This is a genomic window from Piscinibacter defluvii (genome assembly GCF_004011805.1).
GTDB classification, from domain to species: domain Bacteria; phylum Pseudomonadota; class Gammaproteobacteria; order Burkholderiales; family Burkholderiaceae_C; genus Piscinibacter; species Piscinibacter defluvii.
The window spans coordinates 504,154-560,855 of sequence record NZ_ML137196.1 but is presented as its reverse complement, the minus strand read 5'-3'; the positions used below and the strand labels follow the sequence as shown (position 1 = coordinate 560,855).

Genomic DNA, 56,702 nt, shown 5'->3' with positions numbered 1-56,702 from the left:
GCCGCGCCCGGCACCGCCGGTGCCAAGATCGCCTTCAAGGCCCGCTACGACAACTTCATCAATGGCGCCTTCGTCGCGCCGGTCGAGGGGCAGTACTTCGACGTCATCACGCCGATCAACGGCAAGCCGTACACGAAGGTCGCGCGCTCCGGCGCGGCCGACATCGAGCGTGCGCTCGACGCCGCGCATGCCGCCGCGGCCCGGTGGGCCGCCACCGCGCCGGCCGAACGCGCCAACGTGCTGCTGAAGATCGCCGACCGCCTGGAGCAGAACCTCGAGCTGCTCGCCTATGCCGAGACGGTGGACAACGGCAAGCCGATGCGCGAGACGCTGAACGCCGACATCCCGCTGTCGATCGACCACTTCCGCTACTTTGCCGGCTGCCTGCGCGCGCAGGAGGGCTCGATCTCCGAGATCGACGCCCACACCATCGCCTACCACTTCCACGAGCCGCTCGGCGTGGTGGGCCAGATCATCCCGTGGAACTTCCCGCTGCTGATGGCGGCGTGGAAGCTCGCCCCGGCGCTCGGCGCGGGCAACTGCGTGGTGCTGAAGCCGGCCGAGTCGACCCCGGTCAGCATCCTCGTGATGGCCGAGCTGATCGCCGACCTGCTGCCCCCGGGCGTGCTGAACATCGTCAACGGCTACGGCCGCGAGGCCGGCATGCCGCTGGCCACGAGCAAGCGCATCGCCAAGATCGCTTTCACCGGCTCCACCGCCACCGGCAAGGTGATCGCGCAGGCCGCCGCGGGCAACCTGATCCCGGCCACGCTGGAGCTCGGCGGCAAGAGCCCGAACCTGTTCTTCGACGACGTGATGGCGGCCGACGACGCCTTCCTCGACAAGGCGATCGAGGGCCTGGTGCTGTTCGCGTTCAACCAGGGCGAGGTCTGCACCTGCCCGAGCCGTGCGCTGATCCAGGAGTCGATCTACGACCGCTTCATGGACCGTGCGCTCAAGCGCGTCGCCGCCATCAGGCAGGGCAACCCGCTGGACACCGAGACCATGATCGGCGCGCAGGCCTCGGCGATGCAGCTCGACAAGATCCTGAGCTACCTCGAGCTCGGCAAGCAGGAGGGCGCGCAGGTGCTCTGCGGCGGCGGCCGCAACGTTCTGGGCGGCGATCTCGCGGGCGGTTACTACATCCAGCCCACGCTCTTCAAGGGCCACAACAAGATGCGCATCTTCCAGGAGGAGATCTTCGGCCCGGTGCTGGCCGTGACCACCTTCAAGGACGAGGCCGAGGCCCTGCAGATCGCCAACGACACGCCCTACGGCCTCGGCGCCGGTGTGTGGACCCGCGACGGCAGCCGCGCCTACCGCCTGGGCCGCGCGATCCAGGCCGGGCGCGTGTGGACCAACTGCTACCACGCCTACCCGGCGCACGCGGCCTTCGGCGGCTACAAGGAGTCGGGCATCGGCCGCGAGACGCACAAGCAGATGCTCGACCACTACCAGCAGACCAAGAACCTGCTGGTGAGCTACTCGCCCAACGCGCTCGGGTTCTTCTGATCAGAACAGCACGAAGTCCGCGGCCGTCAGCGCGGACTGCCCGGTGACGGCCGCGAGCAGGAACAGCTCGTCGGCCGTCACCGCGGCATTGTTGTCGCTCGCCTGGAACAGGAACAGCGCCGAGTGGGTGCCGTCGTCGACGACGAACAGGCGCGTCTCGTTCGCGGCGAAGGCGGCGCTGGCGCTGCCGATCACGGCGGTGACGCTGCCCGCGTCGATCGGGTCGAAGAACGAGCTGCCCGAGAACGCGATCTCGTCGGCGATGTCGGTGCGGAAGATCACCAGCTCCGCACCGGCGGCGAAGGTGCCGCCGGCAGTGGCCTTGACCACCGCGCCGTCGAGCGTGCCGTCCCCGTCGCCGACGAAGCCCGAGGTCACCGCGATCAGGTCCGTGCCCTGCTCGAAGTCGAAGATGGTCGCGCCGTAGGCGAACTCCCACACACCACTGCCGGTGAAGGTCTCGGAGATCAGGTTGGCCTCCGTCACCGCGTCAAAGGCGAAGTAGTCGGTCGCGCCGTCGCCGCTGCCGAAGCGCTCGCCGCCCCACAGGTGGTCGCCGCGGCCGCTGTTGTTGCGGTCGGCCGTGCCACCGAACAGCTGGTCGATGCCGGCGCCGCCGACCAGCGTGTCGTTCTGGTTGTCGCCGGAGAGGATGTCGTCGCCCGCCCCGCCTTCGACGAAGTCGTTGCCGTCGCCGCCGGTCAGGCTGTCGTTGCCCTCGCCGCCGTCCAGGTTGTCGAAGTTGCCGCCGCCGTCGACCAGGTCGTTGCCGGTGCCGCCGGCCAGGGTGTCGTCGCCGAGTTCGCCGCGCACGGTGTCGGCACCGTCGCCGCCGTCGAGCCGGTCGTCGCCGTCGCTGCCCAGCACGCTGTCGTTGCCGGCCCCGCCGCGCAGGCTGTCGCTGCCCACGCCGCCGTTCACCGTGTCGTTGCCGGCGCCACCGTCCAGCGTGTCGTTGCCGCCGAAGCCGCTCACGGTGTCGTTGCCCGAGCCGCCGCCAAGGAAGTCGGCGGAGACGTTGCCCGAGCCGCGGTTCAGGTTCAGCGCCGTCGCGCCGAGATACTGCAGCCCCTCGAAGTTGGCGTAGCCGGTGAAGCTGGTGATGGTCAGCGAGGCCAGCACGTCGAAGCCGCCGCCCGCCGCCTCCACCGCCACGTCGCCGGTGTCGAGGTAGTACCAGTCGTCGCCCGCGCCGCCGGTCAGGCTGTCGGTGCCGGCGCCGCCTTCGAGTGTGTCGTCGCCCGCGCCGCTGCTGATGGTGTCGTTGCCCGCGCCGCCCACCAGCTTGTTGTCGAGGTGGTTGCCGACGATGGTGTTGGCCAGCGCGTTGCCTGTGGCGTCGAAGGCGCTGCCGTAGGGGCCGGTGTAGGCCGCACCGCCGTTGGCCGCGGCGTAGACGGTGCCGAGCGCCGCGCGCGCCGCGGCATCGAGCGTGCGGTCGGCGCCGTACAGCACGAGGTTCTCGACGCCCTCGAGGTTGTCGATCGAGCCGCTGGCCAGCAGCAGTGCGGTGTCGGTGCCGCCGCTGTCCTGGCCGCCGTAGGTGTCCACCGGCAGGCCGAGCACGTAGAAGTCGTTGCCCGTGCCGCCGAAGAAGCTCACCTCGCGCGTGCTGCTGAAGCCGCTGCCGAAGCCCCAGGCCACCAGCACGTCGTTGCCGGCGCCGGCGTCGACCACGTCGCTCTGCGGCTCGAGGATGTTGGCCACGTCGACGAAGCCGGCCATCGTGTCGTCGCCGCCGCCGCCCACGAGCAGGTTGTCGCGCTCGTTGCCGACCAGGATGTTCGCGCCGGCGGTGCCCTGGCCGAAGAAGGCCGTGCTGTCGCGCTGCAGCACCAGCGCCTCGACGTTGGCGTAGCGCGTCAGCGAGTTGTCGATCGCCGAGATCACCACGTCCAGCGTGCCGACGTCGCTGCCGGCCCCGCCGTCGGGCGCCTCGACCACCACGTCGTTGCTGTTGTCGATCAGGTAGCGGTCGTTGCCGTTGCCGCCCACCAGCCGGTCGGCCGCGGTGTCGGGCACGAGCTTGCGGTTCGGCACCCACACGTAGTCCGGGTTGGCGCCGCCGTACAGCACGTCGTCGCCATTGCCGCCCACCAGCGAGTCGACGCCCGCGCCGCCGAGCAGGCTGTCGTTGCCGTTGCCGCCGTTCACGGTGTCGGCGCCGGCCCCGCCGGAGATCACGTTGTCCAGCCCGTTGCCGGTCAGCGTCGCACCCGTCGCGCTGGTGTAGAAGAGGTTCTCGACCGTGGTGGAGAAGGCCGCGATGCCGAGGCTGGTGCGCAGGCCGACCAGCGTGTCGGTGCCTTCGCCCACCTGCTCGGTGACGAGGTCGGCGGCCTGCACGAAGTAGAAGTCGTTGCCCAGCCCGCCGATCATCGAGTCGGTGCCGGCGCCGCCGTCCAGCGTGTCGTTGCCGTCGCCGCCGGTCAGCGTGTCGTTGCTGGCCGAGGCCGACTGGATCAGGTTGTCGCGTGCATTGCCGAACAGCGCGGCGGCGGTGGTGCCGGTGTAGGTCAGGCCCTCGACCTGCTGGGTCCAGGCCAGGCGCAGGTCCTTCGCGACGGACGACTGGATGGTGTCGAAGCCGCCGTTGACGTATTCGTAGACGCGGTCGCCGACCCCGTCGATCACGTAGCGGTCGTCGCCGGTGCCGCCGACCATCGTGTCGGTGCCGGTGCCGCCGTTCAGCACGTCGTGGCCGCTGCCGCCCATCAGCAGGTCGCTGCCGGCGAAGCTCGACAGCGTGTCGTTGCCGGCGCCGCCGTACAGCGTGTCGTTGGTGCTCGCCGCCGAGTTGGACGCGATCACGTTGGCCTGTGCATTGCCCTTCAGCAGCGCGGCCAGCGCGCCGGTGTAGGTGAGGTTCTCGACGTAGGCGAAGCGCTCCAGGCTGTAGGTGGCCAGCGCGTCGAGCACGGAGGTGCGGAGGGTGTCGGTGCCCGAGCCGCTCGTGCCCGCCTCGACGACCACGTCGCCCAGGTTGTCGACGATGTAGACGTCGTTGCCGTCCCCGCCGGTCATCGTGTCGGCCCCGGCCAGGCCGTCGATCGTGTCGGCACCGGCGGTGCCGGTCAGGTTGTTGTTCGCGCTGGTTCCGTTGACGACGGCCATGGCCGGTTTCCTCCGAGGCGTGTGGATGCCCGGAATGGTGGCAGGCCCGCCTCGGCTCCCGCGCCGGCACGCCCCCCCGAGTCATGGGAGGGGCGTGCGCTCTTGACTCACGGCAGGCGGCGCAGCACCAGGTTGTCCGCCAGCCCGAGCCCCTCGAAGCCGGCGTAACGCGGCACGCCGAGCGCAAGCGGGAACGGGCCGATGGCCTGCTCGTTGACGCGCGCCTCGAGCTGCTGGGCCAGCGGGTCGTAGCGCAGCTCGAGGTGGTTGTAGGTCATGTCGTCCGTGCTGCCCGAGGCCAGCAGCGTGCGCGTCGCGCCGCCGGCCCAGAGTTCCCAGCGCAGGGGCCGCGTGGCGGGTGCGTCGGGCGCCGCCGGGCGCAGCAGCAGGGCCACGCGGGCGGCGCTGGTCAGGTTGCTCAGCGTCGCGCCGCTGTCGGTCAGGCCGAGCGCGAGGTAGCTGTCCGGCACGTCGGTCGGATAACCTTCGATCGACAGCGCCCAGGGGGTGGCCGTGGGCAGGTTCACCGGCAGCAGCGCGGTCGGGAACACCGGCGTCACGACGTCGAACAGCTCCGAGTAGGCCACGCCCTCGTACATCTCACCCGGCTGCAGCGGCGACGGCAGCTCGTGCGGGTTGCCGCCGGCGCCGGCGAACTTCCAGGTCTGGTCGCCGTTGGGGGTGATCCACTGCGTGTTCTTGCTGCCCGGCCACTCGACCCAGAAGCCGCCCAGCGTCGTGTGCAGGAAGGCCGAACGCATGTCGCCCTTGCCGCCCTTGGGCCGCAGCTGCTCGGGGCCGGGGCCGAAGGATTCGCGCACCAGGATGTCGGGCGCCGGGGCACGGGTCGGCAGCGGGTTCACCGCCCCGGCCACCGGCGTGCCACCGCCGCCGGTGCAGCTGCCGATGCAGTCATTGCCGCCCTTCAGCACGATCTTGCGCGTGGCCGTCGCCGACGCATCCGCGGCCGAGAGGCCGTCGGCCGCGTCGCCGCCTCCGCCGCAGGCGGCCAGCAGCGCGGCCGTGGCCAGTCCGATCGCGCCGGCGGCGCGGTGCATGGTGATCCTCATCGAAACCCTCCGGGCGCCTGTGGATGGACCACAGAGCCGCGGCAGACGCGCTGGATACATCGCCTTGACGAGTTCTTGATGCGACGCCGGCGCTTCTTGTGCCCGTCTTGACACGCCGCTGCCTAGCATCGCAGCGGTATCGACGGAGATTCGCATGGACATCGTCTGCCTGGGGCTCGCGCTCCTGTTCTGGGCCCTGGTGCTGGGCCTGGCCGCCGGCTGCGAGCGCCTGCGGCCGCACGGGGGCCGGCCATGAGCGGTTGGGAGATCGCCGCGGCGCTGCTGGCCGCCGGCCTGGGGGTGTACCTCGTCGCGGTGCTGCTGCGGCCGGAGGACTTCTCGTGACCGCCGCGGGCTGGATGCAGCTGGTCGCCTTCCTGGCGCTGCTGCTCGCGCTGGCCTGGCCGCTCGCGCGGGGGATCGATGCGGTGATGGCCGGCCGTTTCGCGCTCGGCGCACGGATCGAGGCGCCGCTGTACCGCCTGGCCGGCGTGCACGCCGGCGAGGAGACCGGCTGGCTGCGCTACACGGTCGGCCTGCTGATCTTCAACGGGGTCGGGGTGCTGGCCGTCTATGCCCTGCAGCGCCTGCAGGCCGGCCTGCCCCTGAACCCGGCGGGCATGGCCGCCGTGGCGCCCGACTCGGCGTTCAACACCGCGATCAGCTTCGTCACCAACACCAACTGGCAGGGCTACGGCGGCGAGGCGACGATGAGCTACCTGACGCAGATGCTGGGCCTGACGGTGCAGAACTTCCTGTCGGCCGCCACCGGCATCGCCGTGGTCGTCGCGCTGGTGCGCGGCTTCGCGCGCCATTCGGCCCGGGCGATCGGCAACGTCTGGGTCGACCTGACGCGGGCCACCGTGTGGATCCTGCTGCCGCTGTCCTTCGTGTTCGCGCTGGTGCTCGTGAGCCAGGGCGTGATCCAGACCCTGTCGGCCTACGTGGAGGCGAAGACGCTCGAGGGCGGCACGCAGACGCTCGCGATGGGCCCGGTGGCCTCGCAGCTGGCGATCAAGCTGCTCGGCACCAACGGCGGCGGCTTCTTCAACACCAACTCGGCGCACCCGTTCGAGAACCCGAGCGCGCTGACCAACTTCCTGCAGATGCTGTCGATCTTCCTGATCCCGGCCGCGCTGTGTTTCGTGTTCGGCCGCATCGTCGGCGACCTGCGCCAGGGCTGGGCGGTGCTGGCGGCGATGACGATCCTGTTCGTCGTGGCGGCGATCGGCGCGACATGGGCCGAACAGCAGGGCAACCCGGCACTGGCGGCGCTCGGCGCCGACCAGGCCGTCAGCGCCAGCCAGCCGGGCGGCAACATGGAAGGCAAGGAGGCGCGCTTCGGCATCAATGCCTCGGCGCTGTTCGCGACCATCACGACGGCGGCCTCCTGCGGCGCGGTGATCGCGATGCACGACAGCTTCACGCCGCTGGGCGGTGCCGTGCCGCTGGTGCTGATCCAGCTCGGCGAGGTGGTGTTCGGCGGCGTCGGCGCCGGCCTGTACGGCATGCTCCTGTTCGCGATCATGGGCGTCTTCATCGCCGGGCTGATGATCGGGCGCACGCCCGAGTACCTGGGCAAGAAGATCGAGGCCCACGAGATGAAGATGGTCTCGATCGCGATCCTCGTGACGCCGCTGCTGGTGCTGCTGGGCACGGCGCTCGCGGTGAGCAGCGAGGCCGGCCGCGCGGGCATCCCGAACCCCGGGCCGCACGGCTTCAGCGAGGTGCTGTACGCCTTCTCGTCGGCGGCCAACAACAACGGCAGCGCCTTCGCCGGCCTCTCCGCCGACACGCCCTTCTACAACCTGATGCTGGCCCTGGCGATGTGGTTCGGCCGATTCGGCGTGATCGTGCCGGTGCTGGCGATCGCCGGCTCGCTGGCGGCCAAGAAGCGCCTGCCCGCGACGCCCGGTACCCTGCCCACGCACGGGCCGCTGTTCGTGGTGCTGCTGATCGGCACGGTGCTGCTGGTCGGCCTGCTGAACTACGTGCCGGCGCTGGCCCTGGGCCCGCTCGTCGAGCACCTGATGCTGTGGAGTGCGACGTGACGCGCCGGACCCTCACGCTGTTCGACCCGACGCTGGTGCGCCCGGCGCTGGCCGATGCGTTCCGCAAGCTCGACCCGCGCGTGCAGTGGCGCAACCCGGTGATGTTCGTCACCTGGGTCGGCGCGGTCTTCACCACCGCGCTGGCGCTCGCGCAGCCGGGGGTGTTCACGCTCGGCGTGGCGCTCTGGCTCTGGATCACCGTGCTGTTCGCCAACTTCGCCGAGGCGCTGGCCGAGGGCCGCAGCAAGGCCCAGGCGGCCTCGCTGCGCGGCCTGAAGAAGAAGACCTGGGCCCGGAAGCTGGAAGGCGACTACCACCCGGGCCAGCCGCGCGGCACGATGACGTGGCACCCGATCGAGGCCGACAGCCTGCGCCGCGGCGACATCGTGCTGGTCGAGGCCGGTGACGTGATCCCGGGCGACGGCGAGGTGATCGACGGCGTCGCCTCGGTCGACGAGAGCGCGATCACCGGCGAGTCGGCGCCGGTGATCCGCGAGTCCGGCGGCGACTTCTCGGCGGTGACGGGCGGCACGCGCGCGCTGTCGGACTGGATCGTCGTGCGCATCGGCGTGAACCCGGGCGAGACCTTCGTCGACCGCATGATCGCGATGGTCGAGAACGCCAAGCGCCAGAAGACGCCCAACGAGATCGCGCTGACCATCCTGCTGGTGGCGCTGACCCTCGTGTTCCTCGGCGTCGTCGTCACGCTGCTGCCGTTCTCCGCCTTCGGCGTGCGGGTCTCCGGCGCCGGCGCGCCGGTCGGCCTGGTGACGCTCGTGGCGCTGCTGGTGTGCCTGATCCCGACCACCATCGCCGGGCTGCTGTCGGCGATCGGCGTGGCCGGCATGAGCCGCATGCTGCAGGCCAACGTGATCGCCACCTCGGGCCGCGCGGTTGAGGCGGCCGGCGACGTCGACGTGCTGCTGCTCGACAAGACCGGCACCATCACGCTCGGCAACCGCCAGGCCAGCGCCTTCATCCCGGCCGCCGGCGTCAACGAGGCCGATCTGGGCGACGCGGCCCAGCTCGCCTCGCTGGCCGACGAGACTCCCGAGGGGCGCAGCATCGTCGTGCTGGCCAAGCAGAAGTTCAGGCTGCGCGAACGCGACGTGGCGGCGCTGGGGGCGAGCTTCGTGCACTTCACGGCGCAGACGCGCATGAGCGGCGTCGATCTGCCGCAGGGGCGCCAGCTGCGCAAGGGCGCGGCCGACGCGATCCGCCGCCATGTCGAGGCGCTCGGCGGGCACTTCCCGGCCGCGATGCAGCAGGCGGCCGACGACGTGGCGCGGCGCGGCAGCACGCCGCTGGTGGTCGCCGAGGGCACGAAGGTCCTGGGCATCGTCGAGCTGAAGGACATCGTCAAGGGCGGCATCAAGGAGCGCTTCGCCGAACTGCGCCGCATGGGCATCAAGACGGTGATGGTGACCGGCGACAACCGCCTGACGGCGGCGGCCATCGCCGCCGAGGCGGGCGTGGACGACTTCCTCGCCGAGGCCACGCCGGAGGCCAAGCTGCAGCTGATCCGCGCGCACCAGGACGCCGGCCGGCTGGTGGCGATGACCGGCGACGGCACCAACGACGCGCCCGCGCTGGCGCAGGCCGACGTGGCGGTGGCGATGAACACCGGCACCCAGGCGGCCAAGGAGGCCGGCAACATGGTCGACCTGGACAGCAACCCGACCAAGCTGATCGAGATCGTCGAGACCGGCAAGCAGATGCTGATGACGCGCGGCGCGCTGACCACCTTCAGCATCGCCAACGACATCGCGAAGTACTTCGCGATCATCCCCGCGGCCTTCGTCGCCACCTATCCGCAGCTCGGCGCGCTGAACCTGATGGGGCTCGCGAGCCCGACCTCGGCCATCCTGTCGGCGGTGATCTTCAACGCGCTGGTCATCGTGGCGCTGATCCCGCTGGCGCTCAGGGGCGTGCCCTACCGCGCCGTCGGCGCGGCGGTGCTGCTGCGCCGCAATCTGCTGATCTACGGCCTGGGCGGCGTGATCGTGCCGTTCATCGGCATCAAGGCGATCGACCTGCTGCTCGCCGCCGCCGGCCTGGCCTGATGGAGCGACCATGACGTCCGAACTTCGCCCCGCACTCGTGCTGTTCGTGCTGCTGTCGCTGCTCACCGGCCTGCTCTACCCGCTCGCGGTGACCGGCGTCGCGCAGGCGGCGTTCCCGGCCCAGGCCAACGGCAGCCTGATCCTGCGCGACGGGCAGCCGGTCGGCTCCGCGCTGATCGGCCAGGCCTTCGGCGACCCGAAGCACTTCTGGGGCCGCCCGTCGGCCACCGGGCCGACCCCCTACGACGCGGCGCACTCGTCGGGCTCCAACCTCGGGCCCAGCAACCCCGCCCTGCACCAGGCGGTCAGGTCGCGCATCGAGGCCCTGCGTGCGGCCGACCCCGGCAACACGCGGCCGGTGCCGGTGGACCTGGTCACCGCCTCGGCCAGCGGGCTGGACCCGCACATCAGCCGCGCGGCCGCCGACTGGCAGGCGGCGCGCGTCGCGCGTGTGCGCGGCCTGCCGGAGGAGGATGTGCGCGCGCTGGTCGAGGCCCACACCGAAGGCGCGCTGCTCGGCGTCATCGGCGAGCCGCGTGTCAACGTGCTGCAGCTCAACCTCGCGCTGGATGGCGCTGCACGGCGTGGGAAGATGCCGCCCTGACCCTGGGGAGCCCGCGCCATGCTGATCAACTGCGTCGCGTACGAGGACGGCCGCAAGCTCGCCGACATCGCGGTGGACGACATCGACGAGTGGCTGCGCCGCCCCGGCTGTTTCGTCTGGGTGGCACTGCGCGACGCCAGCGACGCCGAGCTGCGCGACATGCAGCGCGAGTTCGAGCTGCACGAACTGGCCGTGGAGGATGCGCTGAAGGGCCACCAGCGCCCGAAGATCGAGGAGTACGGCGCCACGCTGTTCGTCGTGCTGCAGCTGCTCGAGATGGAGCAGGGCGATCTGCAGGTCGGCGAGGTGGCGATCTTCGTCGGCCCGAACTTCGTGCTCTCGGTGCGCAACCGCAGCCAGCAGGGCTTCCTGGGCGTGCGCGAGCGCTGCGAGCGCGAGCCCGAGCTGCTCGGCCATGGCGCCGGCTTCGTCTTCTACGCGCTGATGGACGCGGTGGTGGACCGCTACTTCCCGCTGCTGGACCAGCTCGAGACCGAGCTGGAGGGCATCGAGGCGCAGATCTTCGAGCACGGTGCGGCACGCCGCAACATCGAGCGGCTGTACGCGCTCAAGCGCCGCGCCACGCTGCTGCGCCATGCCGTCGCGCCGCTGCTCGAGGTGGCCGGCAAGCTGCACGGCGGGCGCGTGCCGACGGTGTGCGCGAAGAGCCAGGAGTACTTCCGCGACGTGCACGATCACCTGGCGCGCATCAACGGCGCGATCGACGCGATGCGCGACACCATCGCCACCGCGATCCAGGTCAACCTGTCGATGGTGACGATCGAGGAGTCCGAGACCACCAAGCGGCTGGCCGCCTGGGCCGCGATCTTCGCCGTCTCCACCGCGCTGGCCGGCATCTGGGGCATGAACTTCGAGCACATGCCCGAGCTGAAATGGGCCTTCGGCTACCCGATGGCGCTGGCCGCGATCGCCGGTGCCGCGGGGCTGCTCTTCTGGCGCTTCAAGCGCGTCGGCTGGCTGTGACCGAGCAGCGCCCCGACCCCGACGCGCTGCTGCAGCAGGTGCAGCAGGAGGAGGCGAAGGCGCACCGTGGCCGCCTGAAGATCTTCTTCGGCGCCTCGGCCGGGGTGGGCAAGACCTGGGCCATGCTGGCCGCCGCGCGCGCCGCGCAGGCGCAGGGCCGGGCGCTGCTGATCGGCATCGTCGAGACGCATGGCCGTGCCGACACCGAGGCGATGGCGCGCGGCCTGCCGCGCCTGCCGCTGAAGGCGGTGCCCTACCGCGAGCGCGTGCTGCAGGAGTTCGACCTCGACGCCGCGCTCGCCTGGGCCGCGCGGCAGCCGGACCCGCTGCTGCTGCTCGACGAGCTGGCGCACAGCAACGCGCCCGGCTCGCGCCACCCCAAGCGCTGGCAGGACGTCGAGGAGCTGCTCGACGCCGGCGTCGACGTCTGGTCGACGATGAACGTGCAGCACCTCGAGAGCCTGAACGACATCGTCAGCGGCATCACCGGCATCCGCGTCTGGGAGACGGTGCCGGACCGGCTGTTCGACGAGGCCGACGAAGTGGTGGTGGTCGACCTGCCGCCCGACGAGCTGCTCGCCCGCCTGGCGGCCGGCAAGGTCTACCTGCCCGCGCAGGCGGAGCGCGCCGCGGCGAACTTCTTCCGCAAGGGCAACCTGCTCGCGCTGCGCGAGCTGGCGCTGCGCCGCACGGCCGACCGCGTCGACGACGAGATGCAGGCCTTCCGGCGCCAGAGCTCGGTGCAGGCGGTGTGGCCCAACCGCGAGGCGCTGCTGGCCTGCATCGGCCTGGGCGAACACGGCGAGAAGGTGGTGCGCAGCTGCGCGCGCCTGGCCGCGCAGCTCGACGTGCCCTGGCATGCGGTGCACGTGGAGACGCCGGCGGTGCAGCGTGCGCCCGAGGCGCAGCGCCAGCATGCGCTGCGTGTGCTCAAGCTGGCCCAGGAACTCGGGGCGGTGACCGCCACCCCGGCCGGTCCGGAGCCGGCCGCCGCGCTGGTGCGCTACGCCCGCGAGCACAACCTGGCGCGCCTGGTGGTCGGGCGGCGCGAGCGGCGTTGGCCCTGGCGCGCGCCGCTGGTCGAGCGCATCGCCGCGCTGGCCGACGACCTGGACGTGCTGCAGGTCGCGCTGCCGGCCGGCACCCGCGGCGCGCCGGGCGTGCCGGCGCCCGCGGCGCCGGAGGCGGCCTGGCCCTGGCCGGGTTATGCGGTGGCGGCGGCGGCCTGCGTCGCGGTGGCGCTGGTCTCGACGCCGCTGCTCGCGGTGTTCGAGCTGGCCAACATCGTGATGCTGTTCCTGCTCGTGGTGGTCGGCGTCGCGCTGCGCCACGGGCGCGGCCCGGCGGTGCTGGCCGCGGTGCTCGGCGTCGGGCTGTTCGATTTCTTCTTCGTGCCGCCGCGCTTCTCGTTCGCGGTCAGCGACGTGCAGTACCTGGTCACCTTCGCGGTGATGCTGCTGGTCGCGCTGGTGATCGGCCAGCTCACCGCGGTGCTCAAGCTGCAGGCCGAATCGGCCACCCGGCGCGAGCACCGCGTGCGCAGCCTGTACGCGATGGCGCGCGACCTGTCCGCCGTGCTGCTGCCCGAGCAGGTGGGCGAGATCGGCGCGCGTTTCCTGGCCGCCGAGTTCGGCGCGCGCTCGAGCCTGCTGCTGGCCGATGCGGAGGACCGGCTGCAGCCGCTGCCCGGCGGCACCGCGGCGGTCGACATGGGCGTGGCGCAATGGGCCTTCGACCGCGGCGAGCCGGCCGGGCAGGGCACCGACACGCTGCCGGCGAGCCGCTGCCTGGTGCTGCCGCTGAAGGCGCCGATGCGCGTGCGCGGCGTGCTGGCCATCGAGCCGGCGCACGAGGCCGACCGGCACCGCGTGCTCGGCCCCGAGCCGCGCCGCGCGCTCGACACCTGCGCCTCGCTGCTGGCGATCTCGCTGGAGCGCATCCACTACATCGAGGTGGCGCAGCAGAGCACCTTGCAGATCGAGTCGGAGCGGCTGCGCAACTCGCTGCTGTCGGCCATCTCGCACGACCTGCGCACGCCGCTGGCCGCGCTGGTGGGGCTGGCCGACACGCTGGCGCTGGCGCGCCCCGACGACACGTCCGCGCGGCGCGAGATCGCCGGCGCGATCCGTGCCTCGGCGCGCCGCATGGACACGCTGGTGGGCAACCTGCTCGACATGGCGCGCCTGGAGGCCGGCGCGGTGCAGCTCAACCGCGCCTGGCAGCCGCTCGAGGAGGTGCTGGGCAGCGCGCTGGCGGCCTGCGCGCCGTCGCTGCAGGGCCGCCCCGTCGAGGTGGCGCTGGCCGACGGGCTGCCGCTGCTGCACCTCGACGCCGTGCTGTTCGAGCGTGTGTTCGTCAACCTGCTCGAGAATGCCGCCAAGTACACCCCCGCCGGCAGCGGCCTCGCGATCGGTGCGCGGGTCGACGGCGAGCATGTGCTGATCACCGTCGACGACCAGGGGCCGGGCCTGCCGCCCGGCCGCGAGGAGGCGATCTTCGAGAAGTTCGAGCGCGGCACGAAGGAGAGCGCCACTCCCGGCGTGGGCCTCGGCCTGGCGATCTGTCGCGCCATCGTGCAGGCGCACGGCGGCACGATCCGCGGGCAGACGCGGCGCGAAGGCGGCCGGGTGCTCGGGGCCCGCTTCACGATCGAGCTGCCGCGCGGCGAGCCGCCGAAGGACGACGGCAGCACGCTGCCCGAGGCGGCGGCGCAGGAGGCCGGGTGAACGCGGCGCGGGTCCTGGTGGTCGAGGACGAGGCGGACATCCGCCGCTTCGTGCGCCTCGCGCTCGAGGCCGAGGGCCACGAGGTGTTCGAGGCCGACGGCCTGAAGCGCGGCCTGATCGAGGCCGGGACGCGCCGGCCCGACCTGCTGGTGCTCGACCTCGGCCTGCCCGACGGCGACGGCATCGACCTGGTCCGCGACCTGCGCGGCTGGTCGGCCGCGCCGCTGATCGTGCTGTCGGCGCGCAGCGGCGAGGCCGACAAGATCGACGCGCTGGATGCCGGCGCGGACGACTACCTCGTCAAGCCCTTCGGCGCCGGCGAGCTGCTGGCGCGGGTGCGTGCGCAGCTGCGCCGCCACGCCCAGCAGTCCCCGGCCGGCGAGACGGTGCTGCGCTTCGGCGACGTGACCATCGACCTGGTGCGCCGCAGCGTCGAGCGCGCCGGCGAACGCCTGCACCTCACGCCGATCGAGTACCAGCTGCTCACCCACCTGGCCACCCAGCCCGACCGCGTGATCACGCACCAGCAGCTGCTCAAGGCCGTCTGGGGGCCGGGGCATGCCGGCGACACGCACTACGTGCGCGTGCACATGGCCAACCTGCGCAAGAAGATCGAGGCGCAGCCCTCGATGCCGCGCCACCTGCTCACCGAGGCCGGCATCGGCTACCGCTTCGTGGCGTGATGCGGCGCGACACTCGCTCACAGTCGTGCCGGGTCGGCTTGGTATCCTTTGCCGTCCTTCGATGGAGCGCCGCACGATGATCATCCGCCCCCTGCGCCTGGCCGGCCTGGCCGCCCTCGGTGCCGCGCTGGCCCTGCCGGTCTGCGCCGACAGCCTCGCCTCCTCGGCCTCGAGCGCCGGCTCGCAGGTGTCGGGCAGCGTCTCCAACTCGATCCAGGGCTCGAGCAACAGCTCGTCGCCGGACAACAAGGTGGCCGAGGGCGAGTACCGCATCGACGCGATGACGGCACTGGCCGAGAAGCCCGGTTTCCTGCGCCTGCACCTGCAGCACCTGACGCGGCCCGGCACCGAGCTGCTGCTCGACCTGCCCGAGAAGGCCGCGACGCTGGCCACGCTCGGCGTCGGTGCCCGTGTCGCGGCGCGCCACCGCCCCTACGGCATCGAGTTCGCCACCGCGCCGGCGCGCGAGCCCTTCTTCCTGGTGCTGGCCGACGACTGGTTCCGCGAGCTCGCGTCCAACCCGGTCCGGCTTTGATCCGGCGCGCCGCCGCGGCGCCTGCACTCGCCCCTGCGCTCGCGTTCGCCCTCGCGCTGGCTGCCGCGCTGCCGGCGCAGGCCGGGCTGCCGCGGTTGTGCGACACCCGCGCCGGCCTGAGCGCCGCGCAGCAGGACCGGCTGCTGCAGGTGGCCGGCATCGCGCGGCGCGAGCTCGAGGCCTCGGGCGCCCGCGTGGCGCTGATCGCGCGTTCGGGCCTGGACCTGGCGCGCTTCGACATCCGCTACTCGCACGCCGGACTGGCACTGGCCGCCAACCCGAACGCGCCCTGGTCGGTGCGCCAGCTCTACTTCGACTGCGACGCGGCGCGGCCGCAGCTCTACGACCAGGGCATCGCCGGCTTCCTGCTCGGCACCGATTCGCCGCAGCGCGGCTACCTCTCGCTGCTGCTGCTGCCGCGCGAGGCCGGTGCCGCGCTGGAGGCGGCCGCGCTCGACAACCCACGCGCGCTGCGCCTGCTGGCGGCGCAGTACAGCGCCAACGCCTACCCGTTCAGCCTGCGCTACCAGAACTGCAACCAGTGGGTGGCCGAGCTGATGGCCAGCGCCTGGGGCGCGCTGCCCGACGGGCCGGACCTGCGCGCACGCGCGCAGGCCTGGCTGCGCGAGGCGCACTACGAGCCGCGCCGCGTCGAGGTCGGCTCGCGCTGGCTGATGTTCGGCCTCGGCTTCGTGCCCTGGATCCGCGTCGACGACCATCCCGAGGAAGACCGCCTGGCGATGGCGCTGCGCATCAGCCTGCCCGAATCGCTCGAGGCCTTCGTGCGCGCGCGCGTGCCCGGCACGCGGCACATCGAGATCTGCCACGACGGCACGCGTGTGGTGGTGCGGCACGACGGCGCGCCGATCGCCGCGGGCTGCGTCGAGGCGGCGGGCGACACGCTGCACGCCCTCGACTGACGCGGCGGCGTATTTCCGCGCTCCGCGCTCCCTCTGTGCGGCCGGATGCCCGGCGGCAGCCCGCTGCCGGTACCCGCCAGCCTCACCAGAGAAAGGATCGCTCGATGGAACCCCTGCCCTTCCTGCGTCCCGTCGCGCTCGCGGCGGCCTGTGTCGTGCTTGCCGCCTGCGGCGGCGGTGGCGGCGATGCCGCACCGTCCGGCGCTGCGGACCCGAACCCGCCGGCGGACAGCGCCGCCGCCCAGGCGCTCGCGGCCGGACCGGCGCTGCAGCAGGCCGCCGCCACGCTGTCGGGCAATGTCAGCTGCCGCAACATGACGATCGGTGCGCTGCGCCTGGACTCGATCGACGTGCCGGCCGATGCCGCCTGCCGGCTCGACGGCACCGTGCTGATCGGCAACATCACGGTCGGCCGCGGCGCCACGCTGGACGGCGCGCGCCTGGCGCTGAACGGCAGCGTGCAGGCCGAGGGTGCGGCCGACGTCGCGCTGGAGGACAGCCGCGTCGGCGGCTCGGTGCAGCTCAAGCAGGGCGGCTCGGCGCGCCTGGTGGGCCTGCGCATCACCGGCGACCTGCAGCTCGACGCCAACCGCGCCGCGCTCGAGGCGAGCGACAACCAGGTCGGCGGCAGCCTGCAGGCGGTCGGCAACCTGGGGGGCGTGACGATCGTCTCCAACCGCATCACCGGCAACCTGCAGTGCAAGGAGAACCGGCCGGCGCCCTTCAGCGCCTACAACAGCGCCGCGTCGATCGAGGACCAGTGCGCCGCCGGCGGCGGGGGCAGCGGCGGGGGCGGTAGCGGCGGCGGCGGGGTCGAGCCGCCGGTCGGCCCGCTGTCGGGCAACGTCACCTGCAACGGCCTGCGCATCGGCGCCATCGCGCTGGACACCGTCACCGTGCCCGAGGGCGGGGTCTGCGTGCTCGAGGGCACGCGGCTGATCGGCTCGATCCTGGTCGGCCGCGATGCGCGCCTGACGGCCGAGGGCGTGCAGGTCAACGGCAACCTGCAGGCCGACGGCGCGGCCAGCACGGTGGTCGGCGGGGCCTCGCGCTTCGGCGGCTCGGTGCAGGTCAAGCAGGGCGGCAGTGCCAGCATCGGCGGCGCCTCGATCACCGGCGACCTGCAGATCGACACGATGGCCGGCCCGGTCAGCGCGGTGGCCAACGCGATCGGCGGCAACCTGCAGGCGGTGGGCAACCTCGGCGGCCTGGTGCTCTCGGCCAACCGCATGGGCGGCGTGCTGCAGTGCAAGGAGAACCAGCCCGAGCCCACCGGCAGCGGCAACGTCGCCACGCTGAAGGAGGACCAGTGCCGGCGGCTCTGACGCCGAGGCCGCCCCACCGCGGGTGGGGGCGCTGCGTGCATGGCAGCATGCGCGCCGTCGCCCCCACCCGCGAGCCTGCGTGCAGTACCCCGAGCTGAGCGATGCGGAACTCGTCGCGCACTGTCGCGCCGGCCGGCAGGCCGCCTGGAGCACCCTGGTGCGGCGCTTCCAGCGCCTCGTCTACACCGTGCCGCGCCGCGCCGGGCTCGACGACGACGCGGTCGCGGAGGTGTTCCAGCATGCCTTCAGCCGCCTGTTCGAGCAGCTCGACCGCCTCGACGATCCGGCCCGGGTGCGTGCCTGGCTGGTGACCACGGCGCGGCGCGAGACGCTGCGCCTGCTCGACGAGCGCCGCACCGAGCAGCAGCGGCGCGCCGCCCCGGCCGGCGAGGAGGAGCACGACGACCCGCTGCTCGCGCTGCCCGACCCCGCGCCGCTGCCCGAGGCCCTGCTCGCGGCGTTGCAGGAGCAGCACCGCGTGCGCAGTGCGCTCGAGCGCCTCGCGCCGCGGCACCGTCAGCTGCTCGAGCTGCTGTTCCTGCAGGACGAGCCGCCGCCCTATGCGGAGATCGCCGCGCGGCTGGGCATCCCCGAGGGCAGCATCGGCCCGACGCGGGCCCGGGCGCTGGACCAGTTGCGCACGGTCCTGCGTTCGATGTAGATCCGCGTATCGAAGCGCCCCCTTGCCGCTCTGTGCCGCCAGCATCGCCTCCAGGACCGACCCCATGAGCACCCACGACCCCGACGACGCCGAACTCGCCGGCACGCTGCGCGCGAGCCGCGGCCTCGAGGACGCCCCGGAAACGCTGATCCAGCGTGCCATTCACGCCTGGCGGCCGCGCGCCGCGGCGGCGCCGGCCGCGCCGGGGCTGCTGCGCCGGCTCGGCGCCACCCTGCGCTTCGACAGCCTGGCCACGCCCGCACCGGCGCTCGGCCTGCGCGCCGGCCCCGACCGCATGCGCCAGCTGCTCTTCGCCACCGAGGCGCGCGACGTCGACCTGCGCCTCGAGCCCGAGAGCGGCGGGCGCTGGCGCCTCAGCGGCCAGGTGCTCGGGCCGGACGAACAGGGCAGCGCGGCCTTGCTGCCCGAGCAGGGCAAGCCGCAGCAGGTGGCCTGGAACGAACTCGCCGAGTTCGCCTTCGAGCCGGTGGCCGGCGCCAGCTGCCGGCTGCTGCTGCGCGGCGTCGACTGGGAGCTCGAGCTGCCGATCGAGTTCACGCCCGGGGCCGGCTGAATGCCGAACCCGGCCGCCCGCGCCGCACGCCAGCTCGTCGACGGCGCGGATGCGCCGCTGCCGCAGCCGCTGCCGGTCGGGGCGGCGGCGCTGGCCGTCGCGCTCAAGGACGAGGCCGCCGCGGCCTGGGGCACCACCCCCTCGCGCGCGCTGCGCTGCGCCGCGCTGCTGCGCGCGCTGCAGCAGCGGCACGCCGAGCCCGGCGTCGCGGCGCTGGCCGACTGGGCCGCCGGGCTGGCCGCGCTGGTCGAAGGCCGCATGGCCGATGCGCTGCAGTGCTTCGATGCCGCGCAGGCCGGGCTGGCCGCGCTCGGCCGCGGGCACGAGGCGGCGCAGACCCAGGTGCCCAAGCTGATCGCGCTGTCGGTGCTCGGCCGGCACGACGAGGCGCTCGCCTGCGCCGAGGCCACGCGCGCCGTGTTCATCGCCGCGGGCGACCTGCGCTCGGCCGGCAAGGTGGAGCAGAACCTCGGCACGATGATGTCGCGCCGTGATCGCCACGCCGAGGCCGAGGCCTGGTTCCGGCGCGCCGCGGTGCATGCCGCGCGCGCCGGCGACCGCGAGCTGTCGATCCGTGCCGACATCGGCCAGGCCAATGCGCTCACCTGGCAGTACCGTTTCGACGAGGCGCTGCGCATCAACGAACGCGCGCGCCTGCGCGCCGCGCGCCACGGCCACACCGTGCTGACGGCGCATGCCCACCAGGCGATCGGCCGCATCGAGCTGAACCGCGGGCGCTGGCCGCTCGCGCTGCGCGAACTGGCCACCGCCTGCCGGCTGCTCGAGCAGACCGGCGCCTCGCCGGCGCAGCGCATCGAGGCCGAGGCGGCCTTGGCCGATGCCTACCTGGCGGTCAGCCTGCTGCCCGAGGCGCGCGCGCTGTACGACCGGGTGATCGAGGCCGCCGAACGGCTCGCGCTGCCCACCGAGCGTGCCTGGGCCCTGCTGCAGCGCGCGCGCGTCGACGCGCGTGCCGGCGACGTGCTGCTGGCGCGCGCCGGCTTCGCGACGGCGCGCGCGCTGTACCTCGAGCAGGACAATCCGGCCGCGCAGGCGCTGGCCGAGCTCGGCGCCGGCGCGCTCGAGCTGGCGCAGGGCGACGCGGCGGCCGCCGCGGCGCATGCCGCGCGGGCGCTGCACGGCCTGGCCGGCCGCGGCATCCTCGGCTGGACACTCGAGGCGCGTGCGCTGCAGGCCGCGGCCCAGGCGGCCGCGGGCGATGCCGAGGGCGCACGGCGCGGCTTCGAGGCCGTGCTGGCCGAGGGCGCGGCGCTCGCCGACGTCACGCTCGCCGGCCGCCGCGGTCTGGCCGGGCTGGCCTGGCAGCGTGGCGACCGGGTCGAGGCGCGGGCCCAGGCGCAGGCCGTGCTGGCCGAGGTCGATGCCGTGCGCGCGGCGCTGCCGGAGCAGGCCTTGCGCAGCGCCGTGGCCGGGCATGCCGAGGCGGCGCACGACCTGCTGGTGCAGCTGGACCTCGACGCGGCCGCCGCGCCCGGCGCGCTGCTGGCCACCATCGAGCAGGGCCGCTCGCGTGCGCTCGCCGCCGCGGCCGCGCCCGAGGTGGTGCCGGATGCCGGCCGCACCGCGCTGCAGTGGGCGCGCGAGCGCCGGCAGGCGGCGCTGGCCGAAGGCGATGCCGACGCGGCGGCGGCCCTCTCCGCCGAGCTTGCACGGCGCGAGTTCGCCCTGCTCGAGGAGACCCGGCGGGCGCAGCTGACCGCCGCGCGCGAACCGGCCAGCCCGCCGGCGTCGGCGCGGCTCGACCCTGCGGCGCTGGTGGCGGCGCTGGCGCCCGACGAGGCCGTGCTGGTCTACCACCTCCTGCCCGACCGGCTGGTCGCCTGCGTCGCCACCGCGGCGGGCGTGCGCTCGCACGCCTGGCCGATCGGGGGCCTGGACGAGCGCCTGCGCGGCCTGCAGCTGCAGCTCGACGCGCTGCGCCACGGCCGCCGCCTGCCCGAGCATGCGCCGCGCCTGCTTCAGCGCGTGCGCCAGCACCTGCAGGCGCTGCACGCGCTGCTGTGGGCGCCGCTCGCGCCGCTGCTGCAGGGCCGCCCGCGCGTTGCGCTGGTGCCGCACCGCGCGCTGCACTACGTGCCCTTCGCCGCGCTGCACGACGGCACGCGCTGGCTGGTCGAGACGCACGAGCTGCGCCTGCTCCCCAGTGCCGGCTGGCGGCTGCGCCCGGGCACGCCGGCACGCGTGCCGCGCCAGGTGCTGGCGCTCGGCCATGGCGATGCCGCCCTGCCGCAGGTGGCGGCCGAGGTGCAGGCGGTGGCCGCGGTCTACGGCGGCGGCGCGCGCGTGCTGCTGGGCGCCGCGGCCACGCGTGGCGCGCTGGCCGAACTGGGCCCGGGCTGCGACCTGCTGCACCTCGCCTGCCACGGCCAGTTCCGCGCCGACAACCCCTGGTGCTCCTGGCTCGCGCTGGCCGACGGGCCGCTGTCGGTCTACGACCTGCCCGCGCTGCGGCTGGACGCGCCGCTGGTCGTGCTCTCGGCCTGCGAGACCGGCCGCAGCCGCGTCGCCCCGGGCGACGAGCTGCTCGGCTGGGTGCGGGCCTTCCTGCGCAACGGCAGTGCCGCGGTGCTGGCCTCGCAATGGGCGGTGGACGACGGCTCGACCGCCGAGCTGATGGGCGAACTGCACCGCCGTCTCGCGGCCGGCGCCGCGCCGGCGGCCGCGCTCGCGGCGGCGCAGCGCGGGCTGGCGGCGGCCGGGCTGCACCCCTTCCACTGGGCCGCGTTCGCCCTGTTCGGCCGCGGGTGATGCGGGCTCGGGCAGCATCGTTGCGCCGTGCATGTATTTCCGCGCCGGCCGCGGCCTCCGTGCGAGCACGTCCACCCGAGACCCGATCCGCCATGCAGTCCACCCGCCACCTCGCCGCCTGTGCCGCCCTGCTGCTCGTCGCCTGTGGCGGCGGGGGCGGCGGCGGATCCACGACCCCGCCGCCGGGCGGCGGCAGCGACGACACCGCCGCCGACGTGATCGTGCAGCTGCGCCGCGGCACCGACCTCGACGCCGTGCTCGCCACCCATGGCCTGAGCGTGGCCGAGCGCTTCGGCCGGCGCCCGATCTGGCGCCTGCGCGTGGCCGGCGGTGCCAGCGCCGATGCCGCCGTCACCGCACTGCGCGGCGACACGCGGGTGCGCTTCGCCGAACGCAACCTCGAGAGCGAGACGCCCGAGGGGCGCAAGAACTCGGTCTGGGCCGTGGGTGGCAACGCCGGCACCTATGCCTCGCAATGGGCGCCGCAGGCGATCGACCTGGCCGCTGCGCATGCCGTGAGCACCGGCCAGGGGGTGCGCATCGCGGTGCTGGACACCGGCATCGACACCACCCACCCGACGCTCGCGCCGCGCCTGGCGCGCCGGACCGGCGGTGCGCTGCTCGGGCGCGACTTCGTCGACGACGATGCCGATCCGTCCGAGGCCGGCCGCCGCGGCGATGCCGGCTTCGGCCACGGCACGCATGTGGCCGGGCTGGTGGCGCTGGTCGCACCCGGCGCGACGCTGATGCCCGCGCGTGTGCTCGACGAGCAGGGCCGCGGCAACACCTGGGTGCTGGCCGAGGCGATCGGCTGGGCGGCCGACCCGGACGCCGACCCGGCCAGCGACGACGGCGCGCACGTGATCAACCTGAGCCTCTCGACCCTGCAGCGCACCGACCTGCTGAAGACCGCCGGCGAACTGGCCGCCTGCACCTTCGACGACGACGACGACGACTTCGCCGATCCCGGCTTCGACGACGACCGCACGCGCTGCGCCGGCGGACGTGCCGCCGTGGTCGCCGCCGCCGCAGGCAACGGCGGCAGCGAGAGCGAGCAGCAGTTCCCGGCCGCCGAGTCGGTGCCCGGCCTGGTGTCGGTGGCGGCGAGCACGCAGGCGCGTCGTGTGGCCGACTTCTCCAACCGCGGCAGCTGGGTCCGCCTGGCCGCGCCCGGCGAGGACATCGTCAGCACCGTGCCGGGCGGCGGCTGGGGCGTGTGGAGCGGCACCTCGATGGCCACGCCGCTCGCGGCCGGCGGCGCGGCGCTGCTGCTCGCGACCCTGCCGCCGGGCGGCGACCCGACCCTGCCCGCGCCGCGCCAGTGGCTCGCCGAGGAGGCCGTCAAGCGCCTGACCGATCGTTCCTCGGCGCTGTGCGGCAGCTCGCTGCGCCAGCTGCGCCTGGCCGCGGCGCTGGACGACGTCTCGCCGGACGATCCGGTCTGCCCCTGAGGCGCGGCGCCGCCGGCTTGCCGGCCCGTCGGCGCGTGCCCAGAATCCGCAGGCCGGGCTGCGGAGGTTCGTGTGCCAGAAGCCGACCGTCTGCGTGTCTTCCTCTCCTACGCGCGCGCGGACGGCGCGGCGCTGGCGGACGAACTCGTCGCCGGGCTCGAACTGCTCGGATTCGAACCCGTCATCGACCGGCGCGACATCGCCGCCGCCGAGGATTGGGAGCAGCGTCTCGACGCCTTGATCCGCGACGCCGACACGGTGCTGTTCCTGCTCTCGGAGCGATCGCTGCAATCGCCGCGCTGCGCGTGGGAGGTCGAGCGCGCGCTCGCGCTGTCCAAGCGCATCGTGCCGGTGACGGTTCAGCCCGTCGCAGAGGCCGCGGTGCCGGTCGCCCTGCGGCGCCTGAACTTCATCGACTTCGGGGCGGGGCAGTCGTTCACGCGCGCGCTCGGCCGGCTCGCCGAGGCCCTGCGCGTCGACCTGGCCTGGATCCGCGAGCACACCCGGCTCGCGGCGCTCGCGGCACGCTGGGCCGAGCGGGGGCGCGACGAGGCGCTGCTGCTGCGCGGCGGCGAACTGCAGGCCGCGCAGGACTGGATCGCGCTCTGGCATGCCGGGGCCCCTCCCCCGACCGACGCACAGCGCGCGCTGATCGCAGCCAGCGCGGAGGCGAACGCCGCGCGCGACAACCAGGAGCGCCGGCGCGTGGCCGAGATGGCCGAGGCCAACGCGAGCCGCGCCGAGGCACTGGCGCGCGGCGAGCAGGCCGTGCGCGAGCTGCGTCGCCGCACGCTGCTGGGTGGTGCGGCGGTCGGGGTGCTGGGCGCCGGCGCGGGCGTGCTCGGGCTGCTGTACGCCGGCGCGGCGCGCGACCGCGAGGAGGCCCGCAAGAAGGCCGACGCCGCGCTGGCGCAGTCCCAGGAGGAGGCCGCGCGGCGCGAGGCCCTGCGCACCGACCTGGAGGGGCAGGTGGTCGCCTATGCCGCGTCGCCCGGACAGGCCGCGATGGACGATTCCGGCTTCACCGAGGGCCTGGTGAACCAGCTGGACTCGCCGCAGGTGCCGCTGAGCGTGGCGCTGGCCCGCACGGTGCGCAAGGTGATCGACAAGACCGGGGGCAGCCAGCGGCCCTACATCGCGTCGGACATGAACGGCGACGTCTACTTCCGCCTCGCCTCGCCCGGCCGGCGCCGCCAGGCGCTGATCGTCACGGTCGACCAGCTGTACGGCATGGACCTGCCCGGCGTGCGCCGCGACGGCGCGCTCTGGGAACGTTTCCTGCGCTCCTGCGGCTTCGAGGTCCACTGGCTGCGCAACCCGAAGCGCGACGAGGTGGTCGGCGCGCTGCACGCGCCGCGCGCGCAGGCGGTCGTGGTGCCGCATTCGCTGGTGGTTCGCACCGGCGTGGGCCCGCTGCCGCCCGGCGCAGCGTCCGCCCCCGCCCCCCGGGCGGCGCCCGACCCGCCGCCGCGTGCGCCGGCCGCCAACAACTTCTTCGTGCTGTACTTCGCCGGTTCCGGGGTTCGCCTCGACGGCGTGGACTACCTGCAGTGCGGCGACACGCCGCGGAACTACCCGGCGGCGCCGCAGCGCGCCGAGACGATCCGGGCCAGCGCGGTCAAGGTGGCCGACGTGACCGCGCTGCTGCGCGAGCGCTACGCCGCCTCGTGCCTGGTGTTCGACACGCAGTTCGCGACGATCAAGCTCGACTGATCCGGGCCGCCCGCGGGCGTTATCGTCCGCGCGATGCACGCCCCCGCGACCCTCCTGATCCTGGCCGCCTTCGCCGCCGTCAGCCTGTACGGCCTGTACCGCGCGCCCGGGCTGGTCGAGCGCCACCTGCTGCGCCCGCACGGCCTGGCGCAGCGCGGCGACTGGTGGACGCTCGTCACCTGCGGCTTCATCCACGCCGACCTGGCGCACCTGGTCTTCAACGGCTTCACGTTCTGGTCGTTCGGGCCGGGCCTCGAGCAGCACCTGGGCACGCCGCGCTTCGTGCTGCTGTACGCGCTCGGCCTGCTCGGCAGCAGCCTGGCGACGGTGGCGCTGCACCGGCGCGAGCCGGGTTATGCGAGCCTGGGCGCCTCGGGCGCGATCCTGGCGGTGCTGTTCGCCTCGATCGTGGTGTTCCCCGGGGCGTCGCTGTACATCCTGCCGATCCCGGTGCCGATCCCGGCGCCGCTGTTCGCGCTGGTCTACCTCGGCTTCAGCGTGTTCGCCAGCCGCTCGCGGCTCGGCCGCATCAACCACGACGCGCACATCGCCGGCGCCCTGGTCGGGCTGGCGTTCATGGCGCTGGCCGAGCCGGCTCGCGTCGGCGCGGCGCTGCGCGCGCTGCTGCCCTGACAATCCCGGCCTCGAAAGGATTCCCGATGAGCGAGACACCGAGCCCCGAGAGACCGCCCCTGCCCGACCACCTCAGCGTCGACCCGAAGAGCCCGCACTACGCCGCGGCCGTGCTGGAGCACGAGATCGGCATCCGCTTCAACGGCAAGGAGCGCGGCGACGTGGAGGAGTACTGCCTCAGCGAAGGCTGGATCAAGGTGCCCGCCGGCCGCACGCTGGACCGGCGCGGCCAGCCGATGATGATCAAGCTGAAGGGCAAGGTGGAGGCGTTCTACCGATGAGCCCGCCCTGGCGGGCTTGCCGCCGCTCAAGCCCGGCCGACCCCGTGCGGCGCAGAATCGCCGCGACGACGGGAGGCGACACATGGTCAAGCCGTGGGAGCAGAGTGCGGAGTTCAAGCAGGCCAAGCAGACGGTCGACGGCGTGCTCAAGCAGATCGCCGAGGTGAAGGCGCACACGGCCCGGATGACCCCCCGGTTGGGCAGCTTCAAGAAGGCCACGCTCGAGCATTCGCTCAAGGAGGCGAAGGCCGGCCGCGAGCAGGCGCTGCGCAAGAACCAGGAACTGCTGGCCTCCGGCCCGGAGTCGGTCTACCGGGCGGGGCTCGAGAAGGAGGAGAAGGACGCGCTGGCCAAGGCCAAGCGCGACTACGAAGCCGCCGTGAAGGCGATCTCGGAAACACTGGAGGCCTACGGCAAGGCCGCGTTCGCCTGGGAAGTCCACTACGGGGCGGGCGACGGCGTCAGCGGCGGGTCGGCAGGGATCTACTTCCGCCTGCTGAAGGCCTACGAGGCCCAGCACGAGGCGATCGAGACGGAGCTCGCCGTGCTCGCGAAGGAACACGGGCCGAACCCGAAGCGCACGCTCTGAGCACCCTCAGGGCCGGGCCGAGCCCGGCACCGGCCCCGGCCAGGCCGTGCAGGTACGCTGGTTGGCCCCCGAGGCGATCCACTCGCCACGCGGGGCGAAGGCCAGCGCGGTGGCGCTGCTCGGGTGGCGGTGCAGCACGTGGCCCGGGCCGCCTGCGGGCAGATCCACCAGTGCAACCTCGCCGCGCCCGTCGTCGACCGCGGCGCTTGGTCCATCCGGCGCCGGCACCGTGGGGCCGCACTCGCGCAGGCGCCGCACGAGATCCGACGCCACGCCCTGGGTGCCGCGCGCCTGCTAGCCTCGGCCCATGGACTCCCTCGCCACCGCGGCCGCTCGCGCCCTTGCCGCCGGCGATGCGCTCGGCGCGCTGAAGCGCGTTGCGCTGCGCGACGATCCGCCGGCGCTGGCGCTGCGCGGCATCGCGATGGCGCAGCTCGGCGAGCTGGCACGCTCGCGCGAGCTGCTGCGCCGCGCGGCGCGCGGCTTCGGCGCGCACGAGGCGCTGGCGCAGGCCCGTTGCGTGGTGGCCGAGGCCGAGGTGGCGCTGGCGCTGCGCGAGCTCGGTGGCACGCCACGCACGCTGCTGGCCGCGGCGGTGACGCTGGCGGCGCACGGCGACCGTGCCAATGCTCTGCTGGCCCGGCTGATCGTCGCGCGCCGTTGCCTGCTGCTCGGCCGACTGCAGGACGCTGCCGCGACCCTGGGCGAGGTCGACACCGCGGGGGCGCCGGCCGCGCTCGTCGCCGTCGCGGCGCTGGCCGAGGCCGAACTCGCGCTGCGCCACCTGCAGCTGGACGCGGCGCGCGACGCGCTGCGGCGCGCGCAGGCGGCCGCCGCGCGCTCGGACGTGCCGGCGCTGCAGGCCGAGGCGGCCGAGGCGCAGGCGGCGCTCGAGCGGCCGGCCGCGCGCCGGACATCGCCGGACGGTGAGCGGCTGCTGCGGCTGGCCGAGGTGGCGGCGCTGCGCGACGCGGACCTGCTCGTCGCCGACGCCTGCACGCGCACCCTGTGCCTCGGCGCGCAGGGGGTGCCGCTGGCGCGCCGGCCGGTGCTGTTCGCGCTCGTGCGCGCGCTCGCTGCCGCCTGGCCGCAGGACGTGGATCGGAAGGCGCTGATCGTCGCGGCCTTCCGCACGCGCCGTCCGGACGACACGCACCGCGCGCGGCTGCGTGTCGAGATCGGCCGCCTGCGCGCGCTGGCTGCGCCGCTCGCGGCCATCGAGGCCACGCCGCGCGGCTTCGTGCTGCGGCCGCACGGCGGCCGTGCGCTGGTGCTGCTCGAGCCGCCGCTGGCCGGCGACGAGGGCGCGTTGCTCGGGCTGCTGGCCGACGGTGCCGCCTGGTCCACCTCGGCCCTCGCGCTCGCGCTCGGCCAGAGCCAGCGCCAGGTGCAGCGCGCGCTCGCGGCACTGCTGGCACAGGGGCGCGTGCGCGCGATCGGGCAGGCCCGCGCGCGCCGCTGGCTGGCCCCGCCGCTGGCCGGATTCACGACGATCTTGTTACTCCCCGCCGCGCTGCCGTCGGCCTAGAGTGGCTCCATCGCGCCCTTGGCGGCGCGCTCCACGAAGCCAGGACACGACGATGAGCACCCACCCCCTCCCGACCCCGCACGCCGCCGAGATCGTGCGCGAGTACGGCCCCTTCGGCGGCGACGGCCGCGTGCACGGTGTCAGCCACGACGGACGCCATGTCTGGGTCGCCACCGGCACGACGCTGGTCGCCTTCGACCCGGACAGCGGCGAGCACCGGCGCGAACTCGACTGCGCCTGCGACGCCGGCACCGCCTTCGACGGCACGCACCTGTGGCAGATCGCCGAGGCGCGCATCGACCGGATCGACCCGGCCAGCGGGCGGGTGCTCGGCTCGATCCCGGCGCCCGGTGCCGGGGCCGACTCCGGGCTCACCTGGGCCGAGGGCCACCTGTGGGTCGGCCAGTACCGCGACCGCAAGATCCACCAGATCGACCCCGCCACCGGCCGCGTGCTGCGCACGATCGAATCGAACCGCTTCATCACCGGCGTCACCTGGGTCGACGGCGAGCTCTGGCACGGCACCTGGGAAGGCGACGAAAGCGAGCTGCGCCGCGTCGACCCGGCCAGCGGCGCGGTGCTCGAACGCCTGGCCATGCCCGAGGGGGCCGTCGTCAGCGGGCTCGAGTCCGACGGCGCCGGCCTGTTCTATTGCGGCGGTGCCGGCAGCGGCACCGTGCGTGCCGTGCGCCGGCCGCGCGCGGCCTGATTCCCCACCCGGTCTCCGGACCACCCCCGCCTGCGCCGGTGCCGCACCCGGTGGCGCCGCTGCATGGCCTCATCCCCGAGGAGTCTGCTTCCATGAATGCCCTGAACCACCCCGTCGTTTCCCGCGAGCAGTGGCTCGCCCGGCGCCACGAGCTGCTGGCGCGCGAGAAGGCGCTGACGCGGCAGGCCGACCAGCTCGCCCGCGAGCGCCGCGCGCTGCCCTGGGTGCGCGTGGATGCGCCCTACGTCTTCGACACCCTCGACGGCCCCCGCGCGCTCGGCGAGCTGTTCGAGGGCCGCCGCCAGCTGATGGTGCAGCACTTCATGCTGGGGCCGGGCTGGGAGGAGGGCTGCCCGAGCTGCAGCTTCATGGCCGACCACCACGACGGCGCCGCGCCGCACCTCGCCCAGCGCGACCTGACGCTGCTGGTCGTCTCGCGCGCGCCGCTGGCCGAGATCGAGCGCTTCCGGCGCCGCATGGGATGGCGCTTCCGCTGGGTCTCGTCGCACGGAAGCTCGTTCAACCGCGACTTCGGCGTCAGCTTCCCGCCCGAGGACGTGGCGCGCGGCGCGGTGGCCTACAACTACGCGGTGCAGCCCTTCCCGCAGGCCGAGGCGCCGGGCATCAGCGTGTTCTGGCGCGAGGACGACGGAAGCGTGTTCCACACCTACTCCAGCTACGGGCGCGGCGTGGAGGTGATGATGGGCACCTACCCGCTGCTGGACCTGCTGCCCAAGGGCCGCGACGAGGACACGCTGCCCTACACCATGGCCTGGGTGCGCCATCACGACCGTTACGCCGCGGCGCCGCTGCCGGCCGGCGCGTCGTGCTGCGCGGGCCACGCCTGAGGGGCGCGTCGCTCATGGCCCGGCTCACGCTGCGCGGCCTCGCGCCGGCCGGGCTGGCGCTGGGCTCGTCCGCCTGCGTCGTGCTGCACGGCGCCGGACTGCTGCTCGTGCCGGCGCTGGCGCCGCTGTGCGGGGCGGGGCTGTCACGGCGCATCCTCGCGGTGACCGAACCGCTGCTGCTGGCGCTGGCCGGCGCCGGGCTGCCGGCGGTCGCCGCGATCGCCATCGCGGCGACGCTGGCCGCGCTGCTGGTCGCTGCCGCCACCCGGGTTGCCTGGGCGGCGGCCGCCGCCCTGGCAAGCGCCCGGCCGCGGGGGTGGGCCGGCGCGATCCGAGCAGCCTGTCACGGAAGGCGTGAGCACGCGTGACGAAGCGCGTGCCGGTGATGCATTTGTCACTGTGTTTCCAGATGCGATCACTAAAGTTCCGCCGATCCGGTGCGCACCGATGCACCACCGACCCCCAGCGAGGAACCCCGCATGCTCGAACAGCAGTATCACGACGCCAACCTGCAGCCGGCCGACAGCACGTCGCCGCACGTGGCCGGGTTTCCGGTGGTGCGGGCCATCGACGTCGGCTTCGGCCACGTCAAGCTCAGCCAGCGCGACGGCAACGACGTGAAGTTCACCAGCTTCCCGTCGATGGCGATTCCGGCCGACGGCAGCGCGGTGCGCACGCTGGGCACGCGCAAGCGCGACACCTTCGACGTGCCGGTGCGCGGCGCGCTCTACGAGGTGGGCCGCGACGTGGCGCTGGCGCATTCGGGCGGCAACTTCGGGCGCGACGTGACCGACGAGTTCTACAAGGGCGCCATCTACGAGGCCCTGACGCGCGGCGCGCTGCGCTACATGGCCGAGGCCGGCGACAACCAGATCGACATCCTGGTGCTCGGCCTGCCGGTCAACCAGTACAACGACGCCAAGCGGCGCGACTACCTGCGCAGCACCTTCGAGGGCAGCCTCGACGTGGGCGACGGCAAGTCGGTGTTCGTCAAGCGGGTGCTGGTGCAGGCCCAGCCGGTGGGCGGCTACGCCGCGATCGACGAGCACCTCGATGAACTCAATGCGGTGATCGCCGCCACCGGCGGCGCGCTGCGCACGCTGGACAGCGGCGAGGCGCTCGAAGACCTGGCCGTGCTGATGGTCGACCCCGGCGAGCACACGCTCGACTGGCTGCTGGTGCAGCAGGGCACGATCAACCCGCGCGCCAGCGGCGCCGCCTCCGACGCCGGCCGGCACCGTGTCGTGCGCGCCGTGCAGGAGGCGCTGAGCCACCAGATCGGCCGCCCGCTCGGCCCCTCGGTGATGCCGCGCATCAACGACGCGCTGCGCCTGGGCGCGCCGGTGAAGCTGTCCGGCGTGGCGCACCCGCTGCAGAGCTACGAGCCGGTGGTGCTGAGCGTGATCGACGACTCGATCAACCGCATGGTCGACGGCCTGCGCGACGCGCACGAGATCATCGACCTGATCGTGCTGGTGGGCGGCCACCCCGAGCACTACCGCGACCTGCTGTCCAAGCGCTTCCCGGCGATCCCGGTGTTCGTGATGCCGGACTCGATGTACGCCAACGTGCGCGGCTTCCAGATGATCGGCGAGGCGGAGGCGGCGACGTCCGAAGTCCGCCACTGAACGAGCGGCGCGCCTGAATGGCCACGCTCGAGCTGCTGGTCGAGATCGACAGCGACGTCCACCCCGAGCTGTACGCGCTGCTCGCGTCGGTCGGGCGCGCCTCGCTGCGCCCGGAGCGGCTGCGCCAGCTCGCCGCCGGCGGGTTGATCTGGGAGCACCTGCGCGCCCAGCCGCGCCTGGACGCCGCGGCCAGCCCCGCCCTGGCCGAGGCCGCACGCACCGCCGACCGCAGCGCGATCGCGCGCGCGGCGGTGCGCTCGGTGGAGGTGCCGGCGGTCGAATCGGTCGCCATTCCCGTGCCGGCCGCGCCGCCCGAGCCGCCGCCGGTGCTGCAGGACGTGGTCGAGATCGCCGCGCGTCCCGCCCCGCGTGCGCGCAGCCGTGCCGCCGCGCCGGCTGCCGCCCCGGCGGAGGCCGAAGCCGCGCCGCCTGCCGCGGCGGCGCCGCCCGAGCCGCTGCCCGAGTTCGCCGGCGGCAAGAAGCCGGGCCCGCGCTCGCGCCTGCTGCTGATGAAGGAACGCGGGCTCTTCAAGAACGGCTGAGCGCGGGCGCCGGGGTGCCTGCCGCCGCTCAGCGCAGCTTGAGGGCGTCCTGCAGCGCCTTGAAGCCGAAGGTGCCCTTCATGTGCGCGACGTCGGCGCCGTCCACGTCGCCGGTGCGCTTCTGCTCCTTGACGATCGTGTCGATCTCCTCGCGCACGCTGTGCAGCGCGCCCTCGAGCTGCTTGAGCTTGGCCAGCACCGGCCGGGCCTGCTCGCTCATCAGGTAGGCCGGGCCGTCGAGCTTGCTCTTCTTCGCGCCGGCCACCAGCGCGTCGACCAGGCTGTCGATGTCGTGGCGCAGCTTCTTGGCCTTGAGCTCCTGGGCCTGCAGGCCCTCCTCGCTGCGACCGGAGTGCCACACCGCCTTCTCGCCGCGCGCCAGCGGCGTGCCGTGCGAATCCTTGTCGCCCGGGTCGCGTGCCGTCCACGACGGGCCGGGCATGCCGACCACCGACGCGCTCTTGTAGCCCTTCCTGACCAGCGCGTCGTGCACCTTCTTGGCGAACACGTCGTCCTGCCGGTCGGCCTCCGGTCCGCCGGAGGCGGTGAAGCAGCCGCTCAGCGTGATGGTGCCCCGGTAGTCCTTGCCGATGCGCTTGGCCTTGTCCTTGTCCGCCGTCAGCATCGCGACGATGTCGTCCGCCGTCTTGCCGCCGAGCTTGGTGCCGATCACCCGGCCCGGCAGCACTTTGGGCGTGCCGTGCGCGCACAGCACCAGGTCGCCGGTCAGGTCGCCCAGGTCCATGTCGGCCTCGGTCTTGACCTTGGTGCCGAACTTGTCGGCCTGCGCCTTGGCCGCGCCGTCGATGGTCTTGTCGCCCACCGCCAGGTTGACCACCTCGGTGTGCTTCTTGGCCAGCGCCTCCTTCACGTCCACGTAGCCCTTGACGATGACTTCGTAGGCGTCGAACTTCGGGTTCGACTTGTCGAACACCGCGAACACCAGGTCCTTCTTCCAGATGCCGACCTGGATGTACGGGTCCTTGGCGCGCGGGGTGCTGGTCTCGGTGGCGAGCAGCTTGCGCGCATCCGAGTCCTTGATGGCGAGCCCCGCGGAAGTGGGCAGCCCGGCCTTCTTGAAGTCCGCCTCGATCTCCGGGAAGACCTTGTTCAGCAGCTGATCGAACTTGATCGAGGCCGGCTTGACGTTCTTGCCGTCGCCGAAGAGCACCGTGTCGAGCTTCATGCCATCTCCCGGGGCCGCATAAATGAGGGGAGCGCAGCTTAGGGCCGGGGTGGCAGCGCGTCAACGCCGCCGCGCAAGAGTCGTTCAGCCGCGCTGCACCGCGCCGATCGCCTCGTCGAGATGGTGCACCGTGCGCTCCACGTTCTTCAGCTTGTCGAGCCCGAACAGGCCGATGCGGAAGCTGCGGAAATCAGCCGGCTCGTCGCAGGCCAGCGGCACGCCGGCGGCGATCTGCAGGCCCTGGGCGAGCATCTTCTTGCCGTTGTGCAGGTCGAGGTCGTCGGTGTAGCTGACCACCACGCCGGGCGCCTGGAAGCCTGGCGCCGCGACGCTGCGGAAGCCGCGCCGCACGAGCATCGCGCGCACCTGCTCGCCGAGCTGCTGCTGCGCGCTGCGCGCCTGGTCGAAGCCCCAGGCCGCGGTCTCGTTCATCACGTCGCGCAGCGTGACGAGCGAATCGGTCGGCATGGTCGCGTGGTAGGCATGTGCGCCGGACTCGTAGGTCTCGGCGATCTGCAGCCACTTCTTCAGGTCCATCGAGAAGCTGCTGCTGGTGGTGCCGTCGATGCGCTCGCGCGCCCGCGGCGAGAGCATCACCAGGCCGGCGCAGGGCGGGCCGCTCCAGCCCTTCTGCGGCGCGCTGACCAGCACGTCGACCTGGCAGGCGGCCATGTCGACCCAGATCGCGCCGGAGGCGATGCAGTCGAGCACGAACAGGCCGCCGACCTCGTGCGCCGCATCGCCGATGGCGCGCAGCCAGTCGTCGGGCAGGATCATCCCGGAGCTGGTTTCCACGTGCGGCGCGAACACCAGCGCCGGCTTCTCGCGCCGGATCGTCTCGACGATCTCGGCCAGCGGCGCGGGCGCGAACGCGGCCTGCCGGCCGGATTCGACCGCGCGGGCCTTCAGCGCCGTGTGCGAGGCGGGGATGCGGCCCATCTCGAAGATCTGCGTCCAGCGGTAGCTGAACCAGCCGTTGCGCACCACCAGGCAATGCCGGTCGGTGGCGAACTGGCGTGCCACCGCCTCCATGCCGTAGGTGCCGCTGCCGGGCACGACCACCGCGCTGTTCGCGTGGTAGACGGTCTTCAGCGTGCCGAGCACGTCGCGCAGCGCCTGCTGGAAGCGGCGCGACATGTGGTTCAGTGCGCGGTCGGTGTAGACGACGGAGTATTCGAGCAGGCCGTCGGGGTCGACGTCGGGCAGCAGTCCGGGCATGGCAGGGCTCCAGCGGTGGGCCACCATTCTGGCGCAGGCGCGCGGGCGCACCGCGCCGGGGGATTCTCGGGTCCGCCTCGAAGGACAGGCGCATGCCGACGCATCAGGAAAGCCTGTGCCCCGACGGCGAGGCGCCTGCCCTCGTGCCACTGGGCGTGGCCGGCAGCGCGCGTGTGCTCACGCCGGCCCGGAAGCGCTTCAACCGGCTCGTGGCGGAGATCGAGCGCGCCCGCCGCCCTGCCACCGGTGAGGGGCCGCTATACTTGCCGCAGCGCTGATTTGTCCCGGCTTGCGAGCGCTCTACAAATGCCGCTAAAGAGAGGACGCCGACCCGGCGCCCGCCCTCTGGCGGTGCCGGGTCGAGTCTTTTTCGGGGCCGCATGGGATCGCTGGGCATCGTCGAACCGCAATCGGCGCACTTCGCCGAGCCGCTGCCGCTGGCCAGCGGCGCGGCGCTTTCGGACTACACGCTGGTCTACGAGACCTACGGCAGGCTGAACGCCGCCAAGAGCAACGCGGTGCTGGTGTGCCATGCGCTGAATGCCTCGCACCACGTGGCCGGGCGGTATGCCGACCTGCCGAAGAGCGAGGGCTGGTGGGACAACCTGGTCGGCCCGGGCAAGCCGCTGGACACCGAGCGCTTCTTCGTGATCGGCGTGAACAACCCGGGCTCGTGCTTCGGCTCGACCGGCCCGATGCACCCCAACCCCGCCAGCGGCCGCGCCTGGGGCGCCGACTTCCCGGTGGTGACGGTGGAGGACTGGGTCGACGCGCAGGCGCGCCTGATGGACCGGCTGGGCATCGGCCAGCTCGCCGCGGTGATGGGCGGCAGCCTGGGCGGCATGCAGGCGCTGTCGTGGGCGCTGCGCCACCCGCAGCGGCTGCGCCAGTGCATCGCGATCGCGACGGCGCCCAACCTGTCGGCGCAGAACATCGCCTTCAACGAGGTGGCGCGGCGCGCCATCGTGACCGACCCCGACTTCCACGGCGGCCACTTCTACGAACATGGCGTGGTGCCCAAGCGCGGGCTGCGCGTGGCGCGCATGATCGGCCACATCACCTACCTGTCCGACGACGCGATGGCCGAGAAGTTCGGCCGCAGCCTGAAGAACGGCGCGCTCGGCTACAGCACGCAGGAGATCGAGTTCGAGATCGAGAGCTACCTGCGCTACCAGGGCGACAAGTTCAGCGACTACTTCGACGCCAACACCTACCTGCTGATCACCCGCGCGCTGGACTACTTCGACCCGGCGCGTGCCTTCGGCGGCGACCTGGCGCGTGCGTTCGCGGCAGCGCTGTGCCGCTTCCTGGTGGTGAGCTTCACCACCGACTGGCGCTTCTCGCCGGAGCGCTCGCGCGAGATCGTCAAGGCGCTGGTGGACAACCGGCTGCACGTCAGCTACGCGGAGATCGACGCGCCGCACGGGCACGACGCCTTCCTGCTCGAGGACCCGCGCTACCACGGCGTGCTGCGGGCCTGCTTCGACAACCTGGCGAAGGAACTGTCGTGAGCGAACGCAAGGACATGGAGCTGATCGCCGAGCTGGTGCCGCAGGGCGCGCGCGTGCTCGACCTCGGTTGCGGCAGCGGCGCGCTGCTCGAGCACCTGCAGCGCCAGCGCGGCTGCAGCGGCTACGGCATCGACGTGGACGACGCCAACGTGCTGGCCTGCGCGCAGCGCGGCGTCGACGTGATCCAGCTGAACCTCGAGGAAGGCCTGGCGATGTTCGGCGACCGCAGCTTCGACGTCGTGCTGCAGCTCGACACGCTGCAGCACCTGCGCAACACCGAGAAGATGCTGCGCGAGACGGCGCGCGTGGGCCGCATCGGCATCGTCAGCTTCCCGAACTTCGCGCACTGGCCGAACCGGCTGCGCGTGGCCACCGGGCGCATGCCGGTGACCAAGGTGCTGCCCTACGAGTGGTACGACACGCCCAACATCCGCGTCGGCACCTATGCCGACTTCGAGGTGCTGGCGCGCAAGGAGGGGCTGCGCATCCTCGATTCGTTCGGCATCCAGGACGGCGCGGTCGAGCGGCGCTGGCCGAACCTGCTGGCCAGCGTCGCGGTGTTCAAGTTCGAGCGCGCCTGAGCAGGGTTTCCGGGATCGCCGTATCCTGCGCGTCCGCATGACGCGCAGGAGAAGAACATGAAGCGATCGTCGATCCTCGCCGCGCTGCTGCTCGCTGCCGCCGCCGCCCAGGCCGGTGCCCCGCAGCAGAAGGGCCAGGCGCCCGGCTGGTACCGCATGATGCTCGGCGACATCGAGGTCACCGCGCTGTCCGACGGCACGGTCGGCCTGCACGTGGAGAAGCTGCTGACCGGCACCACGCCGAAGAAGGTCGAGTCCGCGCTGGCGCGCTGGCGCTTGGCCACGCCGGTGGAGACCTCGGTCAACGGCTACCTCGTCAACACCGGCAGCAAGCTGGTGCTGGTGGACGCCGGCGCCGGCGGCCTGTTCGGCCCGACGCTGGGCAAGCTGGTGGCCCACCTCAAGGCCGCGGGTTACCAGCCCGAGCAGGTGGACGAGGTCTACATCACCCACATGCACCCCGACCATGTCGGCGGCCTGGTGGCCGACGGCAAGATCGTGTTCCCGAACGCCACCGTGCGCGCCGACCAGCGCGATGCCGACTTCTGGCTCAGCCAGGCCAACCTCGACGCCGCGCCGAAGGACGCCAAGGGCTTCTTCCAGGGCGCGATGGCCTCGCTCAAGCCCTACATCGACGCCGGCCGGTTCAAGGCGATCGAGAGCGACGGCGAGCTGGTGCCCGGCGTCAGCAGCGTGGCCACCCACGGCCACACCAAGGGTCACCGCAACTACGTGGTGGAGAGCCGGGGCCAGAAGCTGGTGCTGTGGGGCGACCTGATGCACGTGGCGGCGGTGCAGTTCGCCACGCCCGCGGTGACGATCCAGTTCGACACCGACAGCAAGGCCGCGCTGGCGCAGCGCCGCAAGGCCTTTGCCGCGGCGGCCCGGGGCGGCTACTGGGTGGGTGCCTCGCACCTCTCCTTCCCCGGCCTCGGCCACCTGGCCACGCAGGGCGCCGGGTACCAGTTCCAGCCGGCCAACTACACGGCGCTGAACCCCTGAGACGCACCGAGCGCCTCGGCCAGGTGGCGCAGCAGCATCGCGCCGTCGCCCTGCCAGGCGCTGCCGTGCATGCAGGCCAGCGTGCCGGGCCGCAGCGCGGCCAGGCGGGCCAGCAGGGCGCCGGTCTGCGGGGCGTGCGCGAAGTAGTCGGTCGGCTGCCGGAAGGCCTCGCTGGGCCCGAGGATGTCGCCGCGCGTCAGCGGCACGCCGCCGTCGCTGCCCTGCGTGAACAGGTCGCCGCAGAACAGCGTGCCGGTGGTCTCGTCGAACGGCAGCCCGCTGTCCCAGCCGTGCGGCAGGTGCGGCGTGTCGAGCCAGCGCAGCCGATGCCGGCCCAGCGTCAGCACCTCGTCGTCGGCCAGCGCGCGCGGCGGTCGGTCGGCCAGGTCGGTGACCGAGACCATCGCCGCGATCCGGCTGCACAGCGGCGCGGCCTGCGGCGCGGCGGCCAGCCAGTCGTTCAGCGCGCCGCATTCGTCCGCCTCCACGTGCGAGAAGGCGACGTGGCGCAGCGCCTGCACCGGCATCAGGGCGGCCACCGCCTCGCGCACCAGCGGGAACAGCGCGCGCGGGCCGGTGTGGAACAGCAGCGGCTCGTCGTCCACCACCAGGTACTGGTTGAAGTTGAAGCTGAAGTCCGGCAGCGTGACCGGCGTGTGGATGCGGTAGATGCCGTCGGCGATCTCGTCGACGCGGGTGCCGCTGGCGGGGTTGGTGATCATCGGAAAGCTCCTCGTGAAGGGTGTCGGGAGCAGGATGTGTCGCGACCCCCGGGTGGCGTTACAGCGGCTATGCTGAAACCCGTGGAAGACGCCGATGTCGCACTGCCGGCCGACGCCGCCGCCGAGGTGGCGGCGGCGCAGCGCATCGCGGCCGCCGCGCCCGGGCGTGACGCCGCGGCCGAGGCGGCGCTGTGCCGCGCCTTCGCCCCGCGCGTGCGCCGCTACGGCCTGCGCCACCTGCGCGACGGCCATGCCGCCGGCGACCTGATGCAGATCGTGCTGCTGCGCGTGCTCGAGCAGCTGCGCGCCGGCAAGGTGCGCGAGCCGCAGCGCATCGTGTCCTTCGTGTTCGGCACCTGCCGCATGGTGCTGCACGAGTGGCAGCGCGGCGAGCTGCAGCACGAGCGGGCGCTGGAACTGGCCGCCGAGTTGCTGCCGCCGGCCGACATCGCCCCCGCGCCGCGCCTGGACGAGCGCCGCGTGGCCGACTGCCTGGGCCGCCTGGCCGAGCGCGAGCGCAGCGTGATCGTGCTCAGCTTCTTCGAGGAGCGCACGGCCGAGGAGGTGGGCGTGCTGCTGGGCACCACGGCCGGCAACGTGCGCGTGATCCGGCACCGCGGCCTGGCGCGGCTGCGCGGCTGCGTCGAGGGAGCTCGCCCGTGAGCGCCTGCCGCACGCCGCTGCCGCCCGAGACGCTGCTGGCCTACTGGCTCGGCGAGCTCGACGAGGCCGCCATGGCCGCGGCCGACGAGCACCTGCTCGGCTGCGTGCCCTGCGGTGATGCGCTCGACGCGCTGATCGCCCTCGGCGACGGTGTGCGCCGGGCTTTCACCGCCGGGCGGATCGGCGCCGTGGTCGGCCCGGGCTTCGCACGGCGACTGGCCGAACGCGGGCTGCGCCTGCGCGAGTACCGCGTCGCGCCGCAGGGCCACGTGAACTGCCAGGTCGGGGCGGACGACGAGTTCGTGCTCAGCCGGCTGAGTGCGCCGCTGGCCGGCCTCGACCGGCTGGACATGGTGATGCACCCCGGCGACGGTGGGCCGCCCCAGCGCGCCGAGGACATCCCCTTCGATGCCGCCGCCGGCGAGGTGGTGGTCGTGATGCCGCTGCAGCGCCTGCGTGCGTTGCCCAGCGGCACCGAGCGCGTCGAGCTGCTGGCGGTGGAGCCGGCGGGCGAACGGCGGATCGGCGAGTACACCTTCATCCATCGCTCGGCCGCGGGCTGAGCCCGGGGCCGAGGCGCGTCAGGCAGCGCTGGTGGCGTTCGTCAACGCGGCGCGCGAACCACTCGGTGGTCAGCCGGCGCGTGAACTTCGGGCTCTTCAGGTCGATGCGCGGCAGCACGGCGCGCGGCAACGCACGTCGGTCCAGCTTCTCGGCGTAGTCGAAGACCCGCTCGTACAGGGTCGTCTGCTCGAAACCGGGACCGTCGCCGCGCTCGAGGTCGCGCCGGATCGCCGCCTCGCCCAGGCCGAGCCGCCCGGCCAGGCTCAGCGCGGCGCGTTCGGTCTCGCCGGCCGTGCTCCCGGCGCGCGGCAGCAGGTCGCCGTCGGGCGCCACCGGCAGCCCCGAGGCCACCGCCAGCGCATTCTGGAAGCCGGCATTGCGGCTCGCCCAGCGGCCGGCGTTGAAGTCGGCGAAGCGGTACAGCGGCCGGTCGTACGGCGCCTCGTAGCCGAGCAGGTGGGCCGCGCCGAAGTAGAGCCCGCCGCGGCGCGTGAACACCTCGTGGCGCACCGAGTCCTTCAACGGGTAGGGGTAGGGGCGCTCCTTCGCCTGCGCCTCGGCGAAGGCGATGCTCACCTGCATCGGCCCGCCGGTGCGCACCGGGTTGCGGCTGGCCAGGAAGGTGCGCCCTAGCGGCACCATGCCGATGAAGTCCTCGAAGGCCTCGCTGAGCTGGCGCTCGGTCTTGGCCTGCTCGATGCGCTCGGCATAGCTGCGCCCGTCGGGCGAGCTGAGCGCGAGCGCGCCGCGCAGCGCGAGCTGCGGCACGCCGGCCTCGTCGGCACGGCGTTCGATCTCCTGGCGCGCGATGCGGCCGAGGCCCGGCACCGTGGGGTCGGCGCGGTAACCCGACTCCTGCTCCGTGACCGCGAGCACCGCGCACAGGTTCTCGGGCGTCGAGGGAATCGCCTGCGCGGCCAGCGCGGCGTGCACGTCGGCCGCCCAGCTGGCACGGTCGTCGAGCGTGGCGGGCAGCACGCGCAGCACCGCCTCGCGCGCCTCGGTCGGCCCGAGCCCCTGCGGCTCGGCGACGCGCCCGGGCAGTGCGCAGCCGGCCAGCAGCGCGGCGGCAAGCAGGGCGGCCGGGCCGGCGCGCGGCAGGTCGATGGACATGGTCCACCGACGATACACGGGCTCAGCCCGGCAGCGCCCACCCGCCGCCCAGCGCGCGGTACACCGCCACCAGCCCCGCCAGGCTGCCCTGCTGGGCCTGCACCAGCGCGTCGCGTGCGGCCAGCAGGCTGCGTTCGGCGTCGAGCACGGTCAGGAAATCGGCCGCGCCGGCCTCGTAGCGCACACGTGCCAGGCGCGCCGCCTCGGCCGACTCGCGCGCCGCGTTCTCCAGCCGCGCGGCCTGCTGCACGCTGCGTGTGTACTGGCTTAAAGCGCCCTCGGTCTCCTCGAGCGCCAGCTGCACGGTCTGCTCCCACTGCACCAGCGCCTGCTGCGCCCGCGCCTCGCTGGCGCCGATGCGGTTGCGCACGCGGCCGAAGTCCAGCGCCGTCCAGCTCAGGCTCGCGCCCAGGTTGCCGGTGCGGCTGTCGGCGTCGAACAGGTCGGCCACGCGGGTGCTCGTGAAGCCGAGCAGGCCCACCAGGCTGATGCGCGGGTAGAGGTCGGCCTTGGCCACGCCGATGGCGGCGGTGGCTGCGGCGAGCTGGCGCTCGGCCACGCGGATGTCGGGCCGGCGCTCGAGCAGTTGCTGCGGCGTGCCGGCCGCCAGCCCGGCCGCCGGCACCACCGGCAGGCTGGGCAGCGGCTTGGTCTCGGCCAGCGCGGTGAGCGCCGCGCGCGGGCTGCGCCCGCTCAGGGTGGCGAGCCGGAACGCCGTGCGCTCGAGCGCCGCCTGCAGAGCCGGAATCGTCGCCTCGGTGCTCTCGACCAGCGCGTTGGCGCGGGCCACGTCCAGCGGCGTGCCGCGGCCGAGCTCGGCCCGTGCCTTGACGATGCGCTGCGACTCGCGCTGGTTGACGAGCGATTCCTGCGCCACCACCAGGCGCTGCTGCAGCGCGCGGTAGGCGAGGTACTGCGTCGCCACCTCGGCGCCGACCAGGCGCTGCGCGGCCAGCACGCCGGCCTCGCCCGCCTGCACCTGCGCCGCGGCCGACTCGCTGGCGCGGCGCGCGCGACCGAAGAAGTCGAGCTCCCAGTTGAAGGCTGCCGAGGCGGAGACGTAGTCGTCCGTCACGAGCTCGGTGCCGACGAGCTGGCGTGCGCGGCCCGCGCCGGCGCCGAGGTTCAGCGTCGGCAGCTTGTCCGCATCCGCCGCGCCGAGGTTGGCACGCGACTCCTGCAGCCGCGCCTGGGCGCTGCGCACGTCCGCGTTGGCGCGCATCGCGTCGGCGACCAGCGCATCGAGCAGCGGGTCGGCGAAGCCGCGCCAGAACGCGGCCGGCGGCTCGCCGGCGGCCGCGGGCATCACGAAGTTCGACTCGACGGTGGCGGCCGGCGCCTGGTAGTCCGGGCCGCTGGCGCAGCCGGCCAGCAGCGCCGCGGCGGCGAGGGCAGCGAGTTCACGCATGGTCGCCTCCCCGGGCCAGCGCCTCGGCGCGCAGGTGCGCGGCGCGCTCGCGCCGCCGCTCGGTCATCCGGCGCAGCACGACGTAGAACACCGGCGTCAGGAACAGGCCGAAGAAGGTGACGCCGAGCATGCCGGAGAACACCGCGATGCCCATCGCGCGCCGCATCTCCGCGCCCGCGCCGGTCGAGAACACCAGCGGGATCACGCCCGCGATGAACGCGATCGAGGTCATCAGGATCGGGCGCAGCCGCATGCGCGTGGCGTGCACGATGGCGTGCAGCATCTTCTCGCCCTTCTCCTCCAGGTCCTTGGCGAACTCGACGATCAGGATCGCGTTCTTGCACGCCAGGCCCACCAGCACCACCAGCGCCACCTTGGTGAAGATGTTGTTGTCGCCCGGCGCGCCGAGCAGGCCGCTGAGCCACACGCCGGTCATCGCCGAGAGGATGCACATCGGCACGATCAGGATGATGGCCAGCGGCAGCGTCCAGCTCTCGTAGGTGGCCGCCAGCACCAGGAACACCAGCAACACGCACAGCGGGAAGATGACGACCATCGTGTTGCCGGCGATCTTCTCCTGGTAGACCAGCTCGGTCCACTCGTAGCCCATGCCGCGCGGCAGCGTCTCGGCGAGGATCTTCTCCATCTCGGCCTGCGCCTGGCCGGAGCTGACGCCGGGCTTGGGCGCGCCGTTGATGTCGGCCGAGAAGAAGCCGTTGTAGCGTGTCACCGAGCCCGGACCGAAGGCCGGCTCGACCGTCATCAGCGCGGCCAGCGGCACCATCTGGCCGCGGTTGTTGCGCACCTTCAGGTTGCCGATGTCCTCGGCACGGCCGCGGTAGGCGGCGTCGGCCTGCACGATCACCTGGAAGGTGCGGCCGAAGCGGTTGAAGTCGTTGACGTAGAGCGACCCGAGGTAGGTCTGCATCGTGTCGTAGACGTCCGACAGGCTCACGCCCATCTGCTTGGCCTTGGTGCGGTCGACGTTCGCGTACAGCTGCGGCACGTTGATCTGGTAGTTGCTGAAGAACTGCGTGATGCCGCCGTTCGGGTTGCCGTAGACGCGCCCCATCAGCTGGTTCACCACGCCCTGCATCGCCTCTTCGCCGAGGCCCGCGCGGTCCTGGATCTGCAGCTTGAAACCGCTCGCGTTGCCCAGCCCGTTGACCGGTGGCGGCGAGAGCACGAACAGGAAGGCGTCCTGGATCGCGCCGATGCGCATGTTGATCTGGCCGACGATCGCGTCGGCGCTGAGGTCGGGCGTCTTGCGCTTCTCGAACTCGTCGAGGCCGAAGAACACGATGCCGGCGTTCGGCGCGGCGGTGAAGCCGTTGATCGACAGGCCCGGGAAGGCCACCGAGTCGCGCACGCCCGGCACGCCCTTGGCGATCGCCGACAGGCGCTGGATCACCTCGGTCGTGCGCGCCAGGCTGGCGCCCTCGGGCAGCTGCGCGATGCCGATCAGGTACTGCTTGTCCTGCTGCGGCACGAAGCCCGGCGGCACGCGCAGGAACAGCAGCGCCGCGACGCCCAGCAGCACCGCGTACACCAGCAGCGCGATCGACTTGCGGCGCGCCACGATCGTGGTGACGCTGCCCGAGTAGTTCTCCGCACTGCGCTTGAACACGCGGTTGAACCAGCGGAAGAAGCCGCCGAACACGGCGTCCATGCCGCGGGTCAGCCAGTCCTTGGGCGCATCGTGCGGGCGCAGCAGGATGGCCGCCATCGCCGGCGAGAGCGTCAGCGAGTTGAACGCCGAGATGACGGTCGAGATCGCGATCGTCACCGCGAACTGGCGGTAGAACTGGCCCTCGAGCCCGGCCACGAAGGCCAGCGGCACGAACACCGCGCACAGCACCAGGCCGATCGCGACGATCGGGCCCGACACCTCCTGCATCGCATGCACCGCCGCGTCGCGCGGACTCAGGCCGGCCTCGATGTTGCGCTCGACGTTCTCGACCACCACGATCGCGTCGTCGACCACGATGCCGATCGACAGCACCAGGCCGAACAAGGTCAGCGTGTTGATCGAGAAGCCGAGTGCCAGCAGCACCGCGAAGGTGCCGACCACCGACACCGGCACCGCCAGCAGCGGGATGATCGAGGCGCGCCAGGTCTGCAGGAACACCACGACCACCAGCACGACCAGCAGGATGGCCTCGAACAGCGTCGTGACCACCTTCTCGATCGAGGTGCGCACGAAACGCGTCGGGTCGTAGACGATCTGGTAGTCGACGCCGGGCGGGAAGTCCTTCTTCAGCTCCTCCATCGTTGCGCGCACGGCATTCGAGAGCGCCAGCGCATTCGAGTTGGGGCCCTGGAAGATGCCGATCGCCGCGGCCTCCTTGCCGTTGAGCAGCGAGCCGAGCGCGTAGGTGTTGGGGCCGAGCTCGACGCGGCCGATGTCCTTGACGCGCACCAGCGAGCCGTCGGCCGTGTCGGCGCTGACGATCACGTCGGCGAACTCCTGCTCGGTGCTCAGGCGGCCCTGGGTGTTGACGGCGAGCTGGAAGTCGGTGCGGCCGGGCGAGGGCGGTGCGCCCACCACGCCGGCGGCCACCTGCGCGTTCTGCTCGCGCAGCGCCTTCACCACGTCGGCCGAGGTCAGGTTGCGCGCGGCGAGCTTGTTCGGGTCGAGCCAGATGCGCATCGCGTAGTCGCCCGAGCCGAACGCGATCACCGTGCCGATGCCGGGGATGCGCAGCAGCTGGTCGCGCACGTTCAGCACCGCGTAGTTGCGCAGGTAGAGCGCGTCGTAGCGCTCGTCCGGCGACACCATGTGCACCACCATGATGAAGTTCGGCGAGCTCTTCTCGGTGGTCACGCCGATCTGGCGCACCACCTCGGGCAGGCGCGGCAGCGCGCGGTTGACGCGGTTCTGCACCTCGGTGGCCGCGACCTCGGGGTTGGTGCCGATCTTGAAGCTGACCGTCAGCGTCATGGCCCCGTCGGCCGAGGCCTGGCTGTTCATGTACAGCAGGTTCTCGACGCCGTTGATCTGCTCTTCGAGCGGCGTGGCCACGGTCTCGGCGATCACGCGCGGGTTGGCGCCCGGGAACTGGGCGCGCACCACCACCTGCGGCGGCGTCACCTCGGGGTACTCGGAGACCGGCAGGCGCTGCAGCGCGATCAGGCCGATCAGGAAGATCATGATCGACAGCACCGCGGCGAAGCGCGGCCGGTCGATGAAGAAGCGCGAGATGTTCATGGCGCGCGCCTCAGCTCTTGTTCGGCGCGGAGGCGGGGGCGGCCCCCGGCGGCGCGCCGGGCGGCGGCTCGACCGGCATGCCGTGCTCGTCCACCGCGAGCACCTGCGGCGCCAGCGGCGCGCCCGGCCGCACGCGCTGCAGGCCGTTGACCACCACCAGCTCGCCCGGCTTCAGGCCGCCGGTGATCACGCGCATGCCCTCCAGCAGCGCGCCGAGCTTCACTTCGCGGAACTGGGCGACCTTGTCGTCGCCGACGACGAAGACGAAGCGCTTGCTCTGGTCGGTGCCGATCGCGCGGTCGGGGATCAGCACCACGTTGCCGCTGCCGCCGTTGGCCAGCCGCACGCGTGCGAACAGGCCGGGCACGAAGCGGCGGTCCTTGTTGTCGAGCACCGCGCGCATGCGGATCGCTCCGGTGGCCGGGTTGAGCCGGTTGTCGACGAAGTCCACGCTGCCGGCATGCGGGTAGCCGGTCTCGTCGGACAGGCCCAGCTCGACCTTCGGCGCGCCCTTGCCGGCGGCCGCGCGGGCGCGCAGGTAGGCCTGCTCGGACACGTCGAACCAGGCGTGCACCTTGTCCTGCGCGACCAGCGTGGTCAGCACCGGGTCGCCGACGCCGACCAGGTTGCCGGCCGTGACGTTGGCGCGCGAGGCCTTGCCCGCGATCGGGGCGCGGATCCGCGCGTACTCGACGTTCAGCCGCGCGCTGGCGACCGCCGCCTCGGCGGCTCGTGCCGCAGCCTGGGCATTGCGCAGGCTCGCGTCGGCCTGGTCGGCCTCCTGCTGCGACACGGCCTTCTGCTCGAGCAGCTTCGCGGTGCGCGCCTGCTCGGTCTGCGCCAGGCCGGCGGCGCTGCGCGCCGCGGCGAACTGCGCCTCGGCACGCGCCAGCTCGGTGGTGAACGGGCGCGGGTCGATCGTGAACAGCAGGTCGCCCTTCTTCACCTCCTGGCCGTCGCGGAAGTGCACGCGCTCGATCGTGCCGGCCACGCGCGCCCGCACCTCGACGGTCTCGACCGCCTCGATGCGGCCGCTGAACTCCTCGAACAGCTGCACGTTCTTCTGCACCGCGGGCGCGGCCGAGACCGGTGGGGCCATCGGCGGGCCGCCCTGGGCCTGGCTCGGCCCGCAGCCCGGCAGCAGCCACGCACCGCCCGCGGCGAGCACGAGGGCGAGCTGGAAACGGATGGAAGAGCGCGGCGAGACGGCGACTGGTGGCATGGCCGGTCCTTGCATGACGGCGCCGTGTCGCCTCGTGGGCTGACCGGCAGGGGGAGTGGCGTGGCGGCGGCGCACCGCATCGGGCCGGTGGGTCCGGGGGCAAGCCGCGGGGAGCGGCGATCCTAGCGAAAGTCAAGCAAGTCTGCAGCGCGTCACACGGCGCGCGTACGGCTCCTGCGGGAATGCCCGCCCGGCCCCGGGGCGCTCAGAAGCGGGCCACCGGGTTCAGCGGCTCGAAGTCGCCGTCGCGCCGGCCCTTCCACGCCTCGATGGCGCGGGCCATCTCGTCGGTGTCGAAGATCGCGCTCTGCAGCAGCGTCATCTGCTGTAACGCCGCGGCGGTGCCGTGGTCGCGCGCATGGTTGAGCGCGAGCTTGCTGCCGGCCACTGCAAGCGGGGACTTGACGGCAATCGCCTGCGCCAGCCCGAGTGCATGCTCCAGCAGCGCGGCCGCGTCGGGCAGCACCGCGTTGACCAGCCCGACCGCCAGCGCGCGCTGCGCCGGCATCCGTTCGCCGGTGTAGGCCATCTGGCGTGCCACGCCCTGCGGCACCAGCTTGGGCAGGCGCTGCAGCACGCCGAGGTCGGCGGCCATGCCGATCTGGATCTCCTGCACGGTGAAGAACGCATCCTCGCTGCAGACGCGGATGTCGCAGGCGGTGGCGAGGTCGAACGCACCGCCGATGCAGCCGCCCTGCACGGCACAGATCACCGGGAAGCGCGCCTCGTCCAGCGCGTTGAAGCAGTCCATCAGCTTGCGCAGCGAGTCCTGGAAGCTGAGCCGGGCACGCGGCGTGGTCGTGTCCAGCATCTGCAGCAGCGCGCCGACGGCCTGGCGCTGGGAGTCGCCGTGCGGATCGCGCCGCTCGGCGCCGGGCGCGGCCTCGCCCTGGGGCCCTTCGGCGAATACCTCCAGCGCCATGCCGGCGCTGAAGTGCTTGCCGGTCGAGGAGATCAGCAGCACCCGCGTGCGGCCCTCGTCGTGCAGGGCACGCACCGCGTCGCGCAAGGCGGGGAAGAAGGCCGGCGCGAGTGTGTTCATGCGCTCGGGCCGGTTGAGCTGCAGGTGCGCGATGCCGTCGCTGCGCTGCAGGTCGAAGAACTCGTTCATGGACTGCTCCGGCGAATTGCCGAGGCTAGCGGGACGACGGGGCTTGTCAATCCCGGACGCTCACTGCAGGAAGCGCCCCTCGCGGGTGACCATCGCCAGGTCGACGAACTCGGAGCCGGTGTGCTCGCCGTTGCGGTAGCGGGCGCGCACGCCGCCGAGATCCAGCGTGGCACCGTCCAGCGCCTTGACGAAGCCGGCCCGGCTCGGCTGCGCACCGGCCAGGCGCAGTGCCAGCACCAGCGCCTTGGTGGTCAGGTAACCTTCCAGGCTGCCGTAGGAGTACTCGCGGCCGGGGTGGGCGCGCCCGAAGGCCTCCTGGTACTCGCGCGCGATCGCCGTCTTGCGGGCCCAGGGGCTCGGCACCACCTGCGCGAACACCATCCCGAGGGCGAGCGGCCCGAGCGCGGCGGCCAGCTGCGTCGAGCCGGAGTTGACGGCCAGGAAGGTGGCGCGCGAGGCGGCCGCGCGGGCCTTGCGGATCAGCCGTTCGTAGACGCCGGCCGAGCCGTGGTTCAGCACCATGTCGACCTTCTGCCCGCCGAGTTCGGCGACCAGGTCGTCGAGCTGCAGGTCGCTGATGTCGGACTTGAACGGCAGTGCCGCGCCGAGCTCGACGCCGTTCTCCTGCGCGGCCAGCCGCACGTTGGCCAGGTGCAGCCGGCCGACCTCGGAATCGGCATGGAAGAAGCCGACGCGGCGCAGCCCGACGCTCGCGCCGTAGCGGATCAGGGCGCGGAATTCCTCGCGGTGTTCGGCCCGCACCGGGAAGACCATCGACATGTGCGGCCGGCGCAGGGTGGGCGAACCGGCCATCGGGCCGAACAGCGGCACCCGGGTGGCCTCGGCGACCTTGGCCACCGCGGTCGACGGGCCGCCCTCGAGCGAGCCGAACAGCAGGAACGCTCCCCCCTCGACGAGCTGGCGTGCGTTGGCCTCGGCCTTGGCGCTCTGGTTCTCGTCGTCCAGCGTCTTCAGCACCAGCCGCCGCCCGAACAGGCCGCCGCCCCGGTTGACCTCGTCCAGCAGCGTCTTGATGCCCGCCAGCACCTCGACCCCATACGCGTTCTTGCCGCCCTGCAGCGTGATGTTCTGCCCGATCAGCAGCTCGGTGGCGCTGACGCCCGGGTCGGCCGCGCGGGACGAGCCCGCGGCCAGCAGCGCCAACCCGGCGGCCAGGGCGGACCGGCGGTCCAGACTCGCGTGTCGCATCGATACTCCCTGCGGTACGTGTGACCGCACGGTAGCCGCGGGTGTCCAGGTGGTCAATGCGCGACCCGCCGCGCCCGCGCCCACTACACTCTTCGCCACCTTGCCTGTTGGAGGCGAACCACATGAACGCACGCGACCCGCTGCTGCCGCTGCAGCCCGACGATGCCGAGGCCATCGGTCGTTTTGCCGAGGCGCGCTGGGACGAGCAGATCGTGCCGGCGCTGACCGACTACATCGCCATCCCCGCCAAGAGCCCGATGTTCGATGCCGACTGGCAGCGAAACGGCCATATCGAGCGTGTGGTGCGCGACGCGGCGGCCTGGGTCGAGCGCCAGCGCGTGCCGGGCCTCGCGCTCGAGGTGCTGCGCCTGCCCGGGCGCACGCCGGTGATCTTCTTCGACGTGCCGGCCACGCGCGCCGGCAGCGGCGACACGGTGTGCTTCTACGGCCACCTCGACAAGCAGCCCGAGTTCAACGGCTGGCGCAAGGACCTGGGGCCCTGGACGCCAAAGCTGGAAGGCGACCTGCTGTACGGCCGCGGCGGGGCCGACGACGGCTACGCCGTCTACGCGGCGATCACCGCGATCCAGGCACTCGACCGCCAGGGCATCGCGCGGCCGCGCTGCGTGGGCCTGATCGAGAGCTGCGAGGAAAGCGGCTCGTTCGACCTGCCGGCCTACCTGGAACTGCTGACGCCGCGCCTCGGCCAGGTGGCGCTGGTGGTGTGCCTGGACAGCGGCGCGGGCAACTACGACCAGCTCTGGCTCACCACCAGCCTGCGCGGCAACGTGACCGGCACGCTGAAGGTCGAGATCCTGACCGAGGGCGTGCACTCGGGCGACGCGAGCGGGCTGGTGCCCTCGAGCTTCCGCATCCTGCGCCAGGTGCTCGACCGGCTGGAGGATTCGTCCACCGGCCGCCTGCTGCCCGAGTCCTTCCACTGCGCCATCCCGGTCGAGCGCGTGGAGCAGGCGCGCGCCGCGGCGGCCATCCTGGGCGACGAGGTCTGGAAGAGGTTCCCCTGGGCCTGCGGCGCCGACGGCGGGCCGGCCCTGCCGACCACCACCGACCCGGTCGAGGCGCTGCTGAACCGCACCTGGCGGCCGACGCTCTCGGTCACCGGCGTGGACGGCTTCCCGGACATCCGCAATGCCGGCAACGTGCTGCGGCCCTACACCGCGTTCAAGCTCTCGCTGCGCCTGCCGCCGCTGGTGGACGGCCACCAGGCCGCGCAGGCGCTCAAGACGCTGCTGGAGGACAACGCGCCGTACAACGCGAAGGTCACGTTTGCGCCCGACGGCCGCTTCGACGCCCAGGGGGCCACCGGCTGGAACGCGCCGGCACTCGCGCCCTGGCTCGAGCAGGCGGTGCAGGCGGCCTCGCAGGCCCATTACGGCGCGGCCTGCGGCTACATCGGCCAGGGCGGCACGATCCCGCTGATGAACCTGCTGCAGCAGGGCTTCCCGCGGGCCCAGATGATGGTCTGCGGCGTGCTCGGACCCAGGAGTAATGCGCACGGCCCGAATGAATTCCTGCACGTGCCCTACGGCAAGAAGCTCACCGCCGCGGTCGCGCAGGTGATCGCCGCCTGTCCGTGAGATCTGCGGCGCATTCGGTGCGTTGATCCGCCCCACGGCCGCCGGCCCAGCCGGTCTAATCGGCGCAGCCATGTCTGCGCAACTGCCCCCTGACGAACAGATCCCGGTCTCGATCGACGCGCGTCGACTGTGGCTGATCGGCGCCGGCGTGGCCGCACTGCTGCTGGTGCCGATCGGCATCGCCGCGAGCCTGTCCTGGGTCGACATGCCCTGGAGCGAGGCGCGTTCGCGCGCCGCGCCCGAGTGGGTGGCGCTGCCGCAGCTGCGTGCCACCACCAGCGACGGCACGGTCGTGCGCGCGCGTGTCGCCCTCGACGTGCCGGGCACGCTGGTCAAGGCGCAGATCCAGCGCAACACGCAGCAGGTCGGGCTGCTGCTCGAGCTCTCGGTGGCCGCACGCACACGCGCCGAGCTCGGTGCCCCCGAGGGCATCCGCGCGCTCTCGCAGGACATGCGCGAGCGGCTCAACGCCTACCTCGGCGTCGGCGAGGGCGAGACCGGCGTCAGCGCGGTCGCGATCCAGGACCTGCTGATCAAGCCCCAGTAGGTTCGGACCGGGCGCCCGCCCGTTCGAGCAGCGTGCGCCCCACGACCTCGGCCACCTCGATGCCGTCCACCGCCGCGGACATGATGCCGCCGGCGTAGCCCGCGCCCTCGCCGGCCGGGTACAGGCCCTTCACGTTCAGGCTCTGGAAGTCGCGTCCGCGCGTGATGCGCAGCGGCGAGGAGGTGCGCGTCTCGACGCCGGTGAGCACCGCGTCGGGCATCGCGAAGCCGCGGATCTGGCGCTCGAAGGCGGGCAGCGCCTCGCGGATCGCATCGATCGCGTAGGCCGGCAGCGCGCTGGCCAGGTCGGTCGGCTTGACGCCCGGCTTGTACGAGGGCTGCACGGTGTCGAAGCCGCTCGACGGCCGGCCGCGCAGGAAGTCCGCCAGGCGCTGGCCCGGTGCGACATAACCGCCGCCGCCGAGCTCGTAGGCGCGCGACTCGAGGGCGCGCTGGAACGCAATGCCGTCCAGCGGCGAGACCGGGCCGTCGCCGGGAGCCTGGCGGTAGTCCGCCGGCGCGATGCCGACCACGATGCCGGCGTTCGCGTTGCGCTCGTTGCGCGAGTACTGGCTCATGCCGTTGGTGACCACGCGGCCCGGCTCGGAGGTGGCCGCCACCACCGTGCCACCCGGGCACATGCAGAAGCTGTAGACCGAGCGGCCGTTGCCGGCGTGGTGCACCAGCTTGTAGTCGGCCGCGCCGAGCAGCGGGTGGCCGGCATGCGGGCCGAAGCGGGCGCGGTCGATCACCGATTGCGGGTGCTCGATGCGAAAGCCCACCGAGAAGGGCTTGGGCTCCATGAACACGCCGCGTGCGTGCAGCATCGCGAAGGTGTCGCGTGCGCTGTGGCCGAGCGCGAGGATCACCTGTTCGGCCGCGATCGTGCTGCCGTCGGCCAGCGCCACGCCCTGCACGCGGCCGGCCTCGATCAGCAGCTCGGTCACGTGGGCACGGAAGCGGATCTCGCCGCCCAGCGCCTCGATGCCGGCGCGCATCTTCTCGATCATCGAGACGAGCCGGAAGGTGCCGATGTGCGGCTTGCTGACGTAGAGGATTTCCTCCGGCGCACCGGCGGCGACGAACTCGGTCAGCACCTTGCGCGTGAGGTGGCGCGGGTCGCTGATCTGGCTCCACAGCTTGCCGTCGGAGAAGGTGCCCGCGCCGCCCTCGCCGAACTGCACGTTCGACTCGGGGTTCAGCTCGTGGCGCCGCCACAGGCCCCAGGTGTCGCGCGTGCGCTCGCGCACCGCCTTGCCGCGCTCGAGCACGATCGGCCGCAGGCCCATCTGCGCCAGGATCAGCGCGGCGAACAGCCCGCAGGGCCCGAAGCCGACCACCACCGGCCGCGGCAGGCCGCGCGCGGCGAAGTCGGCCGGCGCATGGCCGGCGAAGCGGTAGCGGGTGTCCGGTGCCGGGCGGATCTTCGGGTCGCCGGCATGGCGGGCCAGCACGGCCGCCTCGTCGGCCAGGGTCAGGTCGAGCGTGTAGACCAGCTCGATCGCGCTCTTGCGCCGCGCGTCGTAGCCGCGCCGGAACACCTGCACCTGCAGCAGCGCCGCGTCGGGAATGCCCAGCCGCGCCAGGATCGCGGCGCGCAGGGCTTCCTCGGCATGGTCCAGCGGCAGGCGCAGTTCGGTGATTCGCAACATGGCAGGCCGCGATTGTCGGGCCTGCCGCGGGATCACCCGCCGACGTAGTCGGTGGAGCGGACCTGGCGCGCCGCGCCGCGCGCCTCGCTGCGCACGTCCTCGCGGGCGCGGTTCACGAAGGCCGGCAGCCTGGTGCTCTGGACCTTGGCCCAGGGCAGGCCGTAGCTGTCGCCCGAGGACACCAGTTCGCCGGCGGCGCGGGCGCGCAGCAGTTCGGCCTGCACCTCGGCACGCGTGAGCGTGCTGCGTTCCACAGGCACGTTGACGAGGTCGCCTGCGGCAGCAGTGCCGGCCACCAGGGCGAGGGCGGCGGCAACGATCGTGAGCTTGGTGTTCATGACGGGTTCCTTTCGTGTCGGTTGGGTGTGAAAGGAATGTAGGCATTGCCAGGCGTTCAATAAACGGCGTGTGCTTCAATTCGGCATTGCCAAACCGAGAACAATTCGGAAACCGTTCATGGACCGACTGCACTCGATGCGCGTGTTTGCCCGGGTGATCGACAGCGGCAGCTTCGCCGGGGCCGCCCGCGAGCTGGGCCTGTCGCCGGCGGTCGTGACGCGCCTCGTGGCCGACCTCGAGGAGCACCTCGGCGCGCGCCTGATCAACCGCACCACGCGCCGCCTGGCGCTGACCGACATCGGCGAGTCCTACCTCGAGCGGGTGCGGGCCATCCTGGCCGAGGTGGAGGAGGCCGAGGCACTGGCCAGCAACGCGGCCTCCGAGCCGCGCGGCCACCTGCGCGTGCTGTCCACGCCGGCCTTCGCGGTGCACCAGCTGGCCAAGCACCTGGCGCGCTTCCACGCGCTCTATCCGAAGGTGACGATCGAGCTCTCGGCGCCCGGCCCGGTGGAGACGGTCGACGAGGCCTACGACGTGAGCCTGCTGAGCATCACCGGCCGGCCGCTGGACGGCGACTTCGTCGCGCGCCGGCTGGCCTGCGCCGAGGTGATCGTGTGCGCGTCACCGGCCTACCTCGACCGCAAGGGCCGGCCCAAGCACCCGCGCGAGCTGGCCGGCTTCGACACCATGATGCCGAGCTCGATGCGCGAGGTGAGCTTCAGCGCCGGTCCGGGCGGCGAGGCCTGCACGCTGGTGCCCTCGCGCCCGGTGCTGGCGACCACGCACGTGGACACGATGTACGCCGCGGCGCGGCATGGGCTGGGCATCGCCGGGCTGCCTTCCTTCGTGGTCGAGGAGGCCTTGCGCAGCGGCGTGCTGGAGCGTGTGCTGCCGCACTGGAAGCTGTTCAGCGCCACGCTCTATGCCGCGATGCCCACGCGCAAGCACGTGCCGGCACGCACGCGCGTGTTCGTCGACTTCCTGGTGCAGACCTTCGGCGGCGAGGACCGCGACCCCTGGCTGGTGGCCGCGGGCTGCGAGACCGGCGCGCCGCCGTCTCAGTAGAAGGCGTCCACCCGCGAGGTGCCCATCAGCGGCTCGAGCAGGTGCGCCAGCGGTCCGAAGCCGTGGTAGCGCGTCGCCACCTTGTGCGCGTAGGCGAAGAAGCGCGGCAGGTCGGCGCTGTACGCGGGCTTGGCGTCGCGGTGCTTCAGGCGGCAGAAGATGCCCAGCACCTTCAGGTGGCGCTGCAGGCCCATCCACTCGAGCGCGCGCCAGAACTCGCCGAAGTCCGGCGCCACCGGGAGCCCGGCCTTGCGCGCGGCTTCCCAGTAGCGCACGCTCCAGTCGATCTCGCGCTCCTCGTCCCAGGAGATGAAGGCGTCGCGCACCAGCGAGGCCATGTCGTAGGTGATCGGGCCGCGCACCGCGTCCTGGAAGTCGAGGATGCCCGGGTTGGGCTCGGCCACCATCAGGTTGCGCGGCATGTAGTCGCGGTGCACCGCGACCGTCGGCTGGGCGAGTGCGCTGCGGATCAGCAGCGCGCAGGCGGCGTCCCACTGGCTGCGCTGCGTGTCGCTCCAGCGCACACCGAATTCGCGCGCCACGCACCACTCCGGAAACAGCGCCAGCTCGCGCGCGAGCAGCGCCTCGTCGTAGGGCGGCAGGCCGCTCGCGTCGGCGCGCGACTGCCAGCGCACCAGCGCCGCGATCGCGTCGCGCATCAGGCGGTCGGCGCCGGCGGCGTCGCCGCGTGCGACGCAGTCCTGCAGCGCCTGCAGGTACAGCTGCGTGCCCAGGTCGCCGAGCAGCAGGAAGCCGCGCTCCAGATCCTGCTCGAGTACACGCGGCGCGTTCAGGCCGGCCTCGTGCAGCAGGGCGGCCACCGCGACGAAGGGCCGCACGTCCTCCTGCGGCGGCGGCGCGTCCATCACGATGCAGCTTGCGCCGCCGGCCGCGTCGATGCGGAAGTAGCGCCGGAAGCTCGCGTCGCTCGAGGCGCTGCGCAGGCTGGCGACGTCCAGCCCGTGGCGCGGCGCGATGCCGTCGAGCCAGGCGTGGAAGGCGGCGGCGCGGGCCGGGTCGGCCCACGCGATGCGGGTGTCGGAGGAGCTGCTCACGTCGGGGGAAGGGGCGGTTCGGCCGGAAGGCCTCGTGGATAATCGATTCTACAAAGCACCATCCCTGCCCCTGCCGCGGCGGTCCGCTGCAGACCTCGCCCTTGCATCGCTCCCGCCGCCCCCGCCCGCCCTGCCGCTGGCCCCTCGCGCCGCTCGCGCTGGCCGCGGCCGCGGCGTCGGCGCAGGGCGTCGAGGGGCCCGGCCTGACGCTGCGCCGTGCCGAATCGCTCGCCCCGCTGCCGCGCGGCGACGCCGGGCGGCAGCTGCCGATCGTGCTGCGCGCGCGCGAGCTGCGCGGCCGGCCCGACCTCGAGACCGTGGCCGAAGGGGAGGTCGAGTTCCGCCGCGGCGGCACGGTGCTGCGCGCCGACCGCCTGAGCTACGACTTCCCGGAGGACCTGGCGCTGGCGCGCGGCCACGTGCGCGTCAGCCGCGACGGCAACGTTTACAGCGGCCCGGAGCTGCAGCTGCACGTGCAGCGCTTCGAGGGCTGGTTCCTCGAGCCGACCTACTTCTTCGGCCGCACCGGCGCCGGCGGCACGGCACGGCGCATCGACTTCATCGACGAACAGCGCGCCGTGGCCAGCGGCGCCACCTACTCGAGCTGCTCGCCCGACGAGGAGGGCGGCCAGGCCTGGGTGCTGTCGACCGAGCGCGTGAAGATGGACTTCGAGGCCAACGAGGGCATCGCCGAGAACGCGGTGCTGCGCTTCCAGGGCGTGCCCATCCTCGGCGCGCCGGTGCTCAGCTTCCCGCTCACCGACGAGCGCAAGTCGGGCTGGCTGCCGCCCTCGGTGAACCTGGACAGCAAGAGCGGCCTGCAGGTCTCGGTGCCGTACTACTGGAACATCGCGCCCAACCGCGACGCGACGATCACGCCGCTGGTCTCGGCCAAGCGCGGCCTCGGCAGCGAGCTCGAGTTCCGCTTCCTCGAGCCGCGCTACGCCGGCACGATCGCCACCCACCTGCTGCCGCACGACCGGCTGACCGGCCATTCGCGCCGCGCGCTCAACCTCGAGGCCGACAGCCGGCCGATGGACGACCTCAGCGTGCAGCTGCGCACGCTGCGGGTCTCCGACGACGCCTACTGGAAGGACTTCCCGCGCGCCGTGCCCAGCATCACGCCGCGCCTGCTCGCCTCCGACCTGCAGGCCAGCCGGGTGTTCGGCGAGGCGACGGTGTATGCCCGCGTCGAGCGCTGGCAGGTGCTGCAGGACGAGGCGGCGCGCATCGAGGCACCGTACCAGCGTTCGCCGCAGCTCGGCGTGCGCTGGCTGCGCGGCAACGGCGAGGGGCTGGCGTTCGGCCTGGAGGCCGAGGCGAACCACTTCGTCGAGACGAGCAACGGCCGCGCCGACCCGAGCGCCGCGCCGCGGCCCACCGGGACGCGCACGCACGCACTGGGCAGCCTGGCCTGGTCGCACGCGACCCCGGGCTGGACGCTGACGCCCAAGCTCTCGTTCAACGCGGCCAGCTATTCGCTCGACGCGCCGCTGGCCGACGGGCGGCGGCGCGTCTCGCGCGTGATCCCCACGCTCAGCCTGGACAGCGCCTGGGTGCTGGAGCGCGATGCGCACTGGTTCGGCCGCGACGTGCGCCAGACGCTCGAGCCGCGCCTGCTGTACAGCCGCACGCCCTACCGCGCGCAGGCCGGCCTGCCGGTGTTCGACACGGCCGGCAAGGACCTGAACTTCGACTCGATCTACACCGAGAACCAGTTCTCCGGCGTGGACCGCGTCTCCGACGCGCACCAGGTCACCGCCGGGGTGACCACCCGGCTGCTCGACCCGGCCACCGGCGCCGAGACGCTGCGCCTGGGCATTGCGCAGCGCTACCTGCTGCGCGACCAGCGCATCACGGCGCAGGCCGACGGCACGCCCGACGGGCCGGAGCTGACGCAGCGCTTCTCCGACGTGCTGCTGCTGGGCTCCACCCACCTGGTGCCGCGCTGGACGCTGGATGCCTCGCTGCAATACAACTCCGACACCGCGCGCATGGTGCGCTCGATCGTCGGCGCGCGGTACTCGCCCGGGCCGTACCGCACCGTCGGGGCGACCTACCGCTTCGCGCGCGACCTGAGCGAGCAGGTGGAACTGGGCTGGCAATGGCCGATCTACGGTGCCACGCCGGCCGAACGGGCAGCCGCGCCGGGCGCCACGTCGAACGGCACGAACTGCCGCGGCAGCTGGTTCAGCGTGGGTCGCATCAACTACAGC

Annotated in this window: 50 protein-coding genes (1 of these 50 running past the window's edge); 35 read left to right on the top strand and 15 right to left on the bottom strand. The window is 73.1% G+C overall.

Annotated elements, in window-relative coordinates; all coding sequences use genetic code 11:
- Positions 1–1,512, top strand: the 3' portion of a protein-coding gene (gene exaC, locus D9C15_RS02535) for an acetaldehyde dehydrogenase ExaC (RefSeq protein WP_127995841.1). 12 nt of this gene lie to the left of the window's left edge; only the last 1,512 of its 1,524 coding nucleotides appear in the window; its start codon lies off the left edge, out of view; it ends in the stop codon at positions 1,510–1,512.
- Here exaC and D9C15_RS02530 read toward each other — a convergent pair whose 3' ends face one another.
- Both D9C15_RS02530 and D9C15_RS02525 read right to left on the bottom strand, forming a co-directional pair.
- Positions 1,513–4,626, bottom strand: a complete 3,114-nt coding sequence (locus tag D9C15_RS02530) for a beta strand repeat-containing protein (RefSeq protein WP_127995840.1) — start codon at positions 4,624–4,626, stop codon at positions 1,513–1,515. It lies immediately after the preceding gene.
- 107 nt (positions 4,627–4,733) lie between these two features.
- On the bottom strand, positions 4,734–5,696 hold the full coding sequence (locus tag D9C15_RS02525; RefSeq protein ID WP_164886624.1) for a hypothetical protein: 963 nt from the start codon (positions 5,694–5,696) through the stop codon (positions 4,734–4,736).
- A 252-nt stretch (positions 5,697–5,948) separates the two neighbouring features.
- Here D9C15_RS02525 and kdpF point away from each other — a divergent pair, with 252 nt between their 5' ends.
- From kdpF to D9C15_RS02430, 18 genes are all read left to right on the top strand, one after another.
- Positions 5,949–6,041 (top strand): K(+)-transporting ATPase subunit F, encoded by a 93-nt coding sequence (gene kdpF, locus D9C15_RS02515; RefSeq protein ID WP_127995837.1) that lies wholly within the window; start codon positions 5,949–5,951, stop codon positions 6,039–6,041.
- Positions 6,042–6,055: 14 nt separating this feature from the next.
- The gene (kdpA, locus tag D9C15_RS02510) at positions 6,056–7,747 is read left to right on the top strand and encodes a potassium-transporting ATPase subunit KdpA (RefSeq protein WP_375138746.1); all 1,692 of its coding nucleotides are present in this window, start codon (positions 6,056–6,058) and stop codon (positions 7,745–7,747) included.
- The gene (kdpB, locus tag D9C15_RS02505) at positions 7,744–9,810 is read left to right on the top strand and encodes a potassium-transporting ATPase subunit KdpB (protein WP_127995835.1); all 2,067 of its coding nucleotides are present in this window, start codon (positions 7,744–7,746) and stop codon (positions 9,808–9,810) included. Before kdpA ends, kdpB begins: the two co-directional genes overlap by 4 nt.
- 10 nt (positions 9,811–9,820) lie before the next feature.
- Positions 9,821–10,414, top strand: coding sequence for a potassium-transporting ATPase subunit KdpC (gene kdpC / locus D9C15_RS02500; protein ID WP_127995834.1), 594 nt, complete (start codon positions 9,821–9,823; stop codon positions 10,412–10,414).
- Between the two features lie 18 nt (positions 10,415–10,432).
- Positions 10,433–11,398, top strand: coding sequence for a magnesium and cobalt transport protein CorA (locus D9C15_RS02495; RefSeq protein WP_127995833.1), 966 nt, complete (start codon positions 10,433–10,435; stop codon positions 11,396–11,398).
- Entirely contained in the window at positions 11,395–14,124 is a 2,730-nt protein-coding gene (locus D9C15_RS02490; protein WP_127995832.1) for a DUF4118 domain-containing protein, read from the top strand. The genes D9C15_RS02495 and D9C15_RS02490 overlap by 4 nt, the downstream gene beginning before the upstream one ends.
- Positions 14,121–14,807 (top strand): two-component system response regulator KdpE, encoded by a 687-nt coding sequence (gene kdpE, locus D9C15_RS02485; protein ID WP_127995831.1) that lies wholly within the window; start codon positions 14,121–14,123, stop codon positions 14,805–14,807. Before D9C15_RS02490 ends, kdpE begins: the two co-directional genes overlap by 4 nt.
- 76 nt (positions 14,808–14,883) lie before the next feature.
- Positions 14,884–15,342 carry a hypothetical protein gene (locus D9C15_RS02480; RefSeq protein ID WP_240668260.1) on the top strand — a complete coding sequence of 153 codons (459 nt, stop codon included), beginning with the start codon at positions 14,884–14,886 and terminating at the stop codon, positions 15,340–15,342.
- On the top strand, positions 15,339–16,262 hold the full coding sequence (locus D9C15_RS02475) for a DUF2145 domain-containing protein (protein ID WP_240668259.1): 924 nt from the start codon (positions 15,339–15,341) through the stop codon (positions 16,260–16,262). Before D9C15_RS02480 ends, D9C15_RS02475 begins: the two co-directional genes overlap by 4 nt.
- 104 nt (positions 16,263–16,366) lie before the next feature.
- Positions 16,367–17,587: a hypothetical protein gene (locus tag D9C15_RS02470; RefSeq protein WP_127995829.1), complete on the top strand. Its 1,221-nt coding sequence runs from the start codon at positions 16,367–16,369 to the stop codon at positions 17,585–17,587.
- Positions 17,588–17,666: 79 nt separating this feature from the next.
- Entirely contained in the window at positions 17,667–18,248 is a 582-nt protein-coding gene (locus tag D9C15_RS02465) for an RNA polymerase sigma factor (protein WP_164886623.1), read from the top strand.
- 64 nt (positions 18,249–18,312) lie between these two features.
- Positions 18,313–18,822, top strand: a complete 510-nt coding sequence (locus tag D9C15_RS02460; protein WP_127995827.1) for a hypothetical protein — start codon at positions 18,313–18,315, stop codon at positions 18,820–18,822.
- Positions 18,823–21,591, top strand: a complete 2,769-nt coding sequence (locus D9C15_RS34435) for a CHAT domain-containing tetratricopeptide repeat protein (protein ID WP_127995826.1) — start codon at positions 18,823–18,825, stop codon at positions 21,589–21,591.
- A gap of 92 nt (positions 21,592–21,683) precedes the next feature.
- Positions 21,684–23,042, top strand: coding sequence for a S8 family serine peptidase (locus D9C15_RS02450; protein WP_164886622.1), 1,359 nt, complete (start codon positions 21,684–21,686; stop codon positions 23,040–23,042).
- Positions 23,043–23,114: 72 nt separating this feature from the next.
- A complete protein-coding gene (locus D9C15_RS02445; RefSeq protein WP_127995824.1) occupies positions 23,115–24,755 on the top strand; it encodes a TIR domain-containing protein in 1,641 nt (546 codons plus the stop codon).
- A 33-nt stretch (positions 24,756–24,788) separates the two neighbouring features.
- A complete protein-coding gene (locus D9C15_RS02440) occupies positions 24,789–25,388 on the top strand; it encodes a rhomboid family intramembrane serine protease (protein WP_127995823.1) in 600 nt (199 codons plus the stop codon).
- 26 nt (positions 25,389–25,414) lie between these two features.
- Positions 25,415–25,669 (top strand): DUF3297 family protein, encoded by a 255-nt coding sequence (locus tag D9C15_RS02435; protein WP_127995822.1) that lies wholly within the window; start codon positions 25,415–25,417, stop codon positions 25,667–25,669.
- A gap of 82 nt (positions 25,670–25,751) precedes the next feature.
- Positions 25,752–26,258 (top strand): hypothetical protein, encoded by a 507-nt coding sequence (locus tag D9C15_RS02430; RefSeq protein WP_127995821.1) that lies wholly within the window; start codon positions 25,752–25,754, stop codon positions 26,256–26,258.
- 6 nt (positions 26,259–26,264) lie between these two features.
- On the opposite strand, the gene D9C15_RS33305 is transcribed toward D9C15_RS02430, so the two are convergent.
- Positions 26,265–26,426, bottom strand: coding sequence for a WD40 repeat domain-containing protein (locus tag D9C15_RS33305; RefSeq protein WP_164886621.1), 162 nt, complete (start codon positions 26,424–26,426; stop codon positions 26,265–26,267).
- A 139-nt stretch (positions 26,427–26,565) separates the two neighbouring features.
- Between D9C15_RS33305 and D9C15_RS02425 the strand changes: the two genes are divergently transcribed.
- The 6 genes from D9C15_RS02425 (at position 26,566) to D9C15_RS02400 (ending at position 31,513) form a co-directional block, all read left to right on the top strand.
- Entirely contained in the window at positions 26,566–27,786 is a 1,221-nt protein-coding gene (locus tag D9C15_RS02425; RefSeq protein WP_127995820.1) for a helix-turn-helix domain-containing protein, read from the top strand.
- Between the two features lie 52 nt (positions 27,787–27,838).
- Complete coding sequence (locus D9C15_RS02420) at positions 27,839–28,495, top strand: Vgb family protein (protein ID WP_127995819.1); 657 nt, start codon at positions 27,839–27,841, stop codon at positions 28,493–28,495.
- A gap of 92 nt (positions 28,496–28,587) precedes the next feature.
- Positions 28,588–29,343 (top strand): DUF899 domain-containing protein, encoded by a 756-nt coding sequence (locus D9C15_RS02415; protein WP_127995818.1) that lies wholly within the window; start codon positions 28,588–28,590, stop codon positions 29,341–29,343.
- A 14-nt stretch (positions 29,344–29,357) separates the two neighbouring features.
- A complete protein-coding gene (locus D9C15_RS02410) occupies positions 29,358–29,711 on the top strand; it encodes a hypothetical protein (RefSeq protein WP_127995817.1) in 354 nt (117 codons plus the stop codon).
- 111 nt (positions 29,712–29,822) lie between these two features.
- Complete coding sequence (locus tag D9C15_RS02405; protein WP_127995816.1) at positions 29,823–30,971, top strand: ParM/StbA family protein; 1,149 nt, start codon at positions 29,823–29,825, stop codon at positions 30,969–30,971.
- Positions 30,972–30,988: 17 nt separating this feature from the next.
- A complete protein-coding gene (locus tag D9C15_RS02400) occupies positions 30,989–31,513 on the top strand; it encodes a hypothetical protein (protein WP_127995815.1) in 525 nt (174 codons plus the stop codon).
- 28 nt (positions 31,514–31,541) lie between these two features.
- Here D9C15_RS02400 and D9C15_RS02395 read toward each other — a convergent pair whose 3' ends face one another.
- Together D9C15_RS02395 and D9C15_RS02390 are read right to left on the bottom strand one after the other, a co-directional pair.
- Positions 31,542–32,699, bottom strand: coding sequence for a hypothetical protein (locus D9C15_RS02395; RefSeq protein ID WP_127995814.1), 1,158 nt, complete (start codon positions 32,697–32,699; stop codon positions 31,542–31,544).
- 84 nt (positions 32,700–32,783) lie between these two features.
- Positions 32,784–33,917 (bottom strand): aminotransferase class V-fold PLP-dependent enzyme, encoded by a 1,134-nt coding sequence (locus D9C15_RS02390; RefSeq protein WP_127995813.1) that lies wholly within the window; start codon positions 33,915–33,917, stop codon positions 32,784–32,786.
- Positions 33,918–34,009: 92 nt separating this feature from the next.
- Here D9C15_RS02390 and D9C15_RS02385 point away from each other — a divergent pair, with 92 nt between their 5' ends.
- The 4 genes from D9C15_RS02385 (at position 34,010) to D9C15_RS02370 (ending at position 37,011) form a co-directional block, all read left to right on the top strand.
- A complete protein-coding gene (locus tag D9C15_RS02385) occupies positions 34,010–34,195 on the top strand; it encodes a hypothetical protein (RefSeq protein ID WP_127995812.1) in 186 nt (61 codons plus the stop codon).
- 102 nt (positions 34,196–34,297) lie between these two features.
- Positions 34,298–35,428: a homoserine O-succinyltransferase MetX gene (gene metX / locus D9C15_RS02380; RefSeq protein WP_127995811.1), complete on the top strand. Its 1,131-nt coding sequence runs from the start codon at positions 34,298–34,300 to the stop codon at positions 35,426–35,428.
- A 14-nt stretch (positions 35,429–35,442) separates the two neighbouring features.
- Positions 35,443–36,009, top strand: a complete 567-nt coding sequence (gene metW / locus D9C15_RS02375; RefSeq protein WP_375138745.1) for a methionine biosynthesis protein MetW — start codon at positions 35,443–35,445, stop codon at positions 36,007–36,009.
- Positions 36,010–36,066: 57 nt separating this feature from the next.
- Positions 36,067–37,011, top strand: a complete 945-nt coding sequence (locus D9C15_RS02370; protein WP_127995809.1) for an MBL fold metallo-hydrolase — start codon at positions 36,067–36,069, stop codon at positions 37,009–37,011.
- Here the strand turns inward: D9C15_RS02370 and D9C15_RS02365 are convergent.
- Positions 36,990–37,733 (bottom strand): oxygen-binding di-iron domain-containing protein, encoded by a 744-nt coding sequence (locus D9C15_RS02365; protein WP_127995808.1) that lies wholly within the window; start codon positions 37,731–37,733, stop codon positions 36,990–36,992. The two genes, D9C15_RS02370 and D9C15_RS02365, sit on opposite strands and share 22 nt — an antisense overlap.
- An 81-nt stretch (positions 37,734–37,814) precedes the next feature.
- On the opposite strand from D9C15_RS02365, the gene D9C15_RS02360 reads away from it, so the two are divergent.
- Both D9C15_RS02360 and D9C15_RS02355 read left to right on the top strand, forming a co-directional pair.
- Entirely contained in the window at positions 37,815–38,396 is a 582-nt protein-coding gene (locus tag D9C15_RS02360; protein WP_205854701.1) for an RNA polymerase sigma factor, read from the top strand.
- Positions 38,393–38,959: a hypothetical protein gene (locus tag D9C15_RS02355; protein ID WP_127995806.1), complete on the top strand. Its 567-nt coding sequence runs from the start codon at positions 38,393–38,395 to the stop codon at positions 38,957–38,959. The genes D9C15_RS02360 and D9C15_RS02355 overlap by 4 nt, the downstream gene beginning before the upstream one ends.
- Here the strand turns inward: D9C15_RS02355 and D9C15_RS02350 are convergent.
- The 6 genes from D9C15_RS02350 to D9C15_RS02325 all read right to left on the bottom strand — a co-directional run bounded on the left by D9C15_RS02350 (position 38,934) and on the right by D9C15_RS02325 (position 48,231).
- Positions 38,934–40,073 (bottom strand): DUF1615 domain-containing protein, encoded by a 1,140-nt coding sequence (locus tag D9C15_RS02350; RefSeq protein ID WP_127995805.1) that lies wholly within the window; start codon positions 40,071–40,073, stop codon positions 38,934–38,936. The two genes, D9C15_RS02355 and D9C15_RS02350, sit on opposite strands and share 26 nt — an antisense overlap.
- A 22-nt stretch (positions 40,074–40,095) precedes the next feature.
- Positions 40,096–41,481, bottom strand: coding sequence for an efflux transporter outer membrane subunit (locus D9C15_RS02345; protein ID WP_127995804.1), 1,386 nt, complete (start codon positions 41,479–41,481; stop codon positions 40,096–40,098).
- Positions 41,474–44,689: an efflux RND transporter permease subunit gene (locus tag D9C15_RS02340; protein WP_127995803.1), complete on the bottom strand. Its 3,216-nt coding sequence runs from the start codon at positions 44,687–44,689 to the stop codon at positions 41,474–41,476. Before D9C15_RS02340 ends, D9C15_RS02345 begins: the two co-directional genes overlap by 8 nt.
- A 10-nt stretch (positions 44,690–44,699) precedes the next feature.
- On the bottom strand, positions 44,700–45,911 hold the full coding sequence (locus D9C15_RS02335) for an efflux RND transporter periplasmic adaptor subunit (RefSeq protein ID WP_127995802.1): 1,212 nt from the start codon (positions 45,909–45,911) through the stop codon (positions 44,700–44,702).
- Between the two features lie 205 nt (positions 45,912–46,116).
- Positions 46,117–47,022 (bottom strand): enoyl-CoA hydratase-related protein, encoded by a 906-nt coding sequence (locus D9C15_RS02330; protein ID WP_127995801.1) that lies wholly within the window; start codon positions 47,020–47,022, stop codon positions 46,117–46,119.
- A 60-nt stretch (positions 47,023–47,082) separates the two neighbouring features.
- Complete coding sequence (locus D9C15_RS02325) at positions 47,083–48,231, bottom strand: ABC transporter substrate-binding protein (protein WP_127995800.1); 1,149 nt, start codon at positions 48,229–48,231, stop codon at positions 47,083–47,085.
- 122 nt (positions 48,232–48,353) lie between these two features.
- Between D9C15_RS02325 and D9C15_RS02320 the strand changes: the two genes are divergently transcribed.
- Together D9C15_RS02320 and D9C15_RS02315 are read left to right on the top strand one after the other, a co-directional pair.
- Positions 48,354–49,829: a M20 family metallopeptidase gene (locus tag D9C15_RS02320; protein ID WP_127995799.1), complete on the top strand. Its 1,476-nt coding sequence runs from the start codon at positions 48,354–48,356 to the stop codon at positions 49,827–49,829.
- Positions 49,830–49,899: 70 nt separating this feature from the next.
- Complete coding sequence (locus D9C15_RS02315; RefSeq protein ID WP_127995798.1) at positions 49,900–50,376, top strand: flagellar basal body-associated FliL family protein; 477 nt, start codon at positions 49,900–49,902, stop codon at positions 50,374–50,376.
- Here D9C15_RS02315 and D9C15_RS02310 read toward each other — a convergent pair.
- Entirely contained in the window at positions 50,363–52,027 is a 1,665-nt protein-coding gene (locus tag D9C15_RS02310; RefSeq protein WP_127995797.1) for an NAD(P)/FAD-dependent oxidoreductase, read from the bottom strand. The genes D9C15_RS02315 and D9C15_RS02310 overlap by 14 nt on opposite strands.
- 32 nt (positions 52,028–52,059) lie before the next feature.
- The gene (locus D9C15_RS02305) at positions 52,060–52,365 is read right to left on the bottom strand and encodes a DUF4148 domain-containing protein (protein WP_127995796.1); all 306 of its coding nucleotides are present in this window, start codon (positions 52,363–52,365) and stop codon (positions 52,060–52,062) included.
- Positions 52,366–52,483: 118 nt separating this feature from the next.
- Here D9C15_RS02305 and D9C15_RS02300 point away from each other — a divergent pair, with 118 nt between their 5' ends.
- Complete coding sequence (locus D9C15_RS02300) at positions 52,484–53,431, top strand: LysR family transcriptional regulator (protein WP_127995795.1); 948 nt, start codon at positions 52,484–52,486, stop codon at positions 53,429–53,431.
- On the opposite strand, the gene D9C15_RS02295 is transcribed toward D9C15_RS02300, so the two are convergent.
- Positions 53,425–54,486 (bottom strand): aminoglycoside phosphotransferase family protein, encoded by a 1,062-nt coding sequence (locus D9C15_RS02295; RefSeq protein ID WP_240668258.1) that lies wholly within the window; start codon positions 54,484–54,486, stop codon positions 53,425–53,427. The genes D9C15_RS02300 and D9C15_RS02295 overlap by 7 nt on opposite strands.
- A gap of 101 nt (positions 54,487–54,587) precedes the next feature.
- On the opposite strand from D9C15_RS02295, the gene D9C15_RS33675 reads away from it, so the two are divergent.
- On the top strand, positions 54,588–56,702 hold a 2,115-nt coding region (locus tag D9C15_RS33675), incomplete at its 3' end, for an LPS-assembly protein LptD (RefSeq protein ID WP_205854700.1).

Coding starts and splice junctions, on each gene's coding strand:
- D9C15_RS02415 (WP_127995818.1), top strand. CDS start 28,588: ATGAATGCCCTGAACCACCCCGTCGTTTCCCGCGAGCAGTGGCTCGCC.
- D9C15_RS02435 (WP_127995822.1), top strand. CDS start 25,415: ATGAGCGAGACACCGAGCCCCGAGAGACCGCCCCTGCCCGACCACCTC.
- metX (WP_127995811.1), top strand. CDS start 34,298: ATGGGATCGCTGGGCATCGTCGAACCGCAATCGGCGCACTTCGCCGAG.
- D9C15_RS02310 (WP_127995797.1), bottom strand. CDS start 52,027: ATGTTGCGAATCACCGAACTGCGCCTGCCGCTGGACCATGCCGAGGAA.
- D9C15_RS02365 (WP_127995808.1), bottom strand. CDS start 37,733: ATGATCACCAACCCCGCCAGCGGCACCCGCGTCGACGAGATCGCCGAC.
- kdpA (WP_375138746.1), top strand. CDS start 6,056: ATGCAGCTGGTCGCCTTCCTGGCGCTGCTGCTCGCGCTGGCCTGGCCG.
- D9C15_RS02530 (WP_127995840.1), bottom strand. CDS start 4,626: ATGGCCGTCGTCAACGGAACCAGCGCGAACAACAACCTGACCGGCACC.
- D9C15_RS02405 (WP_127995816.1), top strand. CDS start 29,823: ATGCTCGAACAGCAGTATCACGACGCCAACCTGCAGCCGGCCGACAGC.
- D9C15_RS02525 (WP_164886624.1), bottom strand. CDS start 5,696: ATGAGGATCACCATGCACCGCGCCGCCGGCGCGATCGGACTGGCCACG.
- D9C15_RS02420 (WP_127995819.1), top strand. CDS start 27,839: ATGAGCACCCACCCCCTCCCGACCCCGCACGCCGCCGAGATCGTGCGC.
- D9C15_RS34435 (WP_127995826.1), top strand. CDS start 18,823: ATGCCGAACCCGGCCGCCCGCGCCGCACGCCAGCTCGTCGACGGCGCG.
- D9C15_RS02340 (WP_127995803.1), bottom strand. CDS start 44,689: ATGAACATCTCGCGCTTCTTCATCGACCGGCCGCGCTTCGCCGCGGTG.
- D9C15_RS02495 (WP_127995833.1), top strand. CDS start 10,433: ATGCTGATCAACTGCGTCGCGTACGAGGACGGCCGCAAGCTCGCCGAC.
- D9C15_RS02325 (WP_127995800.1), bottom strand. CDS start 48,231: ATGCGACACGCGAGTCTGGACCGCCGGTCCGCCCTGGCCGCCGGGTTG.
- D9C15_RS02335 (WP_127995802.1), bottom strand. CDS start 45,911: ATGCCACCAGTCGCCGTCTCGCCGCGCTCTTCCATCCGTTTCCAGCTC.
- D9C15_RS02305 (WP_127995796.1), bottom strand. CDS start 52,365: ATGAACACCAAGCTCACGATCGTTGCCGCCGCCCTCGCCCTGGTGGCC.
- D9C15_RS02370 (WP_127995809.1), top strand. CDS start 36,067: ATGAAGCGATCGTCGATCCTCGCCGCGCTGCTGCTCGCTGCCGCCGCC.
- metW (WP_375138745.1), top strand. CDS start 35,443: ATGGAGCTGATCGCCGAGCTGGTGCCGCAGGGCGCGCGCGTGCTCGAC.
- D9C15_RS02450 (WP_164886622.1), top strand. CDS start 21,684: ATGCAGTCCACCCGCCACCTCGCCGCCTGTGCCGCCCTGCTGCTCGTC.
- D9C15_RS02395 (WP_127995814.1), bottom strand. CDS start 32,699: ATGAAGCTCGACACGGTGCTCTTCGGCGACGGCAAGAACGTCAAGCCG.
- kdpF (WP_127995837.1), top strand. CDS start 5,949: ATGAGCGGTTGGGAGATCGCCGCGGCGCTGCTGGCCGCCGGCCTGGGG.
- D9C15_RS02480 (WP_240668260.1), top strand. CDS start 14,884: ATGATCATCCGCCCCCTGCGCCTGGCCGGCCTGGCCGCCCTCGGTGCC.
- D9C15_RS02345 (WP_127995804.1), bottom strand. CDS start 41,481: ATGCGTGAACTCGCTGCCCTCGCCGCCGCGGCGCTGCTGGCCGGCTGC.
- D9C15_RS02385 (WP_127995812.1), top strand. CDS start 34,010: ATGCCGACGCATCAGGAAAGCCTGTGCCCCGACGGCGAGGCGCCTGCC.
- D9C15_RS02460 (WP_127995827.1), top strand. CDS start 18,313: ATGAGCACCCACGACCCCGACGACGCCGAACTCGCCGGCACGCTGCGC.
- D9C15_RS02430 (WP_127995821.1), top strand. CDS start 25,752: ATGGTCAAGCCGTGGGAGCAGAGTGCGGAGTTCAAGCAGGCCAAGCAG.
- D9C15_RS02390 (WP_127995813.1), bottom strand. CDS start 33,917: ATGCCCGGACTGCTGCCCGACGTCGACCCCGACGGCCTGCTCGAATAC.
- D9C15_RS02300 (WP_127995795.1), top strand. CDS start 52,484: ATGGACCGACTGCACTCGATGCGCGTGTTTGCCCGGGTGATCGACAGC.
- D9C15_RS02350 (WP_127995805.1), bottom strand. CDS start 40,073: ATGTCCATCGACCTGCCGCGCGCCGGCCCGGCCGCCCTGCTTGCCGCC.
- D9C15_RS02315 (WP_127995798.1), top strand. CDS start 49,900: ATGTCTGCGCAACTGCCCCCTGACGAACAGATCCCGGTCTCGATCGAC.
- D9C15_RS02320 (WP_127995799.1), top strand. CDS start 48,354: ATGAACGCACGCGACCCGCTGCTGCCGCTGCAGCCCGACGATGCCGAG.
- D9C15_RS02440 (WP_127995823.1), top strand. CDS start 24,789: ATGCACGCCCCCGCGACCCTCCTGATCCTGGCCGCCTTCGCCGCCGTC.
- D9C15_RS02330 (WP_127995801.1), bottom strand. CDS start 47,022: ATGAACGAGTTCTTCGACCTGCAGCGCAGCGACGGCATCGCGCACCTG.
- D9C15_RS02410 (WP_127995817.1), top strand. CDS start 29,358: ATGGCCCGGCTCACGCTGCGCGGCCTCGCGCCGGCCGGGCTGGCGCTG.
- kdpC (WP_127995834.1), top strand. CDS start 9,821: ATGACGTCCGAACTTCGCCCCGCACTCGTGCTGTTCGTGCTGCTGTCG.
- D9C15_RS02425 (WP_127995820.1), top strand. CDS start 26,566: ATGGACTCCCTCGCCACCGCGGCCGCTCGCGCCCTTGCCGCCGGCGAT.
- D9C15_RS02400 (WP_127995815.1), top strand. CDS start 30,989: ATGGCCACGCTCGAGCTGCTGGTCGAGATCGACAGCGACGTCCACCCC.
- D9C15_RS02470 (WP_127995829.1), top strand. CDS start 16,367: ATGGAACCCCTGCCCTTCCTGCGTCCCGTCGCGCTCGCGGCGGCCTGT.